Origin of the sequence: Mycobacterium montefiorense (assembly GCF_003112775.1) — a bacterium.
Classification (GTDB): domain Bacteria; phylum Actinomycetota; class Actinomycetes; order Mycobacteriales; family Mycobacteriaceae; genus Mycobacterium; species Mycobacterium montefiorense.
Genome location: NZ_BFCH01000032.1, coordinates 1 through 56,604, shown reverse-complemented (window position 1 = coordinate 56,604; position 56,604 = coordinate 1). Strand labels below are relative to the sequence as shown.

The 56,604-nt window shown below is 66.6% G+C and carries 49 protein-coding genes and 5 pseudogenes; 16 read left to right on the top strand and 38 right to left on the bottom strand.

Going from position 1 to position 56,604, the window contains the following annotated elements; genetic code table 11:
* Positions 1 to 763, top strand: a 763-nt coding sequence (locus DB708_RS23695) for an IclR family transcriptional regulator (RefSeq protein ID WP_235616919.1), incomplete at its 5' end; no start/stop codon positions are given.
* A 1-nt stretch (position 764) separates the two neighbouring features.
* Here the strand turns inward: DB708_RS23695 and DB708_RS23690 are convergent.
* The 4 genes and pseudogenes from DB708_RS23690 to DB708_RS23675 all read right to left on the bottom strand — a co-directional run bounded on the left by DB708_RS23690 (position 765) and on the right by DB708_RS23675 (position 4,882).
* Positions 765 to 1,940, bottom strand: coding sequence for a PPE family protein (locus DB708_RS23690; RefSeq protein WP_165839904.1), 1,176 nt, complete (start codon positions 1,938 to 1,940; stop codon positions 765 to 767).
* A gap of 10 nt (positions 1,941 to 1,950) precedes the next feature.
* Positions 1,951 to 2,250: a PE family protein gene (locus DB708_RS23685; protein WP_108925916.1), complete on the bottom strand. Its 300-nt coding sequence runs from the start codon at positions 2,248 to 2,250 to the stop codon at positions 1,951 to 1,953.
* 133 nt (positions 2,251 to 2,383) lie between these two features.
* Positions 2,384 to 3,483, bottom strand: a pseudogene (locus DB708_RS28350) (PPE family protein).
* Positions 3,484 to 3,502: 19 nt separating this feature from the next.
* Positions 3,503 to 4,882, bottom strand: a complete 1,380-nt coding sequence (locus DB708_RS23675) for an MFS transporter (RefSeq protein ID WP_201263605.1) — start codon at positions 4,880 to 4,882, stop codon at positions 3,503 to 3,505.
* A gap of 179 nt (positions 4,883 to 5,061) precedes the next feature.
* Between DB708_RS23675 and DB708_RS23670 the strand changes: the two genes are divergently transcribed.
* The gene (locus tag DB708_RS23670; RefSeq protein WP_108925915.1) at positions 5,062 to 6,294 is read left to right on the top strand and encodes a CaiB/BaiF CoA transferase family protein; all 1,233 of its coding nucleotides are present in this window, start codon (positions 5,062 to 5,064) and stop codon (positions 6,292 to 6,294) included.
* Positions 6,291 to 7,205 carry a beta/alpha barrel domain-containing protein gene (locus tag DB708_RS23665; RefSeq protein ID WP_108925914.1) on the top strand — a complete coding sequence of 305 codons (915 nt, stop codon included), beginning with the start codon at positions 6,291 to 6,293 and terminating at the stop codon, positions 7,203 to 7,205. Before DB708_RS23670 ends, DB708_RS23665 begins: the two co-directional genes overlap by 4 nt.
* Here the strand turns inward: DB708_RS23665 and dprA are convergent.
* Genes dprA through DB708_RS23650 form a run of 3 tightly spaced genes read right to left on the bottom strand, consistent with a single transcriptional unit; the run spans position 7,198 to position 10,249 of the window.
* Positions 7,198 to 8,364, bottom strand: coding sequence for a DNA-processing protein DprA (gene dprA / locus DB708_RS23660; RefSeq protein WP_108925913.1), 1,167 nt, complete (start codon positions 8,362 to 8,364; stop codon positions 7,198 to 7,200). The genes DB708_RS23665 and dprA overlap by 8 nt on opposite strands.
* The gene (locus DB708_RS23655; protein ID WP_108925912.1) at positions 8,361 to 9,872 is read right to left on the bottom strand and encodes a YifB family Mg chelatase-like AAA ATPase; all 1,512 of its coding nucleotides are present in this window, start codon (positions 9,870 to 9,872) and stop codon (positions 8,361 to 8,363) included. The genes dprA and DB708_RS23655 overlap by 4 nt, the downstream gene beginning before the upstream one ends.
* On the bottom strand, positions 9,872 to 10,249 hold the full coding sequence (locus DB708_RS23650; protein ID WP_108925911.1) for a YraN family protein: 378 nt from the start codon (positions 10,247 to 10,249) through the stop codon (positions 9,872 to 9,874). Before DB708_RS23650 ends, DB708_RS23655 begins: the two co-directional genes overlap by 1 nt.
* Before the next feature lie 179 nt (positions 10,250 to 10,428).
* On the opposite strand from DB708_RS23650, the gene DB708_RS23645 reads away from it, so the two are divergent.
* The 4 genes and pseudogenes from DB708_RS23645 (at position 10,429) to DB708_RS23630 (ending at position 15,452) form a co-directional block, all read left to right on the top strand.
* Positions 10,429 to 11,310 (top strand): MBL fold metallo-hydrolase, encoded by an 882-nt coding sequence (locus DB708_RS23645; protein ID WP_201263604.1) that lies wholly within the window; start codon positions 10,429 to 10,431, stop codon positions 11,308 to 11,310.
* A 28-nt stretch (positions 11,311 to 11,338) separates the two neighbouring features.
* Positions 11,339 to 12,340, top strand: coding sequence for a GlxA family transcriptional regulator (locus tag DB708_RS23640; protein ID WP_108925909.1), 1,002 nt, complete (start codon positions 11,339 to 11,341; stop codon positions 12,338 to 12,340).
* A 301-nt stretch (positions 12,341 to 12,641) separates the two neighbouring features.
* Positions 12,642 to 14,096 (top strand): annotated as a pseudogene (locus DB708_RS23635) (MFS transporter); the annotation flags it as partial.
* Positions 14,097 to 14,243: 147 nt separating this feature from the next.
* A complete protein-coding gene (locus DB708_RS23630) occupies positions 14,244 to 15,452 on the top strand; it encodes a cytochrome P450 (protein WP_108925907.1) in 1,209 nt (402 codons plus the stop codon).
* Positions 15,453 to 15,470: 18 nt separating this feature from the next.
* On the opposite strand, the gene fdhD is transcribed toward DB708_RS23630, so the two are convergent.
* Positions 15,471 to 16,292, bottom strand: a complete 822-nt coding sequence (gene fdhD / locus DB708_RS23625) for a formate dehydrogenase accessory sulfurtransferase FdhD (RefSeq protein WP_108925906.1) — start codon at positions 16,290 to 16,292, stop codon at positions 15,471 to 15,473.
* A gap of 249 nt (positions 16,293 to 16,541) precedes the next feature.
* Between fdhD and DB708_RS23620 the strand changes: the two genes are divergently transcribed.
* Entirely contained in the window at positions 16,542 to 17,306 is a 765-nt protein-coding gene (locus DB708_RS23620; protein ID WP_108925922.1) for a GAF and ANTAR domain-containing protein, read from the top strand.
* Here DB708_RS23620 and DB708_RS23615 read toward each other — a convergent pair whose 3' ends face one another.
* From DB708_RS23615 to rplS, 4 genes and pseudogenes are all read right to left on the bottom strand, one after another.
* Positions 17,307 to 17,612, bottom strand: coding sequence for a DUF2469 domain-containing protein (locus DB708_RS23615; protein WP_007171389.1), 306 nt, complete (start codon positions 17,610 to 17,612; stop codon positions 17,307 to 17,309). It lies immediately after the preceding gene.
* A gap of 66 nt (positions 17,613 to 17,678) precedes the next feature.
* Positions 17,679 to 18,444 (bottom strand): annotated as a pseudogene (locus DB708_RS23610) (ribonuclease HII); the annotation flags it as partial.
* A 2-nt stretch (positions 18,445 to 18,446) separates the two neighbouring features.
* Positions 18,447 to 19,226, bottom strand: a complete 780-nt coding sequence (gene lepB / locus DB708_RS23605; protein ID WP_409347627.1) for a signal peptidase I — start codon at positions 19,224 to 19,226, stop codon at positions 18,447 to 18,449.
* A gap of 192 nt (positions 19,227 to 19,418) precedes the next feature.
* Complete coding sequence (rplS, locus tag DB708_RS23600) at positions 19,419 to 19,760, bottom strand: 50S ribosomal protein L19 (RefSeq protein ID WP_108925903.1); 342 nt, start codon at positions 19,758 to 19,760, stop codon at positions 19,419 to 19,421.
* Positions 19,761 to 20,103: 343 nt separating this feature from the next.
* Here rplS and DB708_RS23595 point away from each other — a divergent pair, with 343 nt between their 5' ends.
* A complete protein-coding gene (locus DB708_RS23595) occupies positions 20,104 to 21,063 on the top strand; it encodes a hypothetical protein (protein ID WP_108925902.1) in 960 nt (319 codons plus the stop codon).
* Here DB708_RS23595 and trmD read toward each other — a convergent pair.
* The 6 genes from trmD to DB708_RS23565 all read right to left on the bottom strand — a co-directional run bounded on the left by trmD (position 21,060) and on the right by DB708_RS23565 (position 24,270).
* On the bottom strand, positions 21,060 to 21,758 hold the full coding sequence (gene trmD / locus DB708_RS23590) for a tRNA (guanosine(37)-N1)-methyltransferase TrmD (RefSeq protein WP_108925901.1): 699 nt from the start codon (positions 21,756 to 21,758) through the stop codon (positions 21,060 to 21,062). The two genes, DB708_RS23595 and trmD, sit on opposite strands and share 4 nt — an antisense overlap.
* A 17-nt stretch (positions 21,759 to 21,775) precedes the next feature.
* Positions 21,776 to 22,309 (bottom strand): ribosome maturation factor RimM, encoded by a 534-nt coding sequence (gene rimM / locus DB708_RS23585; protein ID WP_108925900.1) that lies wholly within the window; start codon positions 22,307 to 22,309, stop codon positions 21,776 to 21,778.
* A gap of 12 nt (positions 22,310 to 22,321) precedes the next feature.
* Positions 22,322 to 22,564, bottom strand: coding sequence for an RNA-binding protein (locus DB708_RS23580; RefSeq protein WP_036354608.1), 243 nt, complete (start codon positions 22,562 to 22,564; stop codon positions 22,322 to 22,324).
* A gap of 8 nt (positions 22,565 to 22,572) precedes the next feature.
* Positions 22,573 to 23,103: a 30S ribosomal protein S16 gene (gene rpsP / locus DB708_RS23575; protein ID WP_108925899.1), complete on the bottom strand. Its 531-nt coding sequence runs from the start codon at positions 23,101 to 23,103 to the stop codon at positions 22,573 to 22,575.
* 193 nt (positions 23,104 to 23,296) lie between these two features.
* Positions 23,297 to 23,728, bottom strand: a complete 432-nt coding sequence (locus DB708_RS23570; RefSeq protein ID WP_108925921.1) for a nuclear transport factor 2 family protein — start codon at positions 23,726 to 23,728, stop codon at positions 23,297 to 23,299.
* A 65-nt stretch (positions 23,729 to 23,793) separates the two neighbouring features.
* The gene (locus DB708_RS23565; protein ID WP_108925898.1) at positions 23,794 to 24,270 is read right to left on the bottom strand and encodes a carboxymuconolactone decarboxylase family protein; all 477 of its coding nucleotides are present in this window, start codon (positions 24,268 to 24,270) and stop codon (positions 23,794 to 23,796) included.
* 59 nt (positions 24,271 to 24,329) lie between these two features.
* Between DB708_RS23565 and DB708_RS27095 the strand changes: the two genes are divergently transcribed.
* Together DB708_RS27095 and DB708_RS23560 are read left to right on the top strand one after the other, a co-directional pair.
* Positions 24,330 to 24,671: a hypothetical protein gene (locus tag DB708_RS27095; protein WP_133251048.1), complete on the top strand. Its 342-nt coding sequence runs from the start codon at positions 24,330 to 24,332 to the stop codon at positions 24,669 to 24,671.
* Positions 24,672 to 24,707: 36 nt separating this feature from the next.
* The gene (locus tag DB708_RS23560; protein WP_108925897.1) at positions 24,708 to 25,583 is read left to right on the top strand and encodes a D-alanyl-D-alanine carboxypeptidase family protein; all 876 of its coding nucleotides are present in this window, start codon (positions 24,708 to 24,710) and stop codon (positions 25,581 to 25,583) included.
* A 17-nt stretch (positions 25,584 to 25,600) separates the two neighbouring features.
* Here DB708_RS23560 and DB708_RS23555 read toward each other — a convergent pair whose 3' ends face one another.
* The 6 genes and pseudogenes from DB708_RS23555 to ffh all read right to left on the bottom strand — a co-directional run bounded on the left by DB708_RS23555 (position 25,601) and on the right by ffh (position 32,442).
* Positions 25,601 to 26,194: a TetR/AcrR family transcriptional regulator gene (locus DB708_RS23555; protein WP_108925896.1), complete on the bottom strand. Its 594-nt coding sequence runs from the start codon at positions 26,192 to 26,194 to the stop codon at positions 25,601 to 25,603.
* A gap of 7 nt (positions 26,195 to 26,201) precedes the next feature.
* Positions 26,202 to 28,025 (bottom strand): N-acyl-D-amino-acid deacylase family protein, encoded by a 1,824-nt coding sequence (locus DB708_RS23550; RefSeq protein ID WP_108925895.1) that lies wholly within the window; start codon positions 28,023 to 28,025, stop codon positions 26,202 to 26,204.
* A 65-nt stretch (positions 28,026 to 28,090) separates the two neighbouring features.
* Positions 28,091 to 28,813 (bottom strand): Rv2253/PknI dimerization domain-containing protein, encoded by a 723-nt coding sequence (locus DB708_RS27835; RefSeq protein WP_235616920.1) that lies wholly within the window; start codon positions 28,811 to 28,813, stop codon positions 28,091 to 28,093.
* Positions 28,814 to 29,012: 199 nt separating this feature from the next.
* Positions 29,013 to 29,735: pseudogene (locus DB708_RS27830) on the bottom strand (serine/threonine-protein kinase); the annotation flags it as partial.
* A 54-nt stretch (positions 29,736 to 29,789) separates the two neighbouring features.
* Positions 29,790 to 30,872, bottom strand: coding sequence for a metal-dependent hydrolase family protein (locus DB708_RS23540; RefSeq protein ID WP_108925894.1), 1,083 nt, complete (start codon positions 30,870 to 30,872; stop codon positions 29,790 to 29,792).
* A gap of 13 nt (positions 30,873 to 30,885) precedes the next feature.
* Positions 30,886 to 32,442, bottom strand: coding sequence for a signal recognition particle protein (gene ffh / locus DB708_RS23535; RefSeq protein ID WP_108925893.1), 1,557 nt, complete (start codon positions 32,440 to 32,442; stop codon positions 30,886 to 30,888).
* Positions 32,443 to 32,540: 98 nt separating this feature from the next.
* On the opposite strand from ffh, the gene DB708_RS23530 reads away from it, so the two are divergent.
* Together DB708_RS23530 and DB708_RS23525 are read left to right on the top strand one after the other, a co-directional pair.
* Positions 32,541 to 33,347, top strand: coding sequence for an alpha/beta hydrolase (locus tag DB708_RS23530; protein ID WP_108925892.1), 807 nt, complete (start codon positions 32,541 to 32,543; stop codon positions 33,345 to 33,347).
* A 155-nt stretch (positions 33,348 to 33,502) separates the two neighbouring features.
* Positions 33,503 to 35,233 (top strand): DEAD/DEAH box helicase, encoded by a 1,731-nt coding sequence (locus DB708_RS23525; protein WP_108925891.1) that lies wholly within the window; start codon positions 33,503 to 33,505, stop codon positions 35,231 to 35,233.
* Positions 35,234 to 35,236: 3 nt separating this feature from the next.
* Here DB708_RS23525 and DB708_RS23520 read toward each other — a convergent pair.
* The 14 genes and pseudogenes from DB708_RS23520 to sepIVA all read right to left on the bottom strand — a co-directional run bounded on the left by DB708_RS23520 (position 35,237) and on the right by sepIVA (position 51,338).
* A pseudogene (locus DB708_RS23520) lies at positions 35,237 to 37,736 on the bottom strand ([protein-PII] uridylyltransferase).
* A gap of 45 nt (positions 37,737 to 37,781) precedes the next feature.
* Positions 37,782 to 38,120 (bottom strand): nitrogen regulatory protein P-II, encoded by a 339-nt coding sequence (glnB, locus tag DB708_RS23515; RefSeq protein WP_090601155.1) that lies wholly within the window; start codon positions 38,118 to 38,120, stop codon positions 37,782 to 37,784.
* A 2-nt stretch (positions 38,121 to 38,122) separates the two neighbouring features.
* Positions 38,123 to 39,529, bottom strand: coding sequence for an ammonium transporter (locus tag DB708_RS23510; RefSeq protein ID WP_108925890.1), 1,407 nt, complete (start codon positions 39,527 to 39,529; stop codon positions 38,123 to 38,125).
* A 158-nt stretch (positions 39,530 to 39,687) separates the two neighbouring features.
* Complete coding sequence (ftsY, locus tag DB708_RS23505) at positions 39,688 to 41,001, bottom strand: signal recognition particle-docking protein FtsY (RefSeq protein WP_108925889.1); 1,314 nt, start codon at positions 40,999 to 41,001, stop codon at positions 39,688 to 39,690.
* Positions 41,002 to 41,069: 68 nt separating this feature from the next.
* Positions 41,070 to 44,669 carry a chromosome segregation protein SMC gene (gene smc, locus DB708_RS23500; RefSeq protein WP_108925888.1) on the bottom strand — a complete coding sequence of 1,200 codons (3,600 nt, stop codon included), beginning with the start codon at positions 44,667 to 44,669 and terminating at the stop codon, positions 41,070 to 41,072.
* 158 nt (positions 44,670 to 44,827) lie between these two features.
* Positions 44,828 to 45,121: an acylphosphatase gene (locus tag DB708_RS23495; RefSeq protein WP_108925887.1), complete on the bottom strand. Its 294-nt coding sequence runs from the start codon at positions 45,119 to 45,121 to the stop codon at positions 44,828 to 44,830.
* Complete coding sequence (locus DB708_RS23490; RefSeq protein ID WP_108925886.1) at positions 45,108 to 45,533, bottom strand: OsmC family protein; 426 nt, start codon at positions 45,531 to 45,533, stop codon at positions 45,108 to 45,110. Before DB708_RS23490 ends, DB708_RS23495 begins: the two co-directional genes overlap by 14 nt.
* A 33-nt stretch (positions 45,534 to 45,566) precedes the next feature.
* Entirely contained in the window at positions 45,567 to 46,139 is a 573-nt protein-coding gene (locus DB708_RS23485) for a NifU family protein (protein WP_108925885.1), read from the bottom strand.
* Positions 46,136 to 48,049 (bottom strand): ferrous iron transporter B, encoded by a 1,914-nt coding sequence (gene feoB / locus DB708_RS23480; protein ID WP_108925884.1) that lies wholly within the window; start codon positions 48,047 to 48,049, stop codon positions 46,136 to 46,138. The genes DB708_RS23485 and feoB overlap by 4 nt, the downstream gene beginning before the upstream one ends.
* The gene (locus DB708_RS23475) at positions 48,046 to 48,318 is read right to left on the bottom strand and encodes a FeoA family protein (protein WP_235616918.1); all 273 of its coding nucleotides are present in this window, start codon (positions 48,316 to 48,318) and stop codon (positions 48,046 to 48,048) included. The genes feoB and DB708_RS23475 overlap by 4 nt, the downstream gene beginning before the upstream one ends.
* A gap of 98 nt (positions 48,319 to 48,416) precedes the next feature.
* Positions 48,417 to 49,265, bottom strand: a complete 849-nt coding sequence (mutM, locus tag DB708_RS23470; RefSeq protein WP_108925883.1) for a DNA-formamidopyrimidine glycosylase — start codon at positions 49,263 to 49,265, stop codon at positions 48,417 to 48,419.
* Positions 49,265 to 49,978: a ribonuclease III gene (gene rnc, locus DB708_RS23465; RefSeq protein WP_108925882.1), complete on the bottom strand. Its 714-nt coding sequence runs from the start codon at positions 49,976 to 49,978 to the stop codon at positions 49,265 to 49,267. The genes mutM and rnc overlap by 1 nt, the downstream gene beginning before the upstream one ends.
* Positions 49,975 to 50,571 carry a YceD family protein gene (locus DB708_RS23460; RefSeq protein WP_108925881.1) on the bottom strand — a complete coding sequence of 199 codons (597 nt, stop codon included), beginning with the start codon at positions 50,569 to 50,571 and terminating at the stop codon, positions 49,975 to 49,977. The genes rnc and DB708_RS23460 overlap by 4 nt, the downstream gene beginning before the upstream one ends.
* A gap of 29 nt (positions 50,572 to 50,600) precedes the next feature.
* Entirely contained in the window at positions 50,601 to 51,338 is a 738-nt protein-coding gene (sepIVA, locus tag DB708_RS23455) for a cell division protein SepIVA (protein ID WP_108925919.1), read from the bottom strand.
* Between the two features lie 250 nt (positions 51,339 to 51,588).
* On the opposite strand from sepIVA, the gene DB708_RS23450 reads away from it, so the two are divergent.
* From DB708_RS23450 to DB708_RS23440, 3 genes are all read left to right on the top strand, one after another.
* Positions 51,589 to 52,359 (top strand): thioesterase II family protein, encoded by a 771-nt coding sequence (locus tag DB708_RS23450; RefSeq protein ID WP_108925880.1) that lies wholly within the window; start codon positions 51,589 to 51,591, stop codon positions 52,357 to 52,359.
* 629 nt (positions 52,360 to 52,988) lie between these two features.
* Positions 52,989 to 54,740, top strand: coding sequence for a long-chain-fatty-acid--AMP ligase FAAL26/FadD26 (gene fadD26, locus DB708_RS23445; RefSeq protein ID WP_108925879.1), 1,752 nt, complete (start codon positions 52,989 to 52,991; stop codon positions 54,738 to 54,740).
* Positions 54,737 to 56,604: type I polyketide synthase (locus tag DB708_RS23440; protein ID WP_235616917.1), on the top strand; the 1,868-nt coding region annotated here is incomplete at its 3' end. The genes fadD26 and DB708_RS23440, both read left to right, overlap by 4 nt.

The window sequence follows — 56,604 nt, the reverse complement described above, 5'->3', positions numbered from 1 at the left end:
GTCCGCGGGCATGAAGCCGTTGCTGGTACTGGCGAAGATTCGCGGCATCATGGACGCCTTCACGCTGTCTGAGCCGGAGTTGACGCTCAGCGAGATTCGCGCCCGGACCGGGTATCCGACGTCGACGGTGCAGCGACTGGTGGCCAACCTGGTGGCCGAGGAGTTCCTCGATCGGATCGACGACCGTTTCCGGATCGGGGCCCGGGTCGCATACTGGGCGGCTCCGGTCGCGAGCAGCATGGGCTTGCTGGACGCGGTGTCACCGGCGCTGGAAACGCTGCGCGACGCGAGCGGTGAGACCGCGTGCTTCTTCCGTCGCGAGGGTCCTTTCCGGGTGTGTGTCGCACTCGCGGAATCACGCCACGGCATCCGTCGTGAGATGCATGTCGGCAAGATCATTCCGCTCTATGTCGGTTCGGCGGGCCGGGTCTTGATGGCCTGGGATAACGAAGCATTGCAAGAGGTACTGGCGTCTGAGTTGATCCGGTTCACCGATGCGACGGTCACTGATCCAGACCTGTTGCGCACCAAGGTCGAACAGACACGCCGAATGGGTTTCGCCATCACCAGCGGCGAACGCGATGAGGGCGCCACCGGCGTCGCGGCGCCGGTGTTCGATTCGCATGGTCATGTGCTGGGTGCGCTGATGATCAGCGGACCCAGCTTCCGGTTCTCCGATGAGCTCGCCGAACTGTGGGCCGACAATGTTGTTGGCGCGGCCGACCAGGCGACCCGCACCCTCGGCGGCCGGCTCCCGTATTGAGCTAGCCCGCGAAAGGCGGGCGCGCCATCACGGTGGGCTTCCAGCCGTATCTGGGTGTCCTGCCTGCGCCGCCGTCTCCCGGGCCGGTCAACGGCAGACCGCCCATGACGTTTCCGATCCCGGAGTCCGGCGTCTCCCTGATGTTGCTGATCGGCAGCGGGGCCGCGGCCTCCGCTCCCACCGGGCTCCCGTTGGCCCAGACCGGCGGAACCGATAGGCGTCCGACCGATCCTGCATTGCCCAACGTTCCCGTAACCGGAGCCCCGCCACCGGCCAGCCCCGGCCCGCCTGCCGGCGGTGCTGCGGGCGCCGGGGCGGCCGCGCTCGCAGCACCGCCAAGTGCACCCGTGGATTTCGCGATCGAAAGAAAGGTGTTGGCGAGGCCGGCGGAGAAGAAGGGCAGGCCCTCGGTGTTGTAAAACGTGGTGGAAAACGGCGCGTAGAAGGTGAGAAGGTCACCCAGCCATCCCAGCGGCCCTGTGGTCAGCGCGTCCTTGACCGGATCATCCGCCGGTGCGGCGGCCTGGGCCAGCTTTCCCAACGTCGAGGTGATGTTGCTCATCCTGCTGCGCAACGTGTTTTGCGCCGTGCCCACCGAGGTACCGGTGGCCGCGGCGACCGCGGACTCCTGTTTTCCGGTACCACCCGGGTTGGTCATATGAGGTGCCGAGGTAAACGGTTTGACCGCCGAGGTGTTCGCCGATCGGCCCGCATAGTTGTACATCGTGTCCGAGTCGATTGCCCACATATCCTGATACTGGGCTTCCAAAGCCGCTATCGCCGCGGTGTTTTGGCCCATCACGTTGGCGGACTGCAGCTGCGCCAGATTGACGCGGTTGGCCGCGATCACCGGCGGCGGCACGATCGCGGCATGCGCCGTTTCGAAGGCCTGCGCAGCGGACGTGGCTTGACTGGCCGCATGCTCAGCCGCAGCGGCAGTGGTTCTCATCCATTGCACATACGGGGTGACGGCTTCGGCCATCAATGCCGAGGCCTGCCCCAACCACTCCTCGCTGGACAACGTGGTCACCACCCGGTCGTAGGCGGCGGCAGCCGAATTCAGCTCAGAGGCAAGGATATTCCACTCGGAAGCCGCCCCCATCATCGACGCCGAGCCCGCACCCGCGTACATCAGTCCCGAGTTAACCTCCGGTGGTAACACCCCAAAGTCGAGCATCACGAGCCCCTTAACCGGCTGCGATTGCGTTAGCGGCCTCGGTGGCCGCATACGATCTCGAGCTGACATCCAATGCGTTGACAAACATCTCGTGAATCGCCGTCGCCTGTGCACTGACCTGCTGATACAGCTCTCCATGGGCTGCGAACTGCGCCGCAGTCAGTATCGACACGTGGTCTGCGGCAGCGGGAATCACCCCGGTGGTCGGCGCCGCCGCGGCCGCATTCTGCGCCGAAAGTGCAGAGCCGATCGTCCGCAATGCACCAGCCGCTGCCATCAACTCTTCCGGTTTCGCAGTGACAAAGGACATGTGATCTCCTTACTCAATAACCTTCCGGCTCAATGAGCCTCGAGGGTTTTCGGTACCGACAACGACTGGATCGCACTCTTCGACGATCACATTCGAAGGCTTTGGTGTTCGAATCATGTTTCGGGCCATGGCGTTATCCGGCCGATGGTGGACGAGCAGTAAATCGGGGGCGAAATCCGTATTCGCGGGGCGGCAAGCCGCCACGGTTACGTCTGCCGCGAGCCGGCGCTAGTGGGCCGAGCAGCGTCTCTGGTCGATTCGACGGCCCGCTGACATCCTCGATGCCGATCGCCTGGACTGCTGCCTTGGGCGCTGTCGCGTACCAGCTCGTTGGAACCGATAGCGAACCAATCTTGGTTGACGAAGCCAAGTTTGCCGCGATCAGCCCACCGCCAAGATGGACCGGCGCCGCGAGGGCGGGCGTTGCAGAGAAGCCGACTGCGGCGCCGACATGCTCGGGCCACAGCACACCTAGCTGCGAGAAAATCAGATTTCCCACGTACATCCAAGGCCAGTAGATGACATCCAGGGGACCGAATAGAAGTCCCTTTATCTGGCTGGACAAGGTATTGATGATGTCGTTGAGCGATTGCTGAGTCGCCGGCGGGGCGTCGGTCCCCGCCGCTTCGACCGCGGCCTGAACGACCGCAGCTTGCTGTTGGGCCAGTCCGGCTTGGTCGGTGGTCTGGGCCGGCTTGGTGAACGGGGCCAATTGTGAAGCAGTTGCCGCGAAGCCCGCATAACCGTTCATGGCCGCGGCGTCCTGCGCCCACATCTCGGCATAGACGGCCTCGGTGGCCGCGATGGCCGGAGTGTTCTGGCCGAAGAAGTTGGTCCAGACGAGCAGCATCAACTCGGCACGGTTCTCGGCGATCACCGGCGGCGGGACCGTCATCGCATAGGCCGCTTCGAAGGCCGACGCGACGGCTTTGGCCTGGCTGCTCGTCTGTTCGGCCAACGCCGCGGCGGCGCTGAGCCACGAGATATAAGGCGCAGCAGCGGCGATCATCGATCTCGATGCCGGGCCGAACCACGACGAGCAGGTCAGCTCCGCCGTCACCGTCGAATAGCTGGCCGCACTCGACGCCAGGTCGGCGGCCAGGTAGTCCCAGGCCGCGGCCGCGGCCATCATGGGCCGCGGCCATCATGGGCCGCGGCCATCATGGGCCCCGGCCCGGCACCGGCATACATCCGGGCCGAGTTGATTTCCGGCGGTAGCGCCCCAAAATCGATCACTACTACTCCTGGACGCTCATACCGGGTTGATCTCCTCGAGACTGCGCCGCGACGTGCGCGGGCCCAGCGTGAGAACAGCGGCGATGACGACGGCCAACGCCGTTGCCACCACGGTGAACATCGCACCGGCGCCGTAGCGGTCCAGGATCGGGATCAGCACGAAAGGCGAAGCGCCACTGGATAACCGGGACAAGGAGTACGTCCATCCAACGGCCGTGGCGCGCACCGTGGTCGGGAAGATCTCGGCCTGGTAGACGTGATAGACATTGGAGAAGATATTGCTGGTGGCGGTGGTCATGAAGCCGAACACCACGATCAACGCGACCGACGACTGTGTCGCGAACAACAGTCCGAATCCCGCGACGGCCACGATCGAGCCGACGAGCAGGAATTTGCGTTCGAATCTGGCCAGCAGTGGGATCGCCATCAGGGACCCGATCGGATATCCGAGAAACGACAGCGCACTGAACAGCATCGAGGACGTGACGTCGTAGCCGCGACTGACCAGCACCAGTGCGGCAAGCGTGCCGAACCCGTAGTAGCCGTATGTCTGAAACAGGTGGAACACCGTCAGCATCACGACCCGGCGGTTGTACGGGGCACGCCGTAGTTGCGTCAGTGCCGACTGAGCGGGCCGGCCGACACGTCCGATCTGCGGGCCGGCATTGATCTGCACCGCAGGCACATCCGAGCCGGCGGCGAACGCGTTCAGTGCCCGCTGCGCCTCCTCGAACCGTCCCGCCGACGCCAGCCAGCGCGGCGACTCCGGTAACCAGCGGTTGAGGATGAACACGATCACCGCGCCACCGGCGCCCAGCGCCAGCAGCCAGCGCCACCCCGCGATGCCGAGCGGCGAATGCTGCGCCAACCACCACGCCAGAAAGGCGGCGAAGGGCACCGCCAGAAACGAACAGGTATCGGCATAGGAGGCCAGCCGGCCACGGTGCTCTTTGGGCAAGACGTCGGCAAGGTAGGAGTCGGCGACCGGATACACGGCGCCGATCCCGACGCCGGCCAGGAATCGCGCGAGCACCAATAACGCGGGAGACGGCGCAAACGCACCGGCCAACGAGAAGGCTGAAAACCAGCTGAGGCCGAGCAGGAACGCCTTTCGGCGACCCATCCGGTCGGCGAGCCGGCCGAAAAATGCCGCGCCGAAGAACATTCCGATGAACGACGACGCCAGGACCAGCTTGAGGGGGGCGGTGCCCCGTATTCCGAAATCGTGGCTGAGCGTGGCGCTCAGGGTGCTGGACAAGAAGATCTCGTACATCTCGAAGAACAAGCCGAGTCCCACCGCGACGACAACCTTGCGGTGCACCGCCCCCACCGGCAAGCGATCCAATTGCTCGCCGACGGAGTCCGTGCCCACTGCCGTGATCGGTGATGCGGTCATTCCCACCTTCTCGTTCTCGCGATCCGCCACCTTCGCAGCAGATCTACAACGTGGTTTGTCGCTTGCAATGTGAGCCAGGCAACAAGGTCCGACTGTAGCGGGTCCCGTCACTGAACGGAAGGGGTCTCTTGCCATATTGTGGGTAGCAGTGCACGATATGGGTTACAGGAAGGATTCCAGTGAACGAAGCCAACGGACCGCTCGACCGAGTACGCGTCCTCGAGCTGGGCAATTACATCGCCGCGCCCACCGCGGGACGGCTCCTGGCCGATTTCGGCGCCGAAGTGATCAAGATCGAGCGGCCGGAGACCGGGGACGAGTTGCGCACCTGGCGCCTGTACTCCGGTACGACCTCAATGCTGTTTCGCACCATCAACCGCAACAAGAAGTCGGTGGTCGTCGACCTCAAGAGCGAGGACGGTCAGGCGGTGGTGCGCGAGTTGGCCCGCTGCAGCGACATCGTGCTGGAGAACTTCCGCCCGGGGACGCTGGAACGGTGGGGCATCGGCCCGGCCGAGCTCAGCGCGCAGAATCCCGACCTGATCATCGTGCGGGTGTCGGCCTACGGGCAGACCGGACCGCGGCGGCATGAGCCCGGTTTCGCCGCGGTTGCCGAAGCGATGGCAGGTCTGCGGGCGCTCACCGGCGATCCCGACCGTCCACCGTCGCGCACGGGTGTGTCCATCGGCGACTCCATCGCCGGAATCTACGCGGCCTTTGGTGCTCTGGTTGCGTTGCACCAACGCCAAAGAGACCGGGCAGCAGGCAGATCCACGCCAGTATGTGACCGTACCGTCGACGTCGCGTTGACCGAAGCGATCTTCTCGGTGATGGAATCGCTGGTCCCCGAGTACGACGCTTACGGCGTCACTCGTGCCCGCACCGGCGGCCGCTTGGAAGGTATCGCCCCCTCCAATGCGTACCTGTGCGGCGACGGCCGCTGGGTGGTGATCGCCGGCAACGGCGACGGCATATATCGCCGGTTCATGAAGCTGATCGGCCGGCCAGAGCTTGCCGAGAGCCTGCAGCTGGTCAACAACGCGCTGCGGTGGCAGGCCCGCGACCAACTCGACAAAGCGATCGGGGCGTGGACCGCCACAATGACCGCACGCGAAGCACTTTCGGCGCTTGAAGCCGCCGGAGTCCCGGCCGGCCCGATCAATACCGCTCCCGACATCAAGGCCGACGAGCAGTTCTTGGCGCGCGGCATGATCCAGCACATGCCGGTATCCACCGGTACCGAGACCCTGCCCGACGTCGCGTTCCCGGGCATCGTGCCCCGGATTGGCGAGGGAGCGCGGGCAATCCGCACGCTCGGGCCCGATCTCGGCGAGCACACCGAGGAGATACTGGGCGCCGCGGTTGTGCGGCGCGATCTCAACCGTCCCAATATCGAGGAGCTGACCGGATGACAACCTCGGCGCGATTGCGCGATGTCACACTGCGCGACGGCTTGCAGCTCACCGGAAAGCTGCTCGACACGGACACGAAAGTCGGGCTGGCACGGGCGCTGCTGGACGCCGGCATCGACGCATTAGAGATCGGGGCGATGGCACGACCCGACTTGGTGCCCCCGATGGCCAACACCGTTGAGGTCATCGAAGCGCTGACTCCCGAAGAGCTGCAACGGTGTTGGGTGTGGACAGCCACGCCGCGCGGCGTCACTCGGGCCATCGAGGCTGGTGCACGCAACCTCGAATACTGTCTGTCGGTCAGCGATCAACACAACTACGCCAATGTCGGGCGTACCACCGAGCAAAGCATGGCCGCTCTCCCCGAGGCCGTCGACTTCGCAGCGGTCGGTGGTGCCCGGCTGCAACTGACCTTGGCTACCGCATTCACCTGTCCATACCAGGGCACGATCGACCCAAAACAGGTCATCGACTTGGTGAGCGACAACCGTGCGGCAGGTATCTCGAGCGTGATGCTGTGCGACACCCTCGGCCAGGCCACACCGGATGAAGTGCGGCAGCTGGTCACGCAAGTCCGCGATCTCGCGCCGGAACTCGAGATCGTCTTCCACGGGCACGACACCTGGGGCTTGGGAGTCGCCAACACCATCGCCGCGATCCAAGCCGGCGCCGATATGGTCGACGGGGCGCTCGGCGGCCTGGGCGGCTGTCCTTTCGCCCCCGGAGCAAGTGGCAACACCTCCACCGAAGATCTACTGTTCGCGCTGCAGCCCCCATGGCTCACTCCCTCGGTGTTCTCCGGCGTCGTGACCGCCGGCGCGCAGATCCTGGCCCAGCTCGACGAGCCGAACCGCTCCCGCGCCGCCGAAGGCGCACGGTCCACGGCCGACGCATTCCCGTGGGTCACGTAGCCCGCAGCCGCGTCGCCTCCGCGCGGCCGCGGGCAGAAGCGATGCGCCATCGCCCACAGTCGCGCTCGGTAAGCCCGGCCACCTCGAGCATCGCCAGCGGTCCCAGCACATGCTCGGGCGGTAGCCCGGATGCGATGGCGATTTCGTCGACCGTCGCGGCACCGCGGCCGGGCAGCGCCTCGTAAACCTGGCGTTCGGCCTCGCCCAGCCCGTCGAAAGCGGTTGCGGGCCGGGGATCTTCGAAGGCGAGTTCGCCGATGCGGCCGACAAGTTCGACGATGTCGTCGGCCCGGGTAACCAGCTCCGCCCCGTTGCGCAGCAACGCGTGACAGCCCGCGGACGCCGACGAGGTGACCGGTCCGGGCACCGCGGCCACCACCCGGCCCAATGCACTCGCCCAAGCGGCAGTGTTCGCGGCGCCGCTGCGCACGCCCGCCTCCACCACCACGGCGGCCCCCGCGACGGCGGCAACCAGACGATTGCGGGTCAAGAAGCGGTGCCGGGCGGGGCGGATGCCGGGCGGGTATTCGCTGAACAGCAGCCCATGCTGGCCGATCCGGTGCAGTAGCGCCGAATGCCCTGCCGGATAAGGGATGTCGATGCCCCCAGCCAGCGCCGCAACGGTGATTCCGTCGCAGTGCAGCGCCGCGCGGTGGGCCGCCCCATCGATGCCGTAGGCACCACCGGATACCACCGCGACGTCGCGCTCGGCCAACCCCGCCGCCAGGTCGGAGGCCACCTGCTCGCCGTAAGCGGTCGCCGCCCGGGTACCCACCACCGCGGCCGCGCGCGCTGCCACCTCGTCCAGCCGCGCCGGACCCAGCGCCCACAACACCATGGGCGGCGCGCCGCGCGGCCGCGCCCCGACTCCATCGAACGACGAGAAAGCGACCAGCGGCCACTCCGGGCAGTCGGGTGTGATCAACCGACCGTCGCGACGAGCCAGCAGGTCGAGATCCTGCGCGGCCCGGTCTATTTCCCGCCTGGCCGCGGTACGCTGCGCCAGCTCGTCGCCGACCAGTCCACGCCGGACCCGCTCGGCGGCCTCAACCGGGCCGACGCACCGCACCAGACCGGCGAGTTCGGGACACGGCGGCTCGGCGACCCGTGACAGGTAAGCCCAGGCCGACCACGCGGGATCGTCGAAGGCCGCGGTCATCGTTGCGCTCCCAGCTGCCGGAAGCTCAGCGCGGCGGCCACCTCGTCGAGCCCCGGCGAGCTTCGGCCGGCCAAGTCGGCCAGACTCCACGCGACGCGCAATGTGCGATCCAGCCCGCGAATACTGAGCAGTCCACGCTCCACCGCAAGGCGCAGCGGATCCATTGCTGTGCTGCTGGGCCGGAACTTGCGCCGCAACAACGTTCCGCTGACTTCGGCGTTGGTTCCAAAACCGTGCGGCCGCCAACGCGCAGCGGCCGTTTCGCGGGCCTGCGCCACCCGCTGGCGCACCTGCGCACTGGATTCCCCGTCCGCCGCCGCGAACGCGCCCGCCCGCACCGAATGCATCTGTACCCGCAGGTCCACCCGATCCAGCAAGGGACCCGAAAGTTTGCCCAGGTAGCGCCGTTTGGTCGCGGCCGCACAGATGCAATCCTGTGGATCCGTCGGCGCGCAGGGGCACGGGTTGGCGGCCAGCACCAGCTGGAAGCGGGCCGGGTAGCACGCCACCCCGTCGCGGCGTGCGAGCCGAATGAGACCATCCTCCAACGGTGTTCGCAATGCTTCCAGCGCGCTGACACTGATCTCGGCGCATTCGTCGAGGAACAGCACTCCGCGGTGCGCTCGGCTGACCGCGCCGGGGCGGGCCATTCCGGAACCGCCGCCGACGAGTGCCGCGACGCTGGAACTGTGGTGCGGCGCCACGAACGGCGGCTCGGTGATCAGCGGCGTATCTGCAGACAACAGCCCGGCCACCGAGTGGATCGCGGTCACCTCGAGGGCTTCGTCGTCCGTCAGGCTGGGCAGCAAACCTGGAAGACGTTGCGCCAGCATCGTTTTACCCACACCCGGCGGGCCGGTCAGCATCAGGTGATGCGCCCCGGCGGCCGCCACCTCGACCGCGAAGCGCGCTTGCGCCTGCCCCACCACGTCGGCCAGATCTCCCGCCGGCTCCGGACCGGTGGCCGCCGCCCGGGTCCGCTCGTCCAACCGGGCCGACCCGCCGAGCCAGCCCTGCAGTTGCCCTAGTGTGCGAACGCCCCAGACCTCGATTCCGTCGACCAGGCTGGCCTCGGCCAGGTTGTCCACCGGGACGACGACGGCGGGCCAGCCGTCGCGCTTGGCGGACAGCACCGCCGGCAACACCCCGCGCACCGGCCGAACCCGGCCGTCCAGCGACAACTCGCCGAGCAGCACCGTCTTCTCCAGGCGTTCCCACGGATTTTTGCGTTGCGCCGACAACACCGCTGCCGCGAGGGCGATGTCGTAGACCGACCCCATTTTCGGCAGCGTCGCCGGTGACAACGCAAGCGTGAGTCTGGCCATGGGCCAGCTGTTTCCGCAGTTGGTCACCGCGGCCCGGACCCGGTCGCGCGACTCCTGCAACGCGGCGTCGGGCAGCCCGACGAGATGGACCCCGGGCAGCCCCGAGGTGATGTCGGCCTCGATCTCCACGATCTGTCCGTCCAGTCCGCGCACCGCGACCGAGAACGCGCGCCCCAACGCCATCAGCCGATCCCCCGCAGATGCGAAATCTCCGGCGTGCGGCGGCGCCCGACCCGCACCCCGATCACGTCGATGCGGACCGCCGCCCAGCGCCCTTCCTGAGCGGCCAGCCAGAGTCCGGCCAGCCGCCGCAGCCGCCGCACCTTGCGGGGTGTGACGGCGTGTGCCAGACCCCCATATCCGTCGCCGGTCCGCGTCTTGACCTCCACGAACACCACCGTGCCGGTGGCGTCGTCGGCGGCAATCACGTCGAGTTCGCCGTACCTGGACCGCCAGTTGCGGTCCAGGATCCGCAATCCCATCCGGGTCAGGTACTCCACGGCGAGGGCCTCACCCATCGCTCCCAACTCGATCCGAGTCGGTGTCTTTGCGGTTGTCATGCGGCCAAGATGCTCGGTGGGCCCGACATGACGTACCGCACCGGGCGCCGCGGGCCCGGCATGGCGACCGGTTATCCCCAGTCCGGCGTCGATGCACAGCCGGCCCGTGGCTGGAAATGATCGAACTTCGGCCCGCCAACGCCTCACACACACGGCCCGCGCGGCAGCACCATCGGACTGTGACATGCGAAAACACCCCGGTGCTGACCACCGCACCAGCCACCCACGCCTCGACATCCGCAGCGCAGTTCACCTTGATCGGCGGACCCACGATGCTCATCAGTGTCGGCGGGTTGAACCTCCTGACAGATCCGACCTTCGACCCCCCCGGTGCTCATCCAGTCGCGGGGCGGCTGCTGAACAAAGTGACCGGGCCCGCCATCGCACTCGACGACCTCCCGCCCATCGACGCAGTACTGCTGTCGCATGAACAACATCCGGATAACCTCGACGACCTCGGTCGCGCCCTCTTGAATCGAGTGCCCGTCGTCTACACCACGGAGCAGAGCGCAACGAGACTGGGCGACAATGCAATCGGCATGACGCCGTGGCGAGGCGCGCACGTCACGAACGCCGTCGCAGACGCGTTGAAGATCACCGCGGTACCGGCCCACCACGGCCCCGAGGACACCGAACACCTCACCGGCCATGTCATCGGTTTCGTGCTCACCTCGGCCGGTCTTCCTACGATCTATGTCAGTGGGGACAACGCGTCGTTGAGGGTCGTTCGCGAGGTTGCCCACCATGCCGGACCCATCGACGTTGCGGTGGTGTTCGGCGGCCGCGCGCGTAGCCCCTTGATGGACGCGTACCTGACTCTCGACGGCAATGAGGTCTTCGAGGCATCCCGGATCCTGGGTGCACGCACGGCGATCCCGGCACATTTGGACGGGTGGGATCTGCTGACCCAGGGCGACGAGGCGGTGCGCCAAGCATTCGAGGCCGGCGCCCCAGAATCAGAACCCCGTCTGGTGCTCCTCGAGCCCGGCGAACAAGTATCGGTGGGTGGCGACGGGCAGGTCATTTCTGGATCGCGACGCCCGGCCCGGTGGGACACTTGAGTCCAGGTCGCCGCCGCGGAGGTAACTGATGAGCCGGGATCCGCTAGCAATAGCTGTGGTGATATTCGATCAAGCACCGATTTTCGAGACATCGGTGCCGATAAGTGTTTTCGGAATGGACCGTTCCGCCAGTGGAGCCCCGAAATTTCGTCTGCTCCCCGTCGCGGGTGAGCCGGGCCCGCTGACGACGACCGCAGGTTTGGTCCTCGACGCTCCCCACGGCCTGGAAGCGCTCGCCGAGGCAGCAGTCATCGTGCTGCCCAGTTGGCGTGACATCTGCGAAAAGCCGCCCGAGGAAACGCTTACCGCCATCAGAGCAGCCCATGCCGATGGCGCGATCATCGTAAGTTTCTGCCTGGGCGGATTCGTCTTGGCTGCGGCCGGGCTGCTGGACGACCGCAAGGCGGCGACACACTGGTTCTACGCACCTTCGTTGGCCGCGATGTACCCGCGGGTTTCGGTGGACCCCGACATCTTGTTCATCGATGACGGCGACATTGTCACCGGGGCCGGCACCGGAGCTGCATTGGACGCCTGCCTGCACCTGGTTACCCGGCTGTGGGGCGCGAAAGCGTCGGCAGCGATTGCCCGCCGGATGGCCATGCCGCCCCGCCGCCGTGGCGACCTCCCCCAATTCGCCGACGGTGCGTTGCCGGTCCCCAAACCCGAAGCCGAACTGGCCGACGTAATGGCGTATGCGGTCGAACACATCGCCGAGCCGGTAGATGTCGATGATCTGGCTCGCAGGGCAATGATGAGCCGACGTACGTTCGACCGCCGATTCCGGGGAGTGGCGGGAGTTTCCGCGCTGCGATGGCTGCTGTATCAGCGGGTGCTGCTGTCGCAGCGACTACTCGAAGAGAGCGAGCTGTCCATCGATGACATCGCGCGGCGGGCCGGGTTCCGCAACGGCATCACGTTGCGTCGCCATTTCCGCCGCCAGGTCGGCATCAATCCGCTGCGGTATCGGATGAAATTCCGGCCGCGAGCTCAGACCACCTCCGAAGCTACTGAAGCACAACATGTTTGACCGAGGATAGCGAGCGCTACGCCCGAAGAGTAGCTACTGCGCGATCAACCGCATCACAGTCGGCGGCCGCTGTATCCGTAAGGCGGGCAGGCACTTATGAACGCCATGTCTACCAACGCGAATCCCGCCTTACCGCTTGACGCCGAAGCTCGTCATAAGGCGTCAACAAGGCGTTAAATCATGTTCGGAAACGAGGTTGCAGGTGGATGACCAACGCCAGGAGTGAGGCTCGGCGCGCCGGCGCCGGAACTTTCGGGATCAACCGGTGACTCGCGCCGAATCGCGGAAGCCATGGAGCGCAATGTGGGCCATGATGGTCGGCCGCTTCATGATCATGGCGGACATCACCATTGTCGTTGTCGCCAACCCGACCATCATGGCCAAACTCCATACCGACTACGCCATGGTGATGTGGGTGACCAGCGCCTATCTGCTGGCGTATGTGGTGCCGTTGCTGGTGGCCGGCCGCCTGGGTGATCGAGTGGGCGCCAAGAACATCTATCTGATCGGCCTCTCGGTCTTTACCGCGGCCTCGTTGTGGTGCGGCTTGTCGCGCACCGTCGACATGCTGATTGCCGCGCGCGTGGTGCAGGGCATCGGTGCGGCGCTGATCACCCCGCAGACGTTGTCGACGATCACCCAGATCTTTCCCCCCGAACGCCGCGGTGTCGCGCTCGGTGTCCGCAGCGCCGTCGGTGGGGTCGCCGCGCTGGTCGGGCCGCTGGTGGGCGGTGTGCTGGTCGACGCGCTGGACTGGCGGTGGATTTTTTTCGTCAATGTCCCCATCGGCATCGTCGGGCTCGCGCTCGGGATTCGATTGATCCCGGTGCTGCCCACCAATCCCGAACGGTTTGATCTGGTCGGCGTGGGATTGTCCGGGGCGGGCTTGTTCCTGATCGTCTTCGCTTTGCAGCATGGTGAGCGCGTCGGTTGGGTGCCGTGGATTTGGGCGATGATCGCCGCCGGTATCGCGGTGATGGTTCTGCTCGTGTACTGGGAGTCAGTCAACACCCGCGGGGCGCTGATTCCGATGGAGATCTTCCGTGACCGCGACTTTGCCCTGTGCAACCTCGCGGGCGTGGTTGTCTGCTTCATCGGGCTTGCCCTGGTACTACCGGTGATCTTCTTCGCGCAGAAGGCGTGCGGGCTGTCGGCGCTGCGCTCGGCCCTGGTCCTGATGCCGGTGTCGATCGTCAGTGCCCTGCTCGCGCCGGTTGCCGGCAAGATCATTGACAGGTCTGCGCCGCGGCGAGTACTCGGTTTTGGCTTCTCGGTGCTGGCGATCGCGCTGACCTGGCTTTCGATGGAGATGTCCCCGGCAACGCCGATCTGGCGGCTGGTGGCACCGATCATCGCCGTCGGGGTCGGAATGGCTTTCGTCTGGTCACCGCTGACCACGACCGCGACGCGGAATCTGCCGGCCCAGGTGGCCGGCGTGGGCTCGGGTGTGTTCACCGCGACCCAGCAACTCGGCACCGCGCTCGGCAGCGCCGGCATGGCCGCGTTCATGACGTCGCGGCTCACCGACGTGATGCCGGCCCACACCCGGGTAAACCCCCCCACCGGGCCGGGCAGTCCACTCAGGGCCGCCGTACAACTTCCTGACTCGCTGCGCGAGCCGTTCTCGGCGGCGATGTCGCAGTCGATGCTGCTGCCCGCGTTTGTCGCCTTGCTCGGCCTGGTCGCCGCACTGTTCATGGTCGGCGCCCACCCAGCGGCGATTTCCGGCGAACCGATGAAAGCCGGCGCAAACGACTGACTTTCCGCACTCAGCAACGTGGCACGGCCGTCGGAAACTCACCCGTATCGACATCGCAGCCCGCCTCGGACGCGGGCGGGTCCGGTTATCGAGTAATGCGAAATTTTTGCCTCTGACCTTATTAAACAGGCGTACGATACCGCGATGGTCAGTGTCATGGACGCTCCGCGCATCGTCTACGAGAATGACCGAGACCCCGACGAAGTCCACGAGGTGCTGGCAAAGGCGCTACGCCAGGGGCCGATCGGGATCGGTCCCTACGGACTGCCCGAGGTACTCAGCTACGACATGGTGCGTACCGTACTGCGAGATTCCCGGTTCACCATCCCGACGGGGATCGGGCTTGTGGTACAGGGCATCACGTCCGGCCCCATCTGGGATCGATACACCAAGTGGTTGCTGTGCATCGACGGCGCCGAGCACCACCGGTTGCGCCGGATCGTGGCAAGCGCATTCACCCCACGCGGCGCCGAGCGGATGCGCGCCGCGTGCGGCGACGTCATCGCCGAGCTGTTAGACCCGCACCTTGCCAATGGCAGCTGTGACTTCGTCGCCGAGATCACCACGCCCTACCCGGTCGCGATCATCTGCTCGCTACTCGGCGCGCCTCGAGACGACTGGCAACTCTTCTCCGGGTGGGCTGGGGATCTCGCACGGGTCCTGGGCCTCAACGTCGTCGAGCACGAGGCCGCCATTCTGCAATCGTGGGAGCGTCTCGAGGCCTACGTCGAGGAGCTGATCGCCGCGCGACGGCGGTCGCTGACCGATGACCTGATCTCAGACCTGATCCGCGCCGAGGACGACGGCGACCGATTGACTCATGCCGAGGTAGTCAGCCTCGCCGTGATTCTGCTCGTCGCGGGTACCGACACGGCCCGCAATCAGCTGGCCGCCTCCGTGCAGGCGCTGGCCGATCACCCCGACCAGTGGGAGCTGTTGGCCAGCCGTCCCAAACTGGCGCCGCGAGCGGTCGAAGAACTGATGCGGCACTCACCGGTCAACTTCAGGGTGTTGCGACAGGCCGTGGTCGACCTTGAACTCGATGATGTGGATGTACCGGCCGGCTCGTTGGTCATTGCGAATACCGCTGCGGCCAATCGCGATCCGGCTGTCTACGACGATCCCGCTCGGCTCGACCTCACCCGGGAGGAGGCGCCGGCGATGCTGACCTTCGGAGGCGGTGCACACTACTGCCTCGGTGGCCACCTCGCGCGCATGGAGCTGGCCGAGGCGCTGCGGGTGATCACGGGCAAGGTCACGAATCCACGTCGCAGCGGTCCTGCGCCGTGGAAGCCCATCACCGAACTAGCCGGTCCGACAACACTTCCCATCGAATTCGATGCCGTGCATTGACGCGTCGAGGTTCGCCGATCAGCCAATACGGTCGGAGCGGGTGTAGACGTTCATCGAATCCTCCCGCAGGAACGCCACCAGCGTGAGCCCGGACTCCTCGGCCAGCGACACCGCCAGTGACGACGGCGCCGACACCGCGGCCAGCACTGGAATCCCGGCGAGCACGGCCTTCTGGGTGATCTCAAATGACGCCCGCCCGCTGACCAGCAGCACCGAACCGGTCAGCGGTATCCGCTCGTGTTCAAGCGCCCAGCCGATGACTTTGTCGACGGCATTGTGCCTGCCGATGTCCTCGCGAACCACCAGCATCGCGCCGTCGGTATCGAACAGCGCGGCGGCATGCAGCCCACCGGTACTGTCGAAAACCTTTTGCGCACTGCGCAGTTGACCGGGTGTCGCCTTGAGCGTGGCGGCGGCGACGGTGACCGGGTCATCCCCCGGCGGAAAACGGCTGATCACCCGGACCGCGTCCAGCGATGCCTTGCCGCAGACCCCGCACGAGGAGGTGGTGTAGAAGTTGCGAGTCACGTTGAGATCGGGCGGATTCACGCCGGAGGCCAGCGTCACATCCAGCACGTTGTACGTGTTGGCGCCGTTCTCGCCGCGACCGCCACAATAGCGGATGGTAAGCACGTCTTCGCGCCGCGCGATCACACCTTCGGTGAGCAGGAAGCCTTGCGCGAGTTCGAAATCCGAACCGGGGGCCCGCATGGTCACAGTGACCGGTGTGCCGTTGACGCGGATCTCCAGTGGCTCCTCAACGGCCAGGGTTTCGGGCCGGGTAATCGCCTGACCTGCGGCGAGGTGGGTTGCGCGCCGGCGCGCGGTTACGTTTCCCACTGGTTCATTACTCCGGACGGGCGCTGAAACCTCACTAAGCCAAACTACATTGGCTCGCGCCTGGTCGCCCGGCCGCCAAATGTGGGGCCAATTTCGACGCCGCTCGGGGGCGATTGCTTTACTGTCGACGGTGGTTTATCGGTTACCGGTGGATGAGTATGGGGCGACAGGGGTAAAACTTGCGTTGTTGGCCGACGAATTGCGGCGCGCCGAACGCGGGTGACGCCACTGGCGGAAATGAGGCACAACATGGCAGATGAAGCAAAAGGCGACGAGTCGATACCGGGCGGAGAGAAAGCCGATCCGGCGACGGTTTTTGCGGCCCTCGCCGAGATCATTTATCAAGGCTCGGACGCCACTCAGATGTATGCAGCCATCTGCGTCGCCGCGACCCTGGCCATCCGCGGCTGCGACCACGCCAGCCTGCTGGTGCTCGACAACGACCGTTACGTCACCGTCGGCGCAAGCGACGCGCTTGCGAAGAGAATCGATCAGATGGAGCTGGAAGCCGGCGACGGCCCGTGTTTGGACGCGATAGAGGAGGAGACTCCGCAGATCGACACGGATCTGACGACGCCGTCGCATTGGCCCAAGCTCGCGGCCCGGCTTCTGGAGGAGACGCCGGTACGCGGCGCCATGGGATTTCGGCTGCTGGTCAACAAGCGCAAGGGCGCCGCGCTCAACCTGTTCAGTGACACCCCCAACATGTTCGACGACGAATCGGCCGGACGGGCGGCGGTGCTGGCATCGTTCGCCAGCGTGGCGATCAACGCGGTAGCAAAGGGCGACGATGCCGCCAGCCTGCGACGGGGACTGCTCAGCAACCGCGAGATCGGCAAGGCCGTCGGCATGCTGATGCTGCTGCACGAGCTGAACGAGGACGAGGCGTTCGAACTGCTGCGCCGGCACTCGCAGGCCCTGAACATCAAGCTGGCCGACGTCGCACGCGAGGTCATCGACCGGCGCGGCGGCCTGCCGCCCAACGGTGAGCAAGAGCCTGCGCCCGGCGATTAGCTATTCGGGTAGCCGCAGCTCGGGCTTCTCGACCTCTTCGATGTTGACGTCCTTGAACGTCACCACCCGCACCTGCTTGACGAACCGGGCCGGCCGGTACATGTCCCAGACCCACGCGTCGGAGAGCCGCAGCTCGAAGTAGACCTCGCCGTCGGCGTTGCGCGGCACCATCTCGACGCTGTTGGCCAGGTAGAAGCGCCGTTCGGTTTCCACCACGTAGCTAAACTGGCCGACGATGTCCTTGTATTCGCGGTAGAGCGAGAGCTCCATCTCGGTTTCATACTTTTCGAGATCTTCGGCACTCATCTGCTCAGACGTCCTTTTCCCTGCCAGTTTCTCCGACTTCCCGCACGGGCCGCTGACCCACAGCGTGCTCGCCGGGCGAGAAGGCTGCTTCCATCTTTCCTCACCGGCGTCCGCCCCGCTCGTCCGGAGGGTCCGGTTTGCATTCAGCCACCACCCGCGTCCGGGAGCCGTTCCCGGACGGGGAGGCCACGCGCCGCACGTTGATGAATGAATATCGGTGCTCAGCACACGGCCCGAGCTGGGTCAGCGCCGTGCTGTGCGCGGCTGTGCTGTAGCCCTTGTGGTCGGCGAAGCCGTAGCCGGGGTGGTCGGCGTCCATCGCGACCATCAGCCGGTCCCGGCTGACCTTCGCCAGCACGCTGGCCGCTGCGATGCAGGCGGCGGCCGCGTCCCCACCGACCACCGGCAACGATGGCATCGGCAGGCCGGGCACCCGAAACCCATCACTGAGCACGTACCCCGGGCGCACCGGCAGACCGGCCACCGCACGCCGCATGCCTTCGATGTTGGCGACGTGCACGCCGCGCCGGTCGACTTCGACGGACGGGATGAACACCACGTGATAGGCCACCGCGTAGCGGCAGATCAACGGAAACAGCTTCTCCCGTATCTTCTCGGTGAGCTTCTTCGAATCATCAAGAGCAGCAAGGCTTTCCAGACGGTTAGGGCTCAGCACGCAGGCCGCTACCACCAGCGGGCCCGCGCAGGCACCGCGGCCCACCTCGTCCACGCCGGCCACCGGTCCCAGGCCGCTGCGATGCAGCGCGGACTCCAGGGTGCGCAGCCCTGACGATTTGCGGATCACCGTCCGCGGCGGCCACGTCGTGGCCATTGCTACCGACCTTGCTGTGGGTTCACCGAACCCACTGGGCCCCATCGTGTCGGCGGCCAGACGATGAACCTGGCCTTACCGATGACGTTGTCCACCGGCACGGTCCCCGACATCGGATCACCGGTGCACAGAATGCCTTTGAGTGCATCGGCCGGGGTGCTGGTGCAGTGGGCGCGCGAATCCGCCGAATGCGTGCGGTTGTCACCCATCACCCACAGCCGTCCGTTCGGGACGGTGACCGGCCCGAACTCGCTGCCCAGGCACGGGTACACCGACGGGTCGGCCATCATGGTGCTGGGGTTCAGGTAGGGCTCCTTGAGGGGCTTGCCGTTGACCGTCAACCCGGTGTCGGCCCGGCACTGCACCGTCTGCCCGCCCGTCGCGATGACCCGCTTCACCAGATCGTTCTCGTCCGGAGGCACGAAACCGATGAACGACAGCGCAATCTGGACCCAGCGCAGCGCGGTGTTGGAAGACCGGATCGACTTGTAGCCGACGTTCCAGGACGGCGGTCCCTTGAAGACGATGACGTCGCCGGGATGCGGCGATCCGAAGCGGAAACTGAGCTTGTCGACCATGATCCGGTCGCCCACACAACCCGCACATCCGTGCAGCGTGGGCTCCATCGACTCCGACGGAATCAGATACGGACGCGCCACGAACGTCAACATGACGTAGTAGAGGACGATCGCGGTAACCGCCAGGATCGCCAGCTCACGCAGCGCGGACTTCTTCTTGGGTTCCGGCTCGTCCGCGTCGGACTGCTCGTCCGATTCGGGCACGTCGGTGGCCTCGGCCGTTTTGTCTGAGGGATCATCAGCGGCGCGGGTGGAGACCTTCGGCTCCGACTGACCAGGCTCGGACTGGGGCACGGGTGAGTCCGTGGAATCCGTCACGAGATCAGAGTAGCCAGCGCGATTTGGGTGTTTGTAAAGCGTCGTGGCGTGCCGCAGCGACCGCCGTGACGCACCCGGTCAGCGCTTTTCCTTGATCTTGGCTTTCTTGCCGCGCAGTTCGCGCAGGTAGTAGAGCTTGGCGCGGCGGACATCGCCACGGGTCACCAGCTCGATGTGGTCGATGTTCGGCGAGTGCACCGGGAAGGTCCGCTCGACGCCAACGCCGTAGCTCTCCTTGCGCACGGTGAAGGTCTCGCGGATGCCGCCGCCCTGCCGGCGGATCACCACACCCTTGAACACCTGGACGCGCTCCTTGGCGCCCTCGATGACCTTGACGTGCACGTTGATGGTGTCGCCCGGGCTGAAGGCCGGGATGTCGTCGCGCAGCGACGCCTGGTCGACGAAGTCCAGCCTGTTCATCGCAGAGACACTTCCTTGAGGTCGCGGCGTGCGGCAACTGCCCGCACGCAGGGGTGGTCGTTAAGCCGATTCGGGCTTTGGGTCGTATCTCGCAGCGAGCGAAAAGCGGCCCGGCCGGCCGGCGGTCGCTGGAGACAACTGGTCAATTGTGCCAGACACCCCGCATGCATTGAAAATCACAGGTAAACCCTGCGGTTCATGGGGCCCCGAAGGCGCTGGTGAATGGTACATATGACTGGGGTCAAAACACGCTAGTCGCTACCCGAACTCGAAGACGCCCGGGCAGATTGCGAAACGACCGCCCACAGCAGCATTACGTCGGAGAACTTGGGAGAAGAAAACGATGCGTGTACGCCCGCTCACCGCGCTCGCCGCCATCGCGGCGGTGACGCTGGTGTTGGCCGGGTGCGACGAGGCAAGGCTCGGGGCATCACCAGAGGCAAGGACCCCGACGAAGGGGTCCAGCAGGTCCACCCCCGGCGCGGCCGATCATCAGCAGCAACTCGTTCAGTTGCTGCTGGACATCAGCGACGTGCCAGCGGCCCCGATCGCCGGATTCGGCGGGCTGCAGGCCCGCATGCAGCAGGCGACCGAGCAGGCGGCGGCCAGTGGGGCCACGCTCTCGGTGGGCATCCTCGACCGCAAGACGCATGAGCTGATCTCCAACGGCAACACCCAGATCATCGGCACCGCGTCGGTGGCAAAGCTGTTCATCGCCGACGACCTGCTACTGCAGGAAGCCCAGGGCAAGACCAGGCTGTCCCCCGACGACCGTCAGGCGTTGGACGTCATGTTGAAGTCGTCCGACGACGGCGCCGCCGAGAGGTTCTGGGATCAGGACGGCGGCGACAACATCATCAGCCAGGTGGCGGGACGCTACGGGCTGTCGTCGACCACCCCGCCGTCGGACGGGCGCTGGTGGAACACGATGAGCTCGCTGACCGACCTGATCAACTACTACGACAAGCTGCTCGACGGGGGCGGCGGGCTGCCCGCGGAGCGGGCCAAGATCATCGTCAACGATCTGGCGCAATCCACCCCGAACGGGGTCGACGGATACCCGCAGCGGTTCGGCATCCCCGACGGTCTGTTCGCGGAGCCGGTGGCGGTCAAGCAGGGCTGGATGTGCTGCATCGGCACCGAATGGATGCATCTGTCGACCGGCGTGGTGGGCGCGGACCGACGCTACATCGTGGTCGTCGAGTCGCTGCAGTCTTCCGACGACGCCACGGCGCGCGACACGATCACCCAGGCCGTCAAGACGATGTTCCCCGGCGGCCGCATAGGTCCCACGCCTTTCTAAGGCGAATCGTCCGGATCCAGATCGGGGCGGCGCTCGCGAGTGCGCTGCAGCGAAACTTCCCGGCGCCAGGCCGCGATACGCGCGTGGTCGCCGGACAGCAGCACCTCGGGGACGTCCAGGCCCCGCCAGCTCGACGGCCGGGTATAGCTGGGCCCCTCCAGCAGACCCCCGTGGGCCGGCGAGTGCGAATCCTCGCGGTGCGACGCGGGATTACCCAGAACGCCGGTCAGCAGCCGCAGCACGGCCTCGATCATCACGACGGCCGCCGACTCGCCTCCCGGCAGCACGTAGTCACCGATTGAGACTTCTTCGACCCGGATGCGCCGGGCCGCGTCCTCGACGACGCGCTGATCGATGCCCTCGTAGCGCCCGCAAGCGAACACCAGGTGCCTCGCGGCGCTCCAGCGCTGGGCGGTGGCTTGATTGAACAGCGCGCCCGCCGGGGTCGGAACGACCAATAGTGTTTCTTCAGAACAGATTTCATCCAGTGCTTCGCCCCACACCGGCGCCCGCATCACCATCCCCGGCCCACCGCCGTAGGGTGCGTCGTCCACCGAGTGATGTACGTCGTGGGTCCACCCCCGCAGGTCGTGTACCCGCAGGTCGACCAGGCCCGACGCAATTGCCTTGCCCGGCAACGATTGCCGCAGCGGGTCCAGGAAGTCCGGGAAAATTGTCACGATGTCGATCTTCATGTCGATGCGCGCACCCGCTACTCCAAATCCAGCAGGCCCTCGGGCGGGTCAACTTCGACCACTCCGTCGTCCAGCGACACCGACGTGACGATCGCATTCACGAACGGCAGCAAGACTTCCAGACTTTCGTCGCCGTCGGTTCGGTGCACCGCCAACAACTCCCCCGCCGCGGTGTGCAGCACCTCGGCGACGACCCCGACATCTTGACCCGCCGTGGTCCGCACGTGCAGGCCCTCGAGCTGGTGGTCGTAGTAGGTGTCCGCCTCGTCTATCGGCGGCAGGTCATCGGAATCGACCACGAACAGGCTGCCGCGCAATGCGTCGGCGCCGTCGCGGTCGTTCACTCCGGCCAATCGCACCAGCAGCCGCCCGCCGTGTTCGCGCGCGTCGTCCACGACGTAGCTGCGTTCTTCGCCGCGGCCGCGGGATGGCTTGGCGCGCAACGTGCTACCCGACGCAAAGCGATCAGCGGGGTCGTCGGTGTGAACTTGCACGACCACCTCGCCGGTGATGCCGTGCGCTTTCACGACGCGCCCGACGAGCAGCTCCATGAGCGCGCCCCGCTACTGGTCGGTGTCCACCACGTCGACGCGGATGCCGCGGCCACCGATACCGGCGACCAGCGTGCGCAACGCCGTTGCGGTACGTCCCCCGCGGCCGATCACCTTGCCCAGATCGTCGGGATGGACATGAACCTCGACAGTGCGTCCACGGCGGCTGGTCACCAGGTCCACCCGGACATCGTCAGGGTTGTCCACGATTCCGCGGACCAGATGCTCGACAGCGTCGACGACGACCGTACTCATCGCGTCAGTCAGCTTTCGGTGGTCGGTTCGGGCTGCGCGCCGCCCTCGGCGGGCGCGTCGGCGGCCTCGGCAGCCGGGGCCGCAGCCTCGGCCGGTGCGGCCTCGGGTGTGGCTTCAGCGCTGGGCTCGTCGGCCTTCGCGGCCTTCTTGGCCGGGGCCTTCTTCTTCGGCTTGGTGGCCTCGGTGGTCGGTCCGCCATCGGCCTCGGCCAGTGCGGCGTTGAACAGCTCCAGCTTGCTGGGCTTGGGCGTCGCAACCTGCAGGCTGCCCTCCGTGCCCGGCAGGCCCTTGAACTTCTGCCAGTCGCCGGTGATCTTCAGCAGCTTGAGGACGGGCTCGGTCGGCTGCGCACCGACGGAAAGCCAGTACTGGGCCCGCTCCGAGTTGATCTCGATCAGGCTGGGGTCTTCCTTCGGGTGGTACCGGCCGATCACCTCGATCGAGCGGCCGTCGCGGCGGTTGCGCGCGTCGGCTATCGAGATGCGGTACTGGGGATTGCGGATCTTGCCAAGCCGGGTGAGCTTGATCTTCACAGCCATGATTAAGCGATTTCTCCTGGGTGTGACGCTGCAATTCAGCGATCGGGGCGGGATGCCCGGGTCCGGTTTTGCCTCGCGTGTATGACCGCCGAACAAGCACCCCCGCAAAAGGGGCGGGTCGCGCGGCGGACAGCCGCCTATTGTGCCAGAACGAGGGGCTTCGGCAGAAATTCGCCCAGCCGCAACGCCCGGGTCACATTATTTTCTGGAAGACCTTCGTCTCGACCCGGCGCATCATCCGCCAACCGTCCGGGGTGCGGACGAACTCGTCGTCGTACCAGAGCCCGCAGAACATCACCTGGTCTCCCGGTTTGCCCGAGCCATCGGGGAAGACCATCGGGTTGAAGCAGATCACCCGTGAGGTGGCCTTATCCCCGTCGATCTGCACCGAGAAGTTCCCGAGCATGTGGGCATACACCGGAAAGCCCGGCAGCACCTCCGACAGCCATTTCTTGACCTCGGGAAAACGACCTTCGATGCCGCCCAGGGCGGTGTAGTCGATGTAGGCGTCTTCGGTGAAAACCTTGTCCAAATCGTCGAATCGCCGCTGGTCAATTGCGGTGGAATAGTCCACCATCAGCTGCTGGATCTCCAGACGATCGGAAATTTCAGCCAGGCTCAACATGCATTGATTGAACACCCGGGGTGTTCAAGCCGCTGAAGCGACTCGTCGCCGCCATCGAGCGTCAGTCAGTTGCCTTGTGTTTCGGCATGTTTCGCGCTCACCGCGGCCGGAGGGTTGCGGAAGCTGATCGCCAGCCGGTTGTAGGCGTTCATCAACCCGATTGCGATCGTGAGGTCGACCAGTTCCTTCTCGTCGAAGTGCGCCGATACCGCCGCGTAAGCACTGTCGGGCGCACCCGTGGCCGATATCAGGGTGACGGTTTCCGCCCACGCCAGCGCGGCGCGCTCGCGGCTGTCGAACAGCTCGCCGGCCTCCTGCCACACCGGAACCAGGGCGATCTTTTCGTTCGAAACCCCCAAATCACGCAATTCCCGCGAGTGCATGTCGATGCAGTACGCGCAGCCGTTGATCAGCGACACCCGCAGGTAGACGCTGGTCAGCAACACCGGCGGCAGACCGGACTGGCTCAAATAAAGGTGCACCCCGCCAAGTGACTTCACACCGCGCGGGGCCACCGCCTCGTAGTCGATTCGTTCACTCATAACTGCCTCCTCCCCTTCTCCCATACCACGCAAAGCCGCCGAGGAGAATAATCCCAGCTGTGAGAGCAGGAATCGCCTGCTTGGCAACGGTCTTGTTGGTGTGGCTCGGTGTGCCTGTAGCCGCCGCAGCTCCCGGGAGCTGCGCGCCCGGCAGCTCCTGCCAACGCTGGTGTCCGGGCGACCCGGATCCCGCGGGCCGGCCCATTCCCTGGGACGCGAACGTCTGCCACGACTTCTACTGGGATTACGCGGGCGTGCACGACACGGGCACCGGCGCGTTCTATTCCTGGTCGTCGATGCCGTTCAAGCAGCCGCCTCCGCCCGGGCCGGTACCCACCCAGACCTCATATCTGCCGCTCCCGACGCTTCCGTTCTGCCCCGTTTCGCCGTGGTGTCCGTGAGGTGACGGTCGGGCTTGGAAGTTAAACTTTGCGCCCATGCGCAAACTCATGGCCGCGGTCGCTGCTCTGGTCACGGTCGGGTCCTGCGCCGCCACCGCTGCCACGGCCTGGGCCGACGACATGCAGCCGGTTGGCTCGGTCCCGATCCCCGACGGCCCAGCTCAGACCTGGATCCTGGCTGATCTCGACAGCGGTCAGGTGTTGGCCGGCCGCGACCAGTACGTCGCCCACCCGCCCGCGAGCACTATCAAGGTACTGCTGGCGTTGGTGGTGCTGGACCAGGTGAACCTGGACTCCACCGTCGTCGCCGACGTCGCGGACACCCAGGTCGAGTGCAACTGCGTCGGCATCAAGCCCGGCCGCAGCTACACCGCGCGCCAGCTGCTCGACGGGCTGCTGCTGGTATCCGGCAACGATGCCGCCAACACCCTGGCGCACCTGATGGGCGGCGCCGACGCCACCGTGGCCAAGATGAACGCCATGGCCGCCTCCCTCGGGGCGACCGGCACCCACGCGGCCACCCCGTCCGGCTTGGACGGCCCCGGCGGCTCCGGGGCTTCGACCGCGCACGACCTGGCGGTCATCTTCCGGGCCGCGATGGCCAACCCGATGTTCGCCCACATCACTGCCGAGCCGTCGGCGATGTTCCCCGGCGATCACGGCGACGAACCGATCACCAACCAGGACGAACTGCTGGCTCGCTATCCCGGCGCCATCGGCGGCAAGACCGGGTTCACCAACGCGGCCCGCAAGACCTTCGTCGGTGCCGCTTCCCGCGGTGGACGCCGCTTAGTGGTCGCCATGATGTACGGAATGGTCAAGCCCGGCGGACCGACATATTGGGATCAGGCCGGCAGCTTGTTCGACTGGGGTTTCGCGCTCAACCCGCAATCCAGTATCGGCTCGCTGTAACCCGTTGCTAGGAGCCTTCATTCACCGACTAGACCGGTGATCAGCGCGGATAGCAACGCAATTCGCTGCTCCTCGATGTCGGGTTCCGGGAAAATCCCGCGCACGATCGCCGCGCCGTCGAAGACATTCGTCATCAACGCCACCAGCACCGGGAACGTGTCTTCTCCGACGGCGTCGGCGCCCGGCAGCGCCCGCGCCGCGTCGAGAATCTTCGCGGTGTACTGCCCCAGAACGTCGCGCAGATGGGCGTTCAGCTTCTCGTCGGTACGCGCGGCGATCATCAGTTCGTAGAGCACCGCGTTGGTGGAGCCTCCGGTGATGTCCCGCAGAATCGTCAGCGCCGCTTCCAGCGCAGGCCGGTCGGCCGGAATCTGGGCGACCTGCTTAGTGAACGACTCCACCTGTCGGCGCAGCACCTCCGACGCCGTCGCCGCCATGAAGTCGCTCATCGTCTCGAAGTGACGGAACAGCGCGCCGACCGACACCCCGGCCCGCTTGGTGATCACTGCCGCGGATGCCCGCGCGTACCCGACCTCGACGATGCTGGCGATGGCCGCCTCGAGGAGCCGGGCGACGGTCTCCTCACGGCGCTGCTGCTGAGTTCTGGCCATCTCGGACTCAGACCAGCGCAGCGCTGCGCCGCGCGGGCTGACCCGCCCGCAGGTAACGGCCGGACTGCACCGTCTCGCCGTAGCCGTCGCGGAACTGACCCGCGCGGAACACCACGGCGCCGTTGACGCCCGTTGCGACGACGGCGCCGTCGCTGCGATTGACCATCCGCCGCAAGCCGCCGTAGAAGGGCACTTCCTCCTCGTGGTAGGCCTCGACCTCGTCGTTCAGGCCGGCCGGGTCGATCACCACGAAGTCCGCCCGGTCGCCCTCGCGCAGGGTGCCGGCGTCGATGCCGAACCAGTCCGCCAGTTCGCCGGTCAAACGATGCACCGCCCGTTCGGTGGACATGAACGGCGCACCCGCCTGATAGGCGTCGCGAGTTCGCTTGAGCAGCTTGACCCCGAAGTTGTAGAAGGCCATATTGCGCAGGTGCGCACCGGCATCCGAGAAGCCCATGTGCACGCTGTCCTCGTTGGCGAGCGCGTTGAGCAGCTTGGGCCGGTGGTTGGCCACGATGGTGGTCCACCGCACGTTGCGTTCACCGTTTTCCACCAGCACATCGAGGAACGCGTCGAGCGGGTGCAGTCCGCGCTCATCGGCGATCGCGCCAAAGCTCTTGCCGATCAACGACTTATCGGGACATTCGACGATCACCGCGTCGTGGAAGTCGCGGTGCCACAACGACGGCCCGAGCTTGATACGGTCGAACTCCTTGCGGAACTTGCGACGGTAAGCCTCGTCGGCCAGTAACTCGTTGCGCTGCAACTGGTCACGGAGGTGCAGGGCTGCCGTGCCGGCGCCGAACTCCTCGAAGACCGGCAGATCGATTCCGTCGGAGTACAACTCGAACGGCACCGGCAGGTGCTGGAACCGCACGCTAGAGCCCAGGATCTTGTTCGCCAGCCGAGTTGCCGGCCCGAAGACGTAGACCGCGAGCGGCATCGACTTGGCGTCGGCGGACACCAGCAGGCTCATCCGAACACCCTTGCGCCTGTTGAATATCCGGCTGCTGGTCAAGAAGAACATAAGTGCGGACGCCGCATTTTTGACGTCGGGCGCGCTCTGCAGGATCCGGCCGCGCTTGCGCAGCACCTTGATCAGCTTGCGCCGTTCCCGCCAGGTCGCGAAGGTGGACGGCAACGCCCGCGAGCGGAAGCGGTCGCCGTCCAACTTGTCGATCGCCGCGTCCATGCCCGACATGCCGAGCATCCCCGCCTCGAGCGCCTCGTCGAGCAAGGTCGCCATTTTCTCCAGCTCGGCGTCCGTGGGCTTGACGGTGGCGTCGGTGGCCCGGTCCAGTCCGAGTACCGTGCTGCGCAGGTCCGAATGGCCAAGCAGCGAACTGATATTCGGGCCGAGCGGCAGCGCGTCAATGGCCGCGATGTACTCGGCTGCGGTGGTCCAGGTTCGGTTGGTTTCCAGCGCGCCCAGCACGTATTTGCGGGGCACCGCCTCGACCCGGCTGAACAGGTCGGCGGCGTCCTCGGAGTCTGCGTAGACCGTCGACAGCGAGCACATGCCCAGCAGCACCGTGGTGACGCCGTGCCGCACCGACTCGCGCAGGCCCGGGTCAAGCAGCACTTCGGCGTCGTAGTGGGTGTGCACGTCGAGGAAGCCGGGCATGATCCACTTGCCCGCCGCATCGATCACCTCGGGGCAGCCCGTCTCGTCCAGCGGCTGGGCCGCCACCGTGGCCACCACTCCGTCGCGGATACCCAGCGTGCGGGTATGCGGCGCGCTGCCGGTTCCGTCAAACCACAATCCGTTGCGGATGATCACGTCGTACGTCACTGTCGCCTCCAGGCTGATCGGTTGCAGCGAACCTATCATAGATAGTGAGCACTCGCAATCTTTTTCTGTGACAGACAAGCCTGCAGGTCACGTTGCTAAGCGGGTTAGCGACCCGGCTTGGATGGCGCCGCGGGTGACTTCGAGTCGCTGGGGGTCGGGGATGCGGCGGTCTGGGCGCCGGCGATCTCGGGGACGGTGACCGGGTCCGGCACGTACACACCGGGCGGGGTGTCGGCGGCTCGGCTCAGCTTTGCCGGGACCCGGACAACCGACGCCCGCTGGCCACATTCGTCGGTTTGCACGACCAGCTCCATCTCGCCGACGAGATCGCCCGTCACGTTGGGCCGCAGCACCAACGTCTGCACCGTGGTCTGCGACTTGGCGATGCCGCTGGGTCCCACACACGGAAACGGCACCGTTTCCGGACGCGACTGCCATTGACCATCGTCGAATCGGAACACGACGGGACGGCCGCCGGTCAGGGCCGGCTGGGTGTGATCCTTGTCGTCGAGCAGTATCGCGGCGGCCGAGCAGTACGACGGCGTGCACGACGAGCGGAATGCCCACCAGGTGGTCACGTCCGGGGGCTGCGGGCTCGGCGTGTAGTCGAAAGTCTGCTTGGACCGCTCGACCTCGAGGCGATAAGTGCCGTCCAGCGCCGCGGGCGGACCCGACGTTGCGCTCGGCGGTGGGAGTGCGGCGGCCGGGGCGGGCGCACTCGACGGGACACTCGCCGCCCGCGCGGCGGTCGACTCCATCTTTCGTCCGGTGATGATGCCGAAGGCGAACAGCCCGATCAGCACCGCGATCGCTACCGCACCGATCACGATCTTGCGGGGCCTGCGCTTCGCCGGGCCACCCTAAGGCCGGGTAATCGAGCACAAGGACAGCCTCGGGACCACGACCTGCCGTCTCGACCGCGGCCAGTTCGCCCGCGGCGTCGGCGAACTCTCGACAGCTCGCGAACCGGTCGATGGGTCGTTTGGCGAGCGCCCGCGAGAACACCCGATCCAGCTGCGCCAATTCCGGACGCTGGTCGCTGATTTTGCGCGGAGCACCGGTGAGCAACTCGCGCAGCGCCGCGGCCGGGTTGAGGTACTCGATCGGCGGTGCGCCCGTCAGCAGGTGAAATGCCGTGGCCGCCAACGCATACTGATCGGCGCGCCGATCGACGTCCACCCCCATCAGCTGCTCGGGCGCGGCGTAGCCCACAGTGCCGATCGGGATGTGGGAGCCGACCACGCCCGAGTGCTCGCCGAGTGGCCGGGCTACCCCGAAGTCCGACAACAGAATCCGTTGTTCGCCGTCGGCCGGGCTGGTCAGCAGAATATTGGCCGGTTTGACGTCGCGATGCAGCAGTCCGCGCGCATGCGCGTAATCGAGCGCGTCGGCCATCGCGGTGGCCAAGACTTCACCGATGGCCCACACCGCCGGGAATCGGTCCTTGCACAGCTGCGCGGCGTTGCTGCCCTCCACGTAGTCCATCGCGATCCACAGCTGCCCATCGACGTCGCCGCGGTCGTGCACTTCCACGATGTTCGGGTGATGCAGACCCGACACGGTCGGCGTCTCGGCCAGAAAATCCCGGCGGAACGCACGGTCCGAGGACAGCGTCAGCGAAAGAACCTTCAGCGCCTGCCAGCGCGCGGAACGAGGATCCTTGACAAGGTAGACATCTCCAGTCACCCCGGATCCGAGCCTTCGAGCGACGGTATAACCGGCAATAACCGCGCCGCTGGCCAACGCCATCGGGTCATTCTATCCGCTGCCGCGACGCCACGCCGATCAGGCGCCCGGCCGGCGTTACGACCGAAACGTGTTGCCGCGCAAGATCACCAGGTCGGGTTGGCTTAGCACATCGGGACCCTGCCGCGGGTCCTGTGAGTAGCACAACAGATCAGCTGACGCGCCGTGGTCCAGGCTGGGCCTGCCCAGCCAGGCCCGCGCATCCCAGCACGCCGCCCCCAGCGCATCGGTGCGGCTCATCCCAACTCCCTTGAGCGCCTCGACCTCGTCGACGATCCGGCCGTGCGCGATCATCGTGCCGGCATCGCTTCCGGCATAGATCGGCACACCCGCGTCCACGGCCGCCGCGATCCGCTCCGGGCAACGCGCATACAGTTCGCGCATGTGCGCGGCATAGACCGGGTAGCGCTTCGCAGCATCGGCGATACCCGGGAAGTTGTCGATGATGTTGATCAGGGTGGGGACCAACACGGTTCCGTGTTCGAGCATCAACGCAATGGTGTCGTCGGTGAGCCCGGTGCCGTGTTCGATGCAGTCGATGCCGGCCTTGATCAGCCCGGGCATCGCCTCGTCGCTGAAGACGTGCGCGGTGACGCGGGCACCGTGGGAGTGTGCGGCGTCGATCGCGGCCTTGAGCACGTCGTCGGACCACAGTGGGGCGAGGTCGCCGACGCTGCGGTCTATCCAGTCGCCGACCAATTTGATCCAGCCGTCGCCGCGCTGCGCTTCCTGCGCCACCGCGGCCGGCAGCTGGGATTCGTCTTCGAGCTCATTCGCGAAACCCGCCTGGTAGCGCTTGGGCCTGGCAATGTGCCTTCCGGCCCGGATGATGCGGGGAAGATCGTCGCGGTCATCCAGGCTGCGCGTGTCGGTCGGCGAGCCGCAGTCGCGCAACAGCAGTGCGCCGACATCACGCTCGGCCTGCGCCTGCACGATCGCGTCGTCGAGCGGGATCTCGCCGTGATGGCCAAGTCCGACGTGGCAGTGTGCGTCCACCAGCCCGGGCAGGATCCAGCCTTGAAAACCAGACGAGCCAAACACGGTGTCGGCCCCGGCAACCCGTTCGGTGCTGATGTGGCCGTCGACGATCCACAGTTCGATCGAGGTCTCGTCGGGTAACCCCCGACCTCGCACGTGCATGGGCACCGTGCGGCTACTTCTTGCCCGGGAACTTCAGCTTGGATAGATCGAAGTCCGCCAGGCCGGGCGGCAACTCGTTGAGGCCCTCGGGCATCTGCGACAGATCGGGGAACCCCGCGGGCATGCCCGGCATGCCGGCGCCGAGCGGGTTGCGCACCTTCGGCGGCGTCGGCCCGCGTGCCCCCTTCTTGCCCTTCTTACCTTTAGCGCCCTTGGCTTTTCGCGTCGCCGACTTGCGGCCCATGCCCGGGATGCCCATGCCGCCAAGCATCGACGACATCATCTTGCGGGCTTCGAAGAAGCGGTCGACCAGCTGGTTGACCTCGGACACCGTCACACCCGAACCGTTGGCGATACGCAACCGCCGCGAGGCGTTGATGATCTTGGGATCGGTGCGCTCCTGCGGCGTCATGCCCCGGATGATGGCCTGCAACCGGTCGAGTTGCCGGTCGTCGACCTCGGCCAGCGCGTCCTTCATCTGCCCGGCGCCGGGCAGCATGCCCAGCAGGTTGCCGATCGGCCCCATCTTGCGGATCGCCAGCATCTGCTCGAGGAAATCCTCCAGGGTCAGCTCGCCGGTGCCGATCTTGGCGGCGGCGGCCTCGGCCTGCTCGGCGTCGAAGACCTGCTCGGCCTGTTCGATCAGGCTGAGCACGTCACCCATGCCGAGGATGCGGCTGGCCATCCGGTCCGGGTGGAAGACGTCGAAGTCCTCCAGCTTCTCGCCGGTGGACGCGAAAAGGATTGGGACGCCGGTGACCTCGCGGACCGACAACGCGGCACCACCGCGGGCGTCGCCGTCAAGCTTGGTCAGCACCACGCCGGTGAAGCCGACGCCCTCGCGGAACGCCTCGGCGGTAGTGACCGCGTCCTGACCGATCATCGCGTCGAGCACGAAGATGACTTCGTCGGGATCGACGGCGTCGCGGATGGCGGCGGCCTGGCTCATCAGCTCGTCGTCGATACCCAGCCGGCCGGCGGTGTCGACGATGACGACGTCATGGTGCTTGGCGCGGGCCTCGGCGAGCCCGGCCGACGCGACGGCAACGGGGTCACCGGGGCCGGACTCCGGCGACTCTCCGGGATGCGGCGCGAAGACCGGCACCCCGGCCCGCTGGCCGACCACTTGCAGCTGGTTGACCGCGGCGGGACGCTGCAGGTCGCAGGCCACGAGCAGCGGCGTGTGGCCCTGGCCGCGCAGCCACGCGGCCAGCTTCCCGGCCAGCGTGGTCTTACCGGAACCCTGCAGGCCGGCGAGCATCACCACGGTCGGCGGCGTCTTCGCAAACGCCAACTGGCGGGTCTGGCCACCGAGGATGCCGATGAGTTCTTCGTTGACGATCTTGACGACCTGCTGCGCCGGGTTGAGCGCACCGGACACCTCTGCGCCCCGAGCGCGCTCCTTGATCCGGCCGACGAATGCGCGCACGACGGGCAGCGATACGTCGGCTTCCAGCAGCGCGAGGCGGATTTCGCGAGTGGTGGCATCGATGTCGGCGTCAGTCAGTCGACCTTTGCCGCGCAGCCCCTGTAGGGCACCGGTCAATCGGTCGGACAGCGATTCAAACACCCCGCCAGCCTAGTGGTGATCGCGAGCGCGGCGGAGCCGGGCGCGGCGGGCTGCCGAAAGGTCTTGACGGCGGAGCTCAGGCCAGCAAATGTCAGCTCATGCTCGAGGTGATCGACAAGGGACGTTGTACCGACGCGCACCCGGTCCCGTTGCTCTTCGTGCACGGTGGCTGGCACGGCGCGTGGTGCTGGGACGACGGATTTCTGGACTACTTCGCCGACGCCGGCTACCGCGCGGTCTCGCTCAGCCTGCGCGGCCACGGCACCAGCCCGACAGCCAAACCGTTGCCCAAGGTGACCATCGCCGACTACGTCGACGACGTCGCTTCGGTGGCCGACGACTTAGGCAGCCGCCCGGTGCTGATCGGCCATTCCGTGGGCGGCTTCGTGGTCCAGCGCTACCTCGAAGAGCACAGCGCGCCGGCCGCGGTGCTGATCGGTTCACTGCCCCCGCAGGGCGTGCTCGGTACGGCGCTGCGGGTGTGGCGCCGCCGACCCTCGATGACGATGGAATCCTGGAACGACCCCACGCTGCTGAAATTCCTCGCCACCCCGGCGCTGGCTCGCGAATACCTGTTCTGCGCCGACACGCCCGAGGCCGTCGTCGAATCCTGCCGGCAACGCGCCGGAGCCGAGAGCATTCGCGCGACGATGATCGACCCGATGGTGCGCCGCGTCCGAACCCGGCGAGTGAGCGCGCCGATCCTGGTCCTCGGAGCCCTGCACGACGGCTTCGTCAGCACTCGCGCGGTACGCGCCACGGCGCGCGCCTACCGGACCGAACCGGAGTTCTTTGCCATGGGTCACAACATGATGCTCGAGCCGGGCTGGGCCGACGTCGCCGAACGAATTCACGGGTGGCTGCAGGCTCGCGATTTGGCGAACCCGACACCGCTTTCAGGATAAACCGGCGCGTCGTTTCAGCGTCGCTACAGCGCCGAAAAGCGTTGTCATGCTACATTTCACACCCGCCTGTCACACCGGTAGCATCGCGGGCCGGGGCCTAAGACTTTTGAAAGGGCGCGCCGTGCGAAACGCGCGCCGGAGGGGAGCTTGTGTCGATGCAGCCGGTCAGCGCCGCCGACGCGAGCGTTGGAGTCGACACTGCACCGCTGCGAAGCTGGCAGCGCCGCGCGTTGGTGAAGTACGTGGCCGCCGAGCCGCGCGACTTCCTCGCCGTCGCCACGCCCGGGTCCGGCAAGACGACGTTCGCGCTACGGGTGATCGCCGAGCTGCTTTCCAGTCGCGCCGTCGAACAGATCACGGTCGTGGTGCCCACCGAACACCTCAAGGTGCAGTGGGCGCAGGCCGCGCTGCGATACGGCATCTTCTTGGACCCGCGGTTCTCCAACACCAGCGCAGCGACCTCGTCGGAGTACCACGGCGTGATGGTCACCTACGCCCAGATCGCGTCGCATCCGACGCTGCACCGGGTGCGCACCGAGCAGCGCAAGACCTTGGTCATTTTCGACGAGATCCACCACGGCGGTGACGCCAAGACCTGGGGCGACGCCATTCGCGAAGCCTTCAGCGACGCAACCCGCCGACTTGCCTTGACGGGCACGCCGTTTCGCAGTGACGACAGCCCGATCCCGTTCGTCACGTACGAATCGGGTGCCGACGGTGTGCGCCGTTCGCAGGCCGACCACACCTACGGCTACGCCGAAGCACTCGCCGACGGCGTGGTGCGGCCGGTGGTGTTCCTCGCCTACTCCGGGCAGGCGCGCTGGCGCGACAGCGCCGGCGAAGAGCACGAAGCGCGACTGGGCGAGCCGCTGTCCGCCGAGCAGACTGCGCGGGCCTGGCGCACCGCGCTGGATCCCGCGGGCGAATGGATGCCGGCGGTGATCACCGCCGCGGACCAGCGGCTGCGCCAGCTGCGCACCCATGTGCCCGACGCCGGCGGCATGATCATCGCTTCGGATCAGACCGCGGCTCGCGCGTATGCCGCCCTGTTGACGAAACTCACCGCCGAAGTGCCGACACTGGTGCTCTCCGACGATCCCGGATCGTCGGACCGGATCTCCGAATTCGCCGAGAGCACCACACGCTGGCTGGTCGCGGTGCGCATGGTCTCCGAGGGTGTCGACGTGCCGCGGCTGTCGGTCGGGATCTACGCCACCAGCGCCTCGACGCCACTGTTCTTCGCGCAGGCCATCGGGCGCTTCGTGCGGTCACGGCGGCCGGGCGAGAGCGCGAGCATCTTCGTGCCGTCGGTGCCCAACCTGCTGATGCTGGCCAGCGAGTTGGAAGCCCAGCGCAATCACGTACTGGGCGAGCCGCACCGCGAGTCCCTCGACGATCCCCTCGACGCCGATCCCGCCGTCAAGGAACAAAACGAAAAGACGGAACTGGAAAAGGGTTTCACCTCGCTGGGCGCCGACGCCGAATTGGATCAGGTCATCTTCGACGGGTCCTCGTTCGGCACCGCCGCCGCGGCCGGGAGCGAAGAGGAAGCCGACTACCTCGGTATCCCGGGATTGCTCGACGCCACCCAGATGCGGGCTCTGCTGCACCGGCGCCAGGACGAGCAGCTACAGAAGCGGGCCGCGTCCGGCCGGGCGGCACCGGTGCCGTCGGCGTCGGGGTCCATGCATGGTCAGCTCCGCGAGCTGCGTCGCGAACTCAACAGTCTGGTGTCGGTCGCCCATCACCGCACCGGCAAGCCGCACGGATGGATCCACAACGAGTTGCGCCGGCGCTGCGGCGGGCCGCCGATTGCCGCAGCGACGCGAGACCAGCTCAAGGAGCGTATTGTGGCTGTGCGGCAACTGAATTCGGAGCTTGCGTAGCGCTCACTCGGCGACAGGCTCGTCGACCACCGCATCGGCGGAGGCACCCAGAGCAGCCAACAAGTGCTTCTCCACCTCGGCGCGCGCGGCCGCCCCATGCTTCCCCGTCGGGCTCGGCTGCGTCCGAGGACTCGACCGGCATGGTCACGCAGAACACGTCGGCGGCCGTGGATCCGAACGTATTGACCTTCGCCCAGGCGATGTCGGCTCCCGCCCGCTCGAGCGCCTGCGCGAGCAGCGCGAGCAGCCCGATCCGGTCCCTGGCGCGAACTTCGACGACGAATTGGCCCGGCGCGGCGTCCAGCCATAGCACCCGCGGCGGCGCGGTCGAGCGCGTCAGCGGCGCCCCCGCCTGGATCTCCCCGGCCCGGGCCATCGCCGAACTGGCGGCCTCGGTGTCGCGCTTCTCCAGCGCGCCAAGCACGTCGACGTCGCCGGCCAGCGCGCCGACAAACTGCTGACGTAGCAGGCCCGCCTCGGGCGGAGAACCGAATATCGGCGACACGACGAATTCGGCGATCGCGATACCGTCGTGGGTGTTGACCGTCGCGGAGTGAATTCGCAGCGAGTTCAGTGCCAGCACCGCCGCCGCTTTCGACACCAATCCCCGCCCGTCCGGTGCGACCATCACCGCGTGCAGACGTTCCTGCTCCCCCGGCTTGATCTCAACGTGTACGCCATGGTCGGCCGCTAGTGAAAGATAGTGTGGCGCAGTCGGTTCGGCTTCCGGCAGCGGCTCACCGGCCATCACCATCCGGCAGCGACGCACCAGATCCTCGATCAGCGAGGCTTTCCAGTCGCTCCACACCCCTGGCCCCGTGGCCTTGGAGTCCGCTTCCGCCAGCGCATGCAACAACTCCAGCAGTTGCTGGTCTCCACCCAACGCCTGCGACACCGATTCGATGGTTGCCGGGTCGTTGAGGTCGCTTCGGGTGGCGGCGATGGGCAGCAGCAGATGATGGCGGACCATGCCCGCCAGCGTGTCGATGTCCCGGGCGGAGAGCCCAAGCCGCTCACCGATCGGAGGCACCAAATCGGCCCCGAACGCGCAGTGGTCTACGCCGCGCCCCTTGCCGATGTCGTGTAGTAACGCGCCGAGTGCCAGGAGGTCCGATCGCGCGACACGGGTCGTCAACGGTGCCGCATTGACCGCGGTCTCGACGATATGACGATCCACGGTCCACACGTGCGAGACGTCGCGCGGCGGAAGGTCGCGGACCGCATCCCATTCCGGAAATAGCTTGCTCCACAGGCCGGTACGATCCAGCGCCTCGATGGTATTCACCATCGTGGGTCCGGCCAGCAGCACGACCAGCAGGTCGTCCAGCGCCTCGCGCGGCCACGGTGTCGGCAAATCCGGGACGCTTGCCGCCAGCCGTTTCAGCGTGCCGGCGCCGATGGGCAGGTTGTGGTCCGCGGACGCGGCGGCCACCCGCAGCACCAGGCCGGGATCGGTATCCGGTTGAGCCTCGCGAGCAAGCACGATTTCGCCGTCGTACTCGACGACGCCCTCGTCCAGCGGTCGCCGCTTCGGGCGCCGCACCAATGCCGTGATCCCGCGTCGCGGCAATGCGTTTTGCGCTGTCCGCATTCCGGTTTCGGCGTGGTAAGCGATAGTGCGGCTGGCGTCAGACAGTTGACGCGCCAAGCTGAAACGATCACCGATGTGCAGCGCGGCACTGATGTCGTCGGCGAACTGGGCCAGCAGTTGATCGCGTCCGCGCCCGGACACCCGATGCAGTTCGGTGCGCACGTCGAGCAGGGTCAGATAGGCATCGTCGAGCGAACCACCCGGGATCTCCGGACGATTCATGCCGCGGCGATCGATGAGTTGGGCGACGCCCAGCGCGTCGAGCAGTTGGACGTCGCGCAAGCCACCGCGACCAGATTTCAGGTCGGGCTCGGCGCGTTGCGCGATTCGGCCGCAGCGCAGCCAGCGAGCATTCGTCATCTCTACCAGCTCGTCCATTCGGGAACGAATTGCGGTGCGCCACTGCCTTCTTGCGCCGGAGACCAATTCCTCGGACAGCTCCGCGTTACCGGCGATGTGGCGAGCATCCAGCAGCCCCAGCGCGGCGATCATGTCGCCATTGGCGACACCGAGAGTTCCGGACACCGTTCGCACGCTGTGGTCGAGCCGAACGTTGGCGTCCCACAGCGGATACCACAGCCCGTCGGCAACCTTCTGCAGCGCCTCGTCGGACACGTTGTCGTGCAACAGCATCAGATCCAGGTCGGAGTAGGGCAGCAGTTCGCGGCGGCCCAGGCCGCCGACTCCGACGATCGCGAAGCCACTGGCATCGGTGATACCTAGCTCAGTGGCTTTGGCCGTCAACCACGACTCGTGCAGGTCCAGCCAGGCGTGCCGCAGTTCCGCCGCGTGCAGGGTGCTGCCCTCGGACAGCAGCGTGCGCCGTGCAGCGGCTAAATCGCTTGCCCCAGCAGCGATTCCTGCGTGCGCGGCGTCCGCTCCAGACTCCCGGTCGGGCTCGTTCGGTTTCATAACCTCCCGGCCCGCCCGGGCTGGATCGTCAATTTGCGGTTAGCGTCATATCGCATCGGTCCCGCGCTCACCGGTGCGCACTCGCACGATGGTTTCCACGGGGCTCACCCAGACCTTGCCGTCACCGATCTTGCCGGTGCGTGCCGCCCGGACGATGCTGTCCACGACCTTGTCGACGATGGAATCGTCGACAACGACCTCGATCCGAACCTTCGGCACGAAATCGACCGAGTATTCAGCACCCCGGTAAACCTCGGTGTGCCCCTTCTGCCGGCCGTAGCCCTGGACTTCGCTGACCGTCAGCCCCAGGACGCCCGCGTCCTCCAGGCTGGTCTTGACGTCATCAAGGGTGAACGGCTTCACGATCGCGGTGATCAGCTTCATGATTACTCCGCCTCCACTTTCTCGGCCACGGCTTCGCCCAGTCCATTAGAGCTGTCCGGCAGGCTGGCATGAGGAAGAATCGAACCGGTGACCACTGCGAAATCGTAGCTGCCCTCCGCGTGCTCAGATTCATCGATACCTGCGGCTTCGGCTTCCGGGCTCAAACGCAGCCCGATGGTGTACTTCAGAATCAGAGCCAGGATAAGCGTCACGATCCCGGAGTAGAACAGAACGGCGAACGCGCCGACCGCCTGTCGCTCCAGCTGATCCCAGCCACCGCCGTAGAACAGACCCTTGGATACGCCGGTCACGCCGTTGATCGCCACGCTTTCCGGGGCGGCCAGCAGACCCACCAGCAGCGTGCCCGCCAGACCGCCGACCAGGTGCACCCCGACCACGTCCAGCGAGTCGTCGAAGCCGAGCTTGAACTTCAGACCGACCGCCAGCGCACACAGCACGCCCGCCACCAGACCGATGATCAGGGCGCCGAGCGCATTGACCGACGAGCAGGAAGGCGTGATGGCAACCAGCCCTGCCACAATGCCCGATGCGGCTCCCAGGGTTGTCGCCTTGCCGTCGCGAATACGCTCGGTGAGCAGCCAGGCCAGCATCGCCGTGGCCGTCGCGATCGTGGTCGTCATGAACGTCGCACCCGCGGCACCGTTGGAGCTGGTGGCCGACCCGGCGTTGAAGCCGTACCAGCCGAACCACAGCAGACCCGCACCGAGCATCACGAACGGCACATTGTGCGGGCGGAACAGCGTCGTAGGCCAACCACGCCGCTTGCCCAGCACGATCGCCAGCATCAGACCGGCCACACCGGAGTTGATATGAACCGCCGTCCCACCGGCGAAGTCGATCGCGTGCAGCTTGTTCGCGATCCAGCCGCCCTTCTCGGCCGCGAAACCGTCGAACGCGAACACCCAGTGCGCGACCGGGAAGTACACGAACGTCGCCCACAGACCGGAGAACACCAACCAGGCGCTGAACTTGAGCCGATCGGACACCGCACCCGAGATCAGCGCGACCGTAATGATCGCGAACATCAGCTGGAATGCCACGAACACCGTCGCCGGCAGGGTGCCGGCCAGCGGGATGTCCGTCGCGGCAACGCCCTTGGTCGGGTCGGCGGCCACGGCGTTGCCGCCGATCAGGCCCTTCAGGCCCCAGTACTCGGTCGGATCGCCGAGGAAGTTGCCCTTGTCGGTGCCAAACGAAACGGAATAGCCATACAGCGCCCACAGCACGGTCACCACACCCATGGCACTGATGCTCATCATGAGCATGTTGAGCACGCTTCGGGCGCGGACCATGCCGCCATAGAAGAACGCCAGACCTGGCGTCATCAACAACACCAGCGCGGAACTCGCCAGCATCCATGCCGTATCGCCGGTATTGGGCTGGCCCATTACTGGGAAACTCACTCGGTATCACCTCCGGTCGGCCCTGAACCGGTCATCAGACATGCGCCTGATGACCTGATCCAGAACCTTGCGCAATGGTTGTTTCCGAGATGGGGCCACCGTGTTTCGGCGTCATTAACGAAACGGCCCCCGTGTAAGGGGTTTCAGCCGAGCAGAGCGTCCACGAACGCGGCGGTCTCGAACGGCGCCAAATCGTCGGGTCCTTCGCCGAGGCCGACTAGTTTCACGGGCACACCGAGCTCCTGCTGCACCCGGAAAACAATGCCGCCCTTGGCCGTTCCGTCCAGCTTGGTCAGCACCGCGCCGGTGATGTGGACGACGTCGGCGAACACCTTGGCCTGAGCCAGCCCGTTCTGTCCGATGGTGGCGTCGAGGACCAATAACACCTCGTCGACCGCGGCGCGCCGGGTTACCACCCGTTTGACCTTGTCGAGTTCGTCCATCAGGCCGACCTTGGTGTGCAGACGCCCCGCGGTATCGATGAGCACGACGTCGGCGCCCGTTTCGATGCCCTTGTCGACGGCGTCGAAGGCCACCGCGGCCGGGTCCGAGCCTTCGGCGCCGCGCACTACCTCCGCGCCCACCCGGGAGGCCCAGGCCTGCAGCTGATCGGCGGCCGCGGCCCGGAATGTGTCGGCCGCGCCCAGCACGACCCGCCGGCCGTCGGCGACCAGCACCCGCGCCAGCTTTCCGACGGTGGTGGTTTTTCCGGTGCCGTTGACGCCGACGATCAGCAGCACCGACGGGTGCTCGTCGTGCGGCAGCGCGCGGATCGAGCGATCCATCTCGGGCTTCAGCTCGCTGATCAGCACGTCACGCAGCACCGCACGCGCGTCGGCCTCGGTGCGCACATTGCTGCCGGCCAGTCGGCTGCGCAGCTGCGAGACCACCGACTCGGTGGCCACCGGACCCAGATCGGCGACCAGCAGGGTGTCCTCCACGTCCTGCCAGGAGTCTTCGTCCAGGTCGCCGCCGCCGATCAAGCCCAGCATGCTGCGCCCGAGCGCGTTCTGCGATCGGGCCAGCCGGCCGCGCAGGCGCTCTAGCCGGCCTTCGGTCGGCGCGATCTCGTCGATCTCTGCCGTCGCGGGGATCGCCGGCTCAGCTTCGGGCTCGGGGGCCGGCGCCGGCGGCGGTGTGACGGTCTCGGGTTCGGCCTGCGGTGCGGGCAGGTGAACATCGGAGATCGTGCGCCGCGGCGCGTCACGCGGGACGGTCGCGTCGTCTCCGACAGCGGGCAACCCGCTGGTGTCGATCCGATCCTGCGTCTGCGCACCCTGACTGAAGCTGATGCCCGATGACGCCGTGTAGCGTCCGGAACCCTCGAGTGCGCCCGGCTCGGGCCGGGTCAGGCTGATGCGCCGGCGGCGGCGGTACCGGGTCAGCCCCAGGACCAGCGCAACGATGACAACCAGGGCGGCAACGACGGCGATGGCGATCCAAAGACCTTGCGACACGCTGACATTGTTTCAGGGCCACGCCCTGCAACTCACAGCGACCACAGCGGCAGGCCGCCGCCCGCGCGCTACGAAGAAGTGGTGGCGAGTTGCTGGACCTCTTGTCCGCGCATGCGCTGCGAGATCACCGCGGTAATGCCGTCGCCCTGCATGGTCACGCCGTACAACGCGTCGGCGACCTCCATTGTCGGCTTCTGGTGGGTGATGATCAGCAGCTGCGAGCGGGCCCGCAGCAGCTCGAACAGCGAGATCAGGCGGCGCAGATTGGTGTCGTCGAGCGCGGCCTCCACCTCGTCCATGATGTAGAACGGCGACGGGCGGGCGCGGAAGATCGCCACCAGCATCGCGACCGCGGTCAGCGCCTTCTCGCCACCGGACAGCAAAGACAGCCGGGTGACCTTCTTGCCGGGCGGACGGGCTTCCACCTCGATGCCGGTGGTGAGCATGTCGTCCGGATTGGTCAGCCGCAACCGGCCCTCGCCGCCGGGGAACAACACAGTGAAGACTTCCTGGAATTCGCGTTCCACGTCGACGAAGGCATCGCTGAACACCTGCAGGATGCGCGAGTCGACCTCGGCGACGACGTCGAGCAGATCCTTGCGGGCCGACTTGACGTCCTCGAGCTGAGTGGACAGGAAGTTATAGCGCTCCTCCAGCGCGGCGAACTCCTCGAGGGCCAGCGGATTGACCCTGCCCAGTTCGGCCAGCTCCCGCTCGGCTCGCTTGGCCCGCCGCTCCTGGGTGGGCCGGTCGTAGGGCACCGGCGCGGGCGCGGTGACCTGTTCGCCACGCTCGCGGGCCAGCTCGAACTCTGCCATCTCCAGCTCGGAGGGCGGCAATGCGATCTGCGGGCCGTACTCGGCGATCAAATCCGCGGGACTCATGCCGAACTGCTCGAGCACCGTTTGTTCCAGCTGCTCGATGCGCAGCGCCGCCTGCGCGTTGGCCACCTCGTCGCGGTGCAGCGAGTCGGTCAGTTTGGCCACCCGGGCACCCAGTGTGTGCACCTCCTCGCGCACCGCCGTCATCGCGGTCGAGCGCGCCTCGCGTTCGGCGACCATCGCGTCGCGGATTTGCGATGCCGCTGCGACCACCCCGTTCAACCGTGTCGCCAGCAGCCGACCCGAGTCGGCCACCGCCGCGGCCACCGCGGCCGCCCGCAGTCGCGCGGCATGTGCCTGTTGGGCCCGCACCCGTGCCTCGCGCTCGGCGGCGGCCGCGCGGCGCAGCGAATCCGCCCGGCCGCGAACGGCATTGGCTCGTTCCTCGGCGGTCCGCACCGCGAGCCGGGCCTCCACCTCGACGCCGCGGGCGGTGTCGGCCGCGGCGGCGATGCGCTGACGATCGACGGGTTCTTCCGCGGGCGCGAGCTGGCTCTCCTGGGCGTTGCGCAGCCGCGTTTCGAGTCCGGTGACCTCTTCGACGGTCTGGGCGCGACCGGCCTCCAGCTCCTCGCGCTGGCGCAGCAGCCGGTTCCACTCGTCCTCGGCGGTCCGGGCGTCCTGTCCGAGGCGGCCCAGCTGCTCGTACATCGCCGAGATCGCGGTGTCGGATTCGTTGAGCGCGGCCAGCGCCTGCTCGGCGGAGTCCTGACGGCCCCGCTGCTCGGTCAATGCGCCGGACAAGGCCGCGGACAGTTGCGCCACCTGCGACTCGGCGGCGGCCAGCTCGGTGCCGGCCTTGTCGATCTCCGAGGTGAGCTCCAGCGTCGAGGGCTTGCGGTCCGAACCGCCGCTCACCCAGCCGCGGCCGACCAGGTCACCGTCGAGCGTGACCGCCCGCAGCTGCGGGCGGCTGGCCACCAGATCCAGCGCCGCGCCCAGGTCGTTGACCACCGCGACGGCGGACAGCATGGCGGCCATCGCGCCGCGCAACCGCGGCGGGGCGTCGACCAGGTCGAGCGCCCAGAGAGCCCCGTCGGGCAGCGGCGCGCCCGATGCGGGCTGATCGGCGGGCCAGTCACCCAGCACCAGGGCCGCACGGCCTCCGTCGGCTTGCTTGAGCGCGGCGACCGCCGAACGGGCCGCGCCGAAGCTTTCGGCGGCCAGCGCGTCGGCCGCCGACCCGAGCACCGCGGCCAGCGCCGCCTCATACCCCGAGCGGACCTTGACCAATTTCGCGATTGGCCCGAAAAGTCCTGGTCCGCTGTGGTTTTGCGTGAGCCACGCGGCGCCGTCCTTGCGCTCGAGGCCCACCGAGAGGGCATCGATGCGGGCTCGCAGCGAAGCCACCCGGCGCTCAGCTTCGCGCTCGCCGGCCTGCAACTCGACGACACGTTCGTCGGCCGCTCGCATCGCGGCCACTGTGCGCTCGTGGTGTTCGTCCAGGCCCACCTCGCCCTGATCGAGTTCGCCGACGCGGGCCTGCACGGTCTCGAACTCCGCCCGGGTCTGCTGAGCGCGCACCGCGCCCTGTTCGATTCGCTCGGACAGCCGGGCGACGCTGTCGTCGATCGATTCGACCCGGGCCCGCATGGTCTCGACCTGACCAGCCAGCCGGGCCAGGCCTTCACGGCGGTCCGCCTCAGCCCGGACGGCGGCCAGATGCGCACGGTCGGCCTCGGTGGCCTCGCGCTCGCGCTCGGACAATTCGGCGCGGGCGGCCTCCAGCCGGGTCCCGGCGGCGGCCAGCTCCGCCAGCAGCTGCCGCTCAGCGGCCGCGACTCTGTCGGCTTCGGCGTCCAGCGCATCCGGGTCGGTGTCGCTGGTCGCGACCGGCTCGAGGTCGAGGTGCTGAGCGCGTTCGCTGGCGATGCGCACCGTGGCGCTCACCCGTTCCGCCAGGGCGGACAGCCCGAACCAGGTGTGCTGGACCGACTCGGCTCGCACCGACAGCTCGGCCAGCGCGGTCTCGTGTGCGGTCAGCTCGTTGGACGCCACCGCCAGCCGGCTGGCGGCGACGTCGTGCTCGCGGCGCATGGTGGCCTCGGCCTCCAGGATCGCGTCCCGCTGCACCTGACGGTTGACCATGTCGTCGGCGGCCAGCCGCAGCTTCGCGTCACGCAGGTCGGCCTGGATGGTCTGGGCGCGACGAGCCACCTCGGCTTGGCGGCCCAACGGTTTGAGTTGGCGGCGCAACTCGGTGGTCAGGTCAGTAAGCCGGGCCAGGTTGGCCTGCATCGCGTCGAGCTTGCGCAGGGCTTTTTCCTTGCGCTTGCGGTGCTTGAGCACACCAGCGGCTTCTTCGATGAAGGCACGACGATCCTCGGGACGCGACTGCAAGATCTCGTCGAGCTTGCCCTGGCCCACAATCACGTGCATCTCGCGGCCGATGCCGGAGTCGCTCAGCAGCTCCTGGACATCCATCAAACGGCAACCGGTGCCGTTGATTTCGTATTCGCTGGCGCCGTCGCGGAACATCCGCCGCGTGATCGACACTTCGTTGTACTCGATCGGCAGCGCGTTGTCGGAGTTGTCGATCGTGACGGTGACTTCGGCGCGGCCCAGCGGCGCGCGCGACGAGGTGCCGGCGAAGATGACGTCTTCCATCTTTCCGCCGCGCAGCGTCTTGGCGCCCTGCTCCCCCATCACCCAGGCCAGGGCGTCGACCACGTTGGACTTGCCGGAGCCGTTGGGCCCGACGACGGCGGTTATACCGGGTTCGAAGCGCAGAGTCGTCGGCGACGCGAAGGACTTGAAGCCCTTCAGCGTCAGACTCTTGAGGTACACGGCGAGCCAGACTACCGCCCAAATTGCCGGAGGCACGGTCACCAAGGGGTGTCGGCTCGCCTGAAATACACCTGTTGTTCACAGTCTGACGCACTGGCCACAGTGGCCACTTCAGTCACCGAAAACGACGGCATCGTGCGTTTGATTCGCCGAGTGGCCTAGCGCTCGACGAATCCCTCGAACTGCTCCTGCGGCCGCGACCATTCGGCGACAACCTTGTCGACGCGGCCGGGCTGCGCGGGCCACGAATGGCCGCCTTGCAGCAGCTGCAGCAATTTCTCGCCCGCCTCCCGGGGGCCGTGCGCGACGACCAGGACGCGGCCGTCGGCCTGGTTGGCCGCGTAGCCGGTGAGGCCGAGCTCCAGCGCGCGGCAACGGGTCCACCAGCGAAAACCCACGCCCTGAACCATCCCTTGCACCCAGGCGGTGAGTGCGACGTCAGGACCCGGCATTGTTGGCTTCGGACGCGATCTCGAACTTGACCGTGGTGCCCGACTTGAGGGTGCGCCCGACCGTGCAGACCAGGTCGATCGCCCGGTTGACGACCACGGCCAGGCGTTCGGTTTCGTCGACGGACAATCCAGACAGGTCGAGCTCCAGCGTCTCAGAGAGCAGCGGATAGACCTCTTCGGCGCGGTCGGCGTCGCCGGAAACCCGGACCACTGCCCGGTAGTCGTCGCCGAGCCGACGGGCCAGCGGCTGGTCGCTGGACATCCCGCTGCAGGCAGCCAACGCGATCTTGAGCAGTTCGCCGGGGGTGAACACGCCCTCGACGTCCTCGGACCCGACCAGGACCTGCGCTCCCCTTGAGCTATGGCCGGTGTAGCGGCGCGTCCCGGTGCGTTCGACCCACAGTTCCGTCATCACTCATTTCTACCGGGGACGACGACAACGCCCTCAACGGACTATCAACGACAGCAGCTTCTTTCCCAAAGACAGTGAGGCCGAATCGTTTTCGGATGAGGCGACCACGACCTGCTCATCGACCCGCCGTCGCAACTCACGCTCGAGCGCCTCGCGCAGTGTGGAGGACGCACCCGGACATCCATCGCAGGCACCCACCATCCGAACCGTCACGTGGTGGCCCACCACCGAAACCAGCTCGATCGATCCGCCATGCGAGGCGGCCAGTGCACCCACCGGCCCGGCCAGCAGTTCCTCAACGACCGTTTCCAATTTGCTTGCGGGAAACGATGTTTCGTCGATCGTCCAACCCGCCGAGTCCAGCAGCGCCGCGCCGAGCGCCTCGCGGATATCGTCGCCCAGCTCACGCCAATCGCCGCCGGCACCGATCGTGATCAGGATGCCGCCGGCGCCCACCACGACCTCGTCGATCGCGTGGGCGTCCAGCAAGGCGCCCAGCCTGCCCGGGGCGTTGCGGACGGTGCCGCGCGCCGGTAGTTGCTCGGGGGCGACCACCCAGCGCAGCTGGCGCGGATTCGCGGTGGCGGTGGCGTGGATCGGAATCATGCGCCCAGCGCCATCGCGACCGCCCGGGCGGCGAACGCCGCCAGCCACGCCAGCACGAACATGTAGGACCAGGCGATTACCGGCCACCGCCACGAATTGGTTTCGCGGCGCATCACCGCGACGGTGGACATGCATTGCAACGCGTAGATGAAGTACGCCATCAGCGCGATGACCGTCGGCGCGGTGAACACCTTATGGCCCGCATCGTCTTTCAAGTTGAGCAGTGCTTCGTGCGGATCGTCGGGGCTTTCCGCCGCCGCCACCTGGCCCAGGGTGGACACGAACACCTCGCGCGCCGAGAACGATCCGAGCAGCGAAATGTTGATGTGCCAATCGAATCCGAGTGGCTTGAACACCGGCCCGATCGCCTTCCCGACATCGGCGGCGTAGCTGTGGTTCATCACGTAAGCGGTGGCATCCGTTGGCGACATGTTCGCGGTCTCTGACGCGCGGGCCGGCAGATTGAGCAACACCCACAGCACCACGGAGGTGCCCAGGATGATCGTTCCGGCCTTGCGCAAAAACATCTTCGCCGAATCCCACATCGTGATCAGCACGTTCTTGGGCGACGGGAAGCGGTACGGCGGAAGCTCCATCGTGAACGGCAGCATGTCGCTGCGCAGGATCGTCGACTTGAACACCGAGGCGGCGATCAGCGCCGAGGTGCCGCCGCACACATACAGTGCGAACATCGCGATGCCCTGCGCGCTCAGCCCACCCCACTGCGTGCGCGGCGACACCAGCAGTCCGACCAGCAGGGTGAACACTGGGAGCCGCGCCGAGCAGGTCATCAACGGTGCCGTGATGATCGTGGCGATCCGGTCTTTCGACGACGGCAGTGTTCGGGTGGCCATGATCCCCGGGATCGCGCATGCGAACGACGAGAGCATCGCGACGAAGGCGCGGCCTTCCAACCCCGTCGCGGCCATCACCCGATCCATCAGGAATGCGGCGCGCGCCATGTAGCCGACGTTCTCGAGCAGCGCGATCAGTAAGAACAGCAAGACGATCTGCGGGATGAACTGGAGCACCGTTCCCACGCCACCGATCAGCCCCTGGCCGAGCAATCCGCGCACCACGTAGTTGCCGACGTGGTTGCTCACCAGGGTGCCGAGCCAGGTGAGCCAATCGCCCACTTGATCCTGCAGCGGCGCGGCGACGGTGAAGACCACCTGGAAGAAGCAGAACATCACTGCGAAGAAGATGATGGTCCCCCACAGCGGATGCAGCACCAGCGCGTCGATCCGTCGGGTACGCCGATCGGGTTGGGGGGCAACGTAATCGGCCGCCTTCAGCACCGAGCGGCCCCAGGCGTCGATGGCCGCATCATCGGCCGGCGGGAGCACCGGGGGCCGTTGCCAGCGGCCGAAGGCCACCAGTTGGGCGCGCAGGGTGTCAATGCCTACGCCGCGGTTGGCGACGACGGCGAGCACCGGGACGCCGAGCGCCGTCGACAAGGCATCGACGGAGATGCCGCCGCCCCGCGCGGTCAGCTCGTCGGTCATGGTCAGCACCAACAGACACGGCAGGTCCTGCCGCAGCACCTGGGCCACCAGGATGATCGAGCGGTACAGCGTAGTGGCGTCGGCGACGATGACGATCACATCGGGGCGGCCGTCGCCGTAGACCTCGCCGCCCAGCAGGTCGGACACCACCTGCTCGTCCGGGCTGATCGGGTCGAGGCTGTAGGTGCCGGGCAGGTCCTCAATGGCGACCTCGACGCCGTCCACCTTGGTGGTGCCGACGGTGCGCCCGACCGTGACGCCCGGGTAGTTACCGGTCTTGGCGCGCAATCCGGTCAAGTGGTTGAAAACCGAAGTCTTGCCCGCGTTGGGACTGCCCACCAGCGCGATGCGCGCCAGTCCGGCGACAGCGACCCCGGAGCCGTCTTCTTCGTGGCATGACGTCATGCGTCAGTCCCCGACGCGACTTCAATCAGCCGCGCCTCGCGGCGGCGCAGGCACAGTTCGGTGTCCTGAACCCGGTAGATGGTCGGATCGCCCATCGGAGCCCGGCGGATGACCTCGACATCGGAGGCCGGCCGAAATCCCAACTGCCGCAATCGGCCCGCCACCGCGGCCGACGCCGCCGGCGCCACGCCCACGATGGTTGCCCGCTCGCCTGGCGACAGCTGCGCCAGCAAGGTGGGCGAACCCGATATACGATCTGCGTTCCGCACCGACTTGCGCATTAGCCTCCCCATGTCCAGCGGGTCATCATCCTCGTAAGGATAACCTCACGACGGGAAGGTTATCCTCAGCTTTCCCCGAGAAAGTGTTAACCGCGCGGGCGCGGCTGGCAGCGCGGACAGTAGAACGACGATCGGTTCATGAACTTCTCGCGGCGGATCACCGCGCCGCACCGCCGGCAGCTTTCGCCTTCGCGCCCATACGCATCCAGGGAGCGGTCGAAGTAGCCCGACTCGCCATTGACGTTGACGTACAGCGAATCGAACGAAGTCCCACCCTGGGCCAGCGCGTCGCGCATCACATCCGCGGCGGCGTCCAGCACCGCGCCCAGCTGGCGGCGGCTCAGCGTGGCAGCCAGCCGGGCACCATGAACTTTGGCCCGCCACAACGCTTCATCGGCGTAGATATTGCCGATACCCGAAACCACCTGCTGATCCAGCAGCTGGCGTTTGATCTCGGAATGCTTGCCCCGCAACACTTTCACCACCGCGTCGGCGTCGAAGTGGGGGTCCAGCGGGTCCCGCGCGAGGTGAGCGACGGGTTCGGGCACTACGCTGCCGTCGGATTCCGTCAGGTCGGCCAGCATCCACCCCCCGAAGGTCCGCTGGTCGGCGAAGCTCAGCACGGTGCCGTCGTCGAGCAATGCGGAGATCCGGACGTGGTCGGCGCGTGGCACCTCGCCCAGCAGCATCTGGCCGCTCATGCCGAGGTGGACAACGAGCGCGGTATCGCCGTCCAGCAGCAGCCACAGGTATTTGCCGCGGCGATCGGTTCCGTCGATCCGCGCGCCGAGCAGGCGGGCCGTGAGGTCGGCGGGCCCGGCTTCGTGCCGGCGTACCGCGCGGGGGTGGTGCACCCGAACCGCGGTGATCGTCTTGCCCACAATATGGGCCTGCAAGCCGCGGCGCACCACCTCGACTTCGGGCAGCTCGGGCACTAGGCGGGCGTTTTCCCAGCGGGGTCCAGCGCCTCCAGCGCTTTCCAGGTCGCCGCCGCGGCCTTCTGCTCGGCCTCCTTTTTGGAGCGACCCATCCCCGACCCGTATTCGGTCTCCATCACGACCACCACCGCGGTGAATTCCTTGTCGTGGTCCGGGCCGGTGGAAGTGACCAGGTAGGACGGCGCACCCATGCCGCGCGCCGCGGTGAGCTCCTGCAGGCTGGTCTTCCAATCCAGCCCGGCGCCCAACGTGGGCGCGGCGTCCAGCAGCCCGCCGAACAAACGCAGGATCACCTCGCGCGATGTCTCGATGCCGTGCGCCAGGTAGATCGCGCCCAACAGCGACTCCATGCCGTCGGCCAGGATGCTCGACTTGTCGGCGCCGCCGGTGTTCGCCTCGCCCCGCCCCAGCAGCAAGTGATTGCCCAGCCCACCTTCGGACAACTGCCGCGCCACGTCGGCGAGCGCGTGGGTGTTGACGACGCTGGCACGCAGTTTGGCCAGATCACCTTCCGAACGGTCGGGATGACGGTGATAGAGCTCGTCGGTGACGGTCAGACCCAGTACGGCGTCGCCGAGAAACTCCAGCCGCTCGTTGGTCGGCAGTCCGCCGTGCTCGTAGGCGTAGCTGCGATGCGTCAACGCCAACGAGAGCAGTTCCTCGGGCAGCTCTACCCCGAGCGCATCGATCAAAGATTGCCGCGAAGTCACTGGTCACCCCGAGCGGTGTCCAGGGCGGGTGAATCGTCGGACATCATGTCCACCAGCTTGGCCCATCGCGGATCGATGGCGTCATGGTGGTGACTGGGGTCATCGGCCAGCAAGATGCCGCATTGCGGGCACAACCCCGGGCAATCCGGTCGGCATACCGGTGTGAACGGAAGCTCGAGTCCGACGGCATCGACGATGGCCTGCTCGAGGTCGACGCGGTCATCGACGACCCGGCCGACCTCGTCTTCCTCGGTGGTCGCCTCGGTGGCGCTGTCCGGGTAGGCGAACAGCTCGGTCAGCCCAATCTCCACTCGCCCGTTGACTGCGGTCAGGCACCGGCAGCACTCGCCGACGGTGGGCCCAGACACCGTGCCGGTGACCAGCACGCCTTCCGACACCGATTCGACCCGCAGATCCATCTCGAGCGGCGCGCCCTGCTCGATAGCGATCATGTCCAGTCCGATACGCGACGGACTGGACACGGTGTTGCGCAATGTCACCATCGATCCCGGGCGTCGCCCGAGCCGCGCGACGTCAACGGTCATCGGCGAGGCCGGATGATGCTGCGCAGTGGTGCTGTGTTTGCGCGCCATAGCGAAATCTTACGGCGCGCTCAGTTTCCCTACCGGGTCGCGTAGTCGTGCGTTCCGGCAGCCGTCCGCAGTTGGTGGCGGCCGCGGCCCACGGAACGCAGTGTGCCGTTGAGGAACTCCTCGAACTCGGCGAGCTTATTGTCCACGTAGATATCGCATTCACCACGCAGCCGGTCGGCCTCGGCATGCGCGGTGTCGATCAGCCGGGTGGACTCCGCGTTCGCCGCCTGCACGACCTCGTTCTGCGAGACCAGGCGCTGCTGCTCCTTGATGCCCTCTTGCACGGCCTTTTCATAGGAGATGTTGCCGTTTTCGATCATCCGGTCGGCTTCGGCCTGAGCGCGGCCGACGCTGGCCTCGTACTCGCGTTTGGCCGCCGTGGCGATACGCATCGCTTCCTCGCGGGCGTCGGCGACCATCCGCTCGCTGTGCTGGCGCGCCTCGTTGACCATCCGGTCGGCCTGCGACTTGGCGTCGGAAAGCAGCCGGTCAGCCTCCGCGCGAGAGTGGTTGAGCATCGACTCCGACTCAGTGGTCGCCGAGGACACCATGGATTCGGCGTGCGACTTGGCGTCGGAAAGCATCGAATCGCGAGCATCCAGCACATCCTGGGCGTCGTCCAGCTCGCCGGGGATCGCATCCTTGATGTCGTCGATCAGTTCCAGCACGTCACCGCGAGGCACCACACAGCCAGCCGTCATCGGCACGCCGCGGGCTTCTTCGACAATGGCGCCTAATTCATCCAGCGCTTCAAAGACTCGGTACACGGCCATACCCTCCTGGCGTCTTGCACAATTCCTGTTGTTACCAGTGTGCCTGGTGTTACCTCTGTGACGGCGGTGGCGACACCGGTGTGTCGGGCAAATTCCCCGACCGGAACCACCGCAGGCGGGCCACAGCCGGCGATCAGCCCACAAATGCCGATTCTTCCAGGACTTCCGTGTTTCGTCCCGCGCGGGACGCATGCCGTTGTCGTGCCGACGAGAAAGCGCATCTGCCGAGGCAACGGGCCAGCTAATGGCCCCGGGATACGCTGAGCCGGTGAACGGGCCCACGGACCGAGGCAGCACCGGCGCAAAGCCGCCCGCAGCAACGCTTTACATATTTCCGCACGCCGGTGGCTCCGCGACCTTTTACGTGCCGTTCGCGAAGGCGTTCTCCACCGACATCCAGCGGGTAGCCGTCCAATATCCCGGACGCAGCGACCGCGGCCTCACCCAACTGCCGAGCATTCCCGAGTTCGCCGACGAAATCTTCACCATGATGGCGCCCACTGCCCCGACCGACCGTCCGGTGGTGTTCTTCGGCCACAGCATGGGCGGGTTGCTGGCCTTCGAGGTGGCCCTGCGCTTCCAATCGTCCGGACATCCGGTCGCGGCCCTGTTCGTGTCGTCCTGCGCAGCACCCGGCCATATCCGCTACAAGGAACTGCAGGGTTCGGATCGCGACATCCTGAACGTGGTCGCCCAGGTCACCGACACAAACCCCGAAATGCTGGCGAATGACGAATTCGCGTCGACGATTCTGCCCACCTTGCAAAGTGTGCGAGCCATTGCCGCCTATACCCGCGCACCCGAGGTGACGGTGTCGTGTCCGATCCACACCTTCGTCGCGGATAACGACATCATCGTGGCCGAGGAAAACATGACGGCGTGGGCGGATCGCACCACGGGCGAATTCTCCCTCCAAGTGTTTGCTGGGGATCACTTTTACCTCAACAACAACTTGTCGGAATTGGTGAAGAATATCGAGGAGAAAATCTCGATCGAGGCGCCAGGAGTTAGCTAGGCGCACCGGCCGGCGAGGACCGGCACGGTCCCGCCGCCGACGGGCCGCAGGTGGTCGTCCGTTCGCCGCAAACGCCCGCGCACAACCCCGTCAGGGCGGCCGCGTCGTCCCCCGGCCTGCGCTGTCCGGCACCAGCTGCGTTCGCGCGTCTGCAGGCCCCTGGGCCGGCGCATGCGGGCCTGCGGCGAAACGGTGCGCTGGTGCCAAAACCGACCGGTTCCGTCACCCGCTGGACGGCCGACCTAGGTTGTCCCGTGCTGCCCGGATACCCCTTCAGCACCATTAACACCACAAGTCACTTACTGAACATAGCGCTATGACCTGCGAGAACGTCGTTCACGACAAATGTAGCCCGCCTAGTCAACAACCCACGCCGTGTCCTGTGTATGAATCTGTGGATTTCTAAATTCCCATCACCTCCCCGTGTTAGATTGCTTACGTAGCTTAAGAAGACTCGTGGTCGGGGAGGGGAAACCGGGGACCCCGCCCATCTAGTCTCAACGCGCCAGATTTACCGCCAGCAGCTGCTGTGTGTGGGGGGCTCCTCCTAGGAGCCACAATGCCGCTCAACGCAACACACAGGGTGCGTGCACTTAGTGACGCCGACAGCGAGTTGGGAAGGTAACGAAATGCCGGTAACCAGTGCGTCTATACCTGCTTTGCTGCAGGCGCGGACTGACCAGCAGCCTGACGCGACGGCATTTACGTACATCGACTACGAGCAGGACCCCGCGGGGTTTGCTGAAGCCTTGACATGGTCGCAAATGTCGCAGCGCGCCCGCATTGTTGCCGAGGAGCTCGCACTGTGCGGTTCACCCGGAGACCGAGTCGCAATTCTGGCGCCGCAGGGAATGGAATATATCGTCGCATTCTTCGGTGCACTCGAGGCCGGCTTCATCGCCGTACCGCTTTCGACACCGCAATACGGTGTGCACGACGACCGAATTTCCTCGGTGTTGCGCGATTCTAATCCGGTCGCCATTCTCACTACTTCCGCCGTGGTCGGCGACGTGACGAAATACGCAACCGCATATGACGGGCAACCCGCCCCGTTCGTCATCGAGGTCGATCTGCTGGACCTGGAGTCCCCCCGCGAACTGTCGTCAAGCCGGCACCATTCTTCCGGCGCGGCATACCTGCAATACACATCGGGGTCGACGCGGACGCCGGCCGGCGTCATCGTTTCGCACACGAACGTCATCGCCAACGTGACGCAAAGCATGTACGCGTACTTCGGCGATCCCGCTCAGCTGCCGGCCGCTTTGACTCTGACATCGTGGCTGCCGCTGTATCACGACATGGGGCTGATTCTGGGACTGTGCGCGCCGCTGATCACCGACCGCAGCGCGGTGTTGATGAGTCCGATGTCGTTCCTGGTTCGCCCGGCGCGCTGGATGAACATGCTGGCCACCAATGGTCCCTGCTTCTCGGCGGCGCCGAACTTTGCCTTCGAGTTGGCCGTGCGAAGGACCTCGGACGACGACATGGCCGGACTTGACCTGGGCAACGTGCAGCGGATCGTCAGTGGCAGCGAACGGATCCACGTGGCGACCGTGAAACGCTTCAACGAGCGTTTCGCTTCCTACAATCTGAGCCCGACGGCAATCCGCCCCTCTTACGGGCTCGCGGAAGCGACGCTGTTTGTGGCTGCCGCCGAACCCGGCTCCGCACCCAAGACGGTGCGTTTCGACTACGAACACCTGACCGCCGGTCGGGCCCGGCCCTGCACCGACGGCACCCTCGGAACCGAGCTCATCGGCTACGGTGCGCCTGACCCCACGTCCGTGCGAATCGTCAACCCGGAGACCATGGTTGAGAGCCCCGAGGGGACGGTGGGCGAGATCTGGGTCCGGGGCGACCACGTGACGCTGGGATATTGGCGCAAGCCGGAACAGACCGAGCGGGTGTTCAACGCCAAGCTGGCCGATCCCGCGCCGGGCGCCGCCCAGGGGCCGTGGCTGCGGACCGGTGATCTGGGCGTCATCTCCGACGGCGAACTGTTCATCATGGGCCGCATCAAAGACCTGCTCATCGTCGACGGGCGCAACCACTACCCCGACGACATCGAGGCGACGATCACCGAGATCACCGGCGGCCGGGTCGCGGCGATCTCGGTGCCCGACGACATCACCGAGCAACTGGTGGCCATCATCGAGCTCAAGAGCAAAGCGGCGTCCGAGGAAGAGGGTTTGGTGCGGCTTCGTTCGGTGAAGGGCAAGGTCACCTCGGCGATCTCGAAGTCGCACAGTCTTCGGGTCGCCGATCTTGTTCTGGTGTCGCCCGGTTCGATACCGATCACGACGAGCGGCAAAGTCCGGCGCTCGGCCTGCGTCGAGCGCTATCAAACTGACGGATTCAAGCGGCTGGATGTGAGCGTATGACCTCTTCGAGCATCAATGGCGAAGCTGACTTGCGCCACTGGCTCGTCGACTACTTGGTGACCAACATCGGGTGCACCCCGGACGAAGTCGACCCTGACCTCTCCCTGGCCGACCTTGGCGTGAGCTCTCGCGAGTCGGTCGTGCTGTCCGGCGAGTTGTCGGAGTTGTTGGGGAAGCCGGTGTCCCCGATCGAATTCTGGGAGCACCCGACGATCAACGCCCTGGCCGCATACCTCACCGCGCCCGAATCCGACCCCGAATCCGACGCGGGGGCCAAGCGCCCGATGCGCAACTCCCTGGACGAGCCGATCGCCGTCGTAGGGATGGGGTGCCGCTTCCCCGGCGGGATAACGGGCCCGGAAGCGTTGTGGGAGTTATTGGTTGAGCGCGGTTGCACGATCGGGGAAGTGCCGCCCGAGCGGTGGCAGCCATTCGAGAGCGGCTCGCCTGAGGTAGCGGCGACGCTGGCCCGCACAACGCGGTGGGGATCGTTTTTGCCCGACATCGACGCGTTCGATGCCGAGTTTTTCGAGATATCCCCCAGCGAAGCCGACAAGATGGACCCCCAGCAGCGCCTGCTGCTGGAGGTGGCGTGGGAAGCGTTGGAGCATGCCGGAATACCGCCGAGCTCGCTGCGCCGTTCGCAGACCGGGGTATTCGCCGGGGCATGCCTGAGTGAATACGGCGTGATCGCGTCCAACGATCTGTGCCAGGTCGACGGATGGAACAACACCGGCGGCGCGATGAGCATCATCGCTAACCGTCTCTCATACTTCCTTGACCTGCGCGGCCCGTCGGTCGCGGTGGACACCGCCTGCTCGTCCTCTTTGGTGGCCATCCACCTGGCCTGCCAGAGCCTGCGCACCCAGGATTCCCATCTGGCCATTGCCGCGGGGGTGAACCTGCTGTTGACGCCGGCGGTATTCCGCGGTTTCGACCAAGTCGGCGCGCTCTCGCCAACCGGTAGATGCCGCGCGTTCGACGCGGCGGCGGACGGTTTTGTGCGTGGTGAGGGTGCCGGGGTGGTGGTGCTCAAGCGGTTGACCGATGCCCAGCGTGACGGCGATCGGGTGCTGGCGGTGATCTGCGGCTCGGCCGTCAACCAGGACGGCCGCTCGAACGGGTTGATGGCTCCCAACCCGGCGGCCCAGATGGCGGTGCTGCGTGCCGCCTACACCAACGCGGGAATGCAGCCCGGCATGGTCGACTATGTCGAAACACACGGCACCGGAACGTTGTTGGGCGATCCGATCGAAGCTCGCGCTCTGGGTGCGGTGCTGGGTCGTGGTCGTCCCGAGCACTCGCCGCTGCTGATCGGCGCGCTGAAGACGAACCTGGGACACACCGAGGCGGCAGCCGGCATCGCCGGCGTCATCAAAGCCGTGATGGCGTTACAGCGCGGCGAGATTCCGCCGAATCAGCGCTTCGAAAGCCCGAATCCACATATCCCCTTTGCCAACCTACGGATGAAAGTTGTTGACACACAGACCGCTTGGCCCGAGACGGGACGTCCGCGCCGGGCCGGGGTGTCGTCGTTCGGATTCGGCGGCACCAACGCGCACGTGGTGATCGAACAGGGCCAAGACGTCGCGCCGCGTCGTCGGGCACTGCCCGAGCCGGGGGTGTCGACGTTGGTGGTGTCGGGTAAGACGGCGCAGCGGGTGGCGGTGACGGCGTCGGTGCTGGCCGACTGGATGCAAGGCGCCGGGTCTCAGGTGGGGTTGGCCGATGTCGCGCACACCTTCAACCATCACCGGGCCCGCCAAGCCAAGTTCGCCACCGTCGTCGCCCGCGACCGCACCCACGCCATAGACGGTCGTCGCGCCCTGGCCGCCGGACAGCACGCCCCCGGCGTGGTCGGCCC

Coding starts and splice junctions, on each gene's coding strand:
- DB708_RS23690 (WP_165839904.1), bottom strand. CDS start 1,940: ATGCTCGACTTTGGGGTGTTACCACCGGAGGTTAACTCGGGACTGATG.
- DB708_RS23685 (WP_108925916.1), bottom strand. CDS start 2,250: ATGTCCTTTGTCACTGCGAAACCGGAAGAGTTGATGGCAGCGGCTGGT.
- DB708_RS23675 (WP_201263605.1), bottom strand. CDS start 4,882: ATGACCGCATCACCGATCACGGCAGTGGGCACGGACTCCGTCGGCGAG.
- DB708_RS23665 (WP_108925914.1), top strand. CDS start 6,291: ATGACAACCTCGGCGCGATTGCGCGATGTCACACTGCGCGACGGCTTG.
- dprA (WP_108925913.1), bottom strand. CDS start 8,364: ATGACCGCGGCCTTCGACGATCCCGCGTGGTCGGCCTGGGCTTACCTG.
- DB708_RS23655 (WP_108925912.1), bottom strand. CDS start 9,872: ATGGCGTTGGGGCGCGCGTTCTCGGTCGCGGTGCGCGGACTGGACGGA.
- DB708_RS23650 (WP_108925911.1), bottom strand. CDS start 10,249: ATGACAACCGCAAAGACACCGACTCGGATCGAGTTGGGAGCGATGGGT.
- DB708_RS23640 (WP_108925909.1), top strand. CDS start 11,339: ATGAGCCGGGATCCGCTAGCAATAGCTGTGGTGATATTCGATCAAGCA.
- DB708_RS23630 (WP_108925907.1), top strand. CDS start 14,244: ATGGTCAGTGTCATGGACGCTCCGCGCATCGTCTACGAGAATGACCGA.
- DB708_RS23620 (WP_108925922.1), top strand. CDS start 16,542: ATGGCAGATGAAGCAAAAGGCGACGAGTCGATACCGGGCGGAGAGAAA.
- DB708_RS23615 (WP_007171389.1), bottom strand. CDS start 17,612: ATGAGTGCCGAAGATCTCGAAAAGTATGAAACCGAGATGGAGCTCTCG.
- rplS (WP_108925903.1), bottom strand. CDS start 19,760: ATGAACAGGCTGGACTTCGTCGACCAGGCGTCGCTGCGCGACGACATC.
- DB708_RS23595 (WP_108925902.1), top strand. CDS start 20,104: ATGCGTGTACGCCCGCTCACCGCGCTCGCCGCCATCGCGGCGGTGACG.
- trmD (WP_108925901.1), bottom strand. CDS start 21,758: ATGAAGATCGACATCGTGACAATTTTCCCGGACTTCCTGGACCCGCTG.
- rimM (WP_108925900.1), bottom strand. CDS start 22,309: ATGGAGCTGCTCGTCGGGCGCGTCGTGAAAGCGCACGGCATCACCGGC.
- DB708_RS23580 (WP_036354608.1), bottom strand. CDS start 22,564: ATGAGTACGGTCGTCGTCGACGCTGTCGAGCATCTGGTCCGCGGAATC.
- rpsP (WP_108925899.1), bottom strand. CDS start 23,103: ATGGCTGTGAAGATCAAGCTCACCCGGCTTGGCAAGATCCGCAATCCC.
- DB708_RS23570 (WP_108925921.1), bottom strand. CDS start 23,728: ATGTTGAGCCTGGCTGAAATTTCCGATCGTCTGGAGATCCAGCAGCTG.
- DB708_RS23565 (WP_108925898.1), bottom strand. CDS start 24,270: ATGAGTGAACGAATCGACTACGAGGCGGTGGCCCCGCGCGGTGTGAAG.
- DB708_RS23560 (WP_108925897.1), top strand. CDS start 24,708: ATGCGCAAACTCATGGCCGCGGTCGCTGCTCTGGTCACGGTCGGGTCC.
- DB708_RS23555 (WP_108925896.1), bottom strand. CDS start 26,194: ATGGCCAGAACTCAGCAGCAGCGCCGTGAGGAGACCGTCGCCCGGCTC.
- DB708_RS23550 (WP_108925895.1), bottom strand. CDS start 28,025: ATGATAGGTTCGCTGCAACCGATCAGCCTGGAGGCGACAGTGACGTAC.
- DB708_RS23540 (WP_108925894.1), bottom strand. CDS start 30,872: ATGCACGTGCGAGGTCGGGGGTTACCCGACGAGACCTCGATCGAACTG.
- DB708_RS23530 (WP_108925892.1), top strand. CDS start 32,541: ATGCTCGAGGTGATCGACAAGGGACGTTGTACCGACGCGCACCCGGTC.
- DB708_RS23525 (WP_108925891.1), top strand. CDS start 33,503: ATGCAGCCGGTCAGCGCCGCCGACGCGAGCGTTGGAGTCGACACTGCA.
- glnB (WP_090601155.1), bottom strand. CDS start 38,120: ATGAAGCTGATCACCGCGATCGTGAAGCCGTTCACCCTTGATGACGTC.
- DB708_RS23510 (WP_108925890.1), bottom strand. CDS start 39,529: ATGGGCCAGCCCAATACCGGCGATACGGCATGGATGCTGGCGAGTTCC.
- DB708_RS23495 (WP_108925887.1), bottom strand. CDS start 45,121: ATGCCGGGTCCTGACGTCGCACTCACCGCCTGGGTGCAAGGGATGGTT.
- DB708_RS23490 (WP_108925886.1), bottom strand. CDS start 45,533: ATGACGGAACTGTGGGTCGAACGCACCGGGACGCGCCGCTACACCGGC.
- DB708_RS23485 (WP_108925885.1), bottom strand. CDS start 46,139: ATGATTCCGATCCACGCCACCGCCACCGCGAATCCGCGCCAGCTGCGC.
- feoB (WP_108925884.1), bottom strand. CDS start 48,049: ATGACGTCATGCCACGAAGAAGACGGCTCCGGGGTCGCTGTCGCCGGA.
- DB708_RS23460 (WP_108925881.1), bottom strand. CDS start 50,571: ATGGCGCGCAAACACAGCACCACTGCGCAGCATCATCCGGCCTCGCCG.
- DB708_RS23450 (WP_108925880.1), top strand. CDS start 51,589: ATGGCCCCGGGATACGCTGAGCCGGTGAACGGGCCCACGGACCGAGGC.
- fadD26 (WP_108925879.1), top strand. CDS start 52,989: ATGCCGGTAACCAGTGCGTCTATACCTGCTTTGCTGCAGGCGCGGACT.